Source organism: Azospirillum brasilense, from assembly GCF_005222205.1.
Taxonomy (GTDB): domain Bacteria; phylum Pseudomonadota; class Alphaproteobacteria; order Azospirillales; family Azospirillaceae; genus Azospirillum; species Azospirillum brasilense_G.
Genome location: NZ_CP032347.1, coordinates 341711 through 399381, shown reverse-complemented (window position 1 = coordinate 399381; position 57671 = coordinate 341711). Strand labels below are relative to the sequence as shown.

Here is a 57671-nt window from a genome sequence, read left to right as displayed (position 1 = left end):
GTGTGCACCGGCGCATCGGATGGAACCGTGCCGGCGGCCCCATGTTGTTGCACGGTCAGCAGCAGGAGAGCAACGCGATGAGAAAGCTCCTTTCCGCAACGGCGGTCACCCTTGCCATGGCCGCGGCCGCACCCGCGCTCGCCCAGCAGAGCGCCGCCATCGCCAACCCGGCCAACGCCTACCGGGAGGTCAAGGACGACAACGTCATGGTGCCGTCGCTCAAGCGGACGGTCGGGCAGTTGGACGACATGGATGTGCTCGGGCCGGACGGCACGAAGATCGGCGAGGTCGAGGAGGTGCTGATGGACGCCTCCGGGCAACCGGTCGCCGTGGTGGTGGACGTGGAGCATGGCGTGGGCATCGGCGACAAGGAGGTCATCGTCGGCCTGGACCAGCTTCGCGACGACGGGCGCAGCCTGACGACCGCGTTGACCAACGCGCAGTTCGGTACCCTGCCGATCTGGGACGACTGAGGCGGAGCAGGCCCGAGCGGCCCTCGCCAGTCACCGTCCTCCGCCAGTCACCCTCCTCCGGTTGTCCCCTTCCCCGTTTCGCCGTATCTGCAGACGTGGTGCGGCGAAGGGGTATGGGGGGGATGGGCGTTTCACGGTTCCGGCGTCGGTCCTTCCGGCAAGGCCGCCTGGGTTCGGCCTGTCTGGCGGTCTTGATCGGTATCAGCCTGCTCGTCCCGCCCGTCCGCGCGCAGACGATCACGCCGAAGGACGCCGTTGGACGGCTGTTCACCGGCCCGGCACTCGAATCGGAGTGGTTGGACCGGCTACAAGGGGGCCGGCTGGAAGGGCGGTTCCGAGTTCGGCGTGCTCAACCTGTCAGCCGCCGGCATCACCGCCGATGGCCGGCCTGCACCGTCTTCACCGCCAACGGCGCGCCCGGCCGCAGCCGGAGGACCGCCTTGCCCTGGTCTTCTCCACGCTGTTCCGCAGCGCGGAGAAGAGCCGATAGGCATCGGTTACTGCGGCGCCATGCGGATGGCGCCGTCCAACCGGATCACCTCGCCGTTCAACATCTCATTCTCGAGAATGTGCTGCACGAGGCGGGCGTACTCGGAGGGCTGGCCGAAGCGCTTCGGGAAGGGGACCGTGGCGGCGAGGCTGTCCTGGACCTCCTGCGGCATGTTCAGCAGCATCGGCGTACCGATCAGGCCCGGCGCGATGGTCATCACGCGCACGCCGCTGCGCGCCAGATCGCGGGCGGCGCAGATGGTCAGGGCAACGATGCCGCCCTTCGAGGAGGCGTAGGCGGCCTGCCCGATCTGCCCCTCATAGGCGGCGACGGAGGCGGTGTTGACGATCACCCCCCGCTCCCCCGATTCCAGTGGGTCGAGCTTGCCCATGTCCGCCGCGGCGAGGCGCAGCATGTTGAAGGTGCCGATCAGGTTGACCTCGATCACCTTGCGGAAGTCGTCCAGCGCCATCGGGCCGTCGCGCCCGACGATGCGCTTGGCCGGGGCGACGCCCGCGCAGTTGACCGCGATGCGGGCGGGGCCATGGGCCGCGCGGGCCTCGGCCACGGCCTTCTCCGCCGACTCCGCGCTCGACACGTCGCAGAGCAGGCCCAGGCCGCCGATCTCCTCGGCCACCTGCTTGACCGCCGCCTCGTTCATGTCGAGCACGGTGACCTTGGCGCCCAGCTTCGCCAGATGGCGCGCGGTTTCCGCCCCCATGCCGGAGGCGCCACCGGTGACGATGGCGGCCTGACCGTTGATCTGCATCGCGCTCTCTCCCTGATGTCGTTGTTGAAGTCCCCTCTCCCCTCCGGGGAGAGGGTTAGGGTGAGGGGGGAGCGCTCATGCCGAACGCCTCACGTTGCACATTCCCCTCACCGGCCCCTCCGGGCCACCCTCTCCCCGGAGGGAAGAGGGTTGGATTGTTACATCCCGCCCGGATAGTTCGGGCCTCCGCCGCCCTCCGGGACGACCCAGTTGATGTTCTGGGTGGGGTCCTTGATGTCGCAGGTCTTGCAGTGCACGCAGTTCTGCGCGTTGATCTGCAGCCGCGGGTCGCTGCCGTCCTCCGCCCGCACGATCTCGTACACGCCCGCCGGGCAGTAGCGCGTCTCCGGCGCGTCGTAGAGCGCCAGATTGACCGCGATCGGCACCGACGCGTCCTTCAGCGTCAGGTGCGCCGGCTGGTCCTCCTCGTGGTTGGTGTTCGACAGGTACACCGACGACAGCCGGTCGAACGACACCACCCCGTCCGGCTTGGGATAGGCGATCTTCGGCATCTCCGACGCCTTCTTCAGCGTCTCGTGGTCGCCGTGCCGGTGGTGCAGCGTCCACGGCGACTTGCCCTTGGTCGCCGTCTCGTAGGCCGCGTTGGCCAGACCCGCCCACAGCCCCTTCTGGAAGCCGGGGCGGATGTTGCGCACCGCGTGCAGCTCCGACCACACCCACGACGCCTTCAGCTTCTCCGGATAGGCCGTCGCCTCCCGCGCCGGCGCCTCGGCCGACAGCAGCTCATGCACCGCCTCGGCCGCCAGCATGCCCGACTTCATGGCGGTGTGGTTGCCCTTGATCTTGGGCACGTTGAGGAAGCCCGCGGCGTCGCCGACGATGACGCCGCCAGGGAACGTCAGCTTGGGGATCGACTGGAAGCCGCCTTCGCTGAGCGCCCGCGCGCCGTAGGCGATGCGCCGCCCGCCCTCGAAGGTCGGGCGGATCGCCGGGTGGGTCTTGTAGCGCTGGAACTCCTCGAACGGCGACAGGTGCGGGTTCTGGTAGTCGAGCCCAACCACGAAGCCGACCGACACCAGGTTGCCCTCCATGTGGTAGAGCCAGGAGCCGCCGTAGGTCTTGGGGTCCATCGGCCAGCCGATGGTGTGGACGATCAGGCCGGGCTGGGACTTGGCGGGATCAACCTCCCACAGCTCCTTGATGCCGATACCGTAGGTCTGGGGATCGGCGTCGCGGCGCAGGTCGAAGCGCTCGAACAGCGTCTTGGTCAGCGAGCCGCGGCAGCCCTCGGCGAAGATGGTCTGCTTGGTGTGCAGCTCCATGCCCGGCGTGTAGTTGGCGGTCTTCTCGCCGTCCTTGCCGATGCCCATGTCGCCGGTGGCGACACCCTTGACCGCGCCCGTGTCGTCGTAGAGCACCTCCGCCGCGGCGAAGCCGGGGTAGATCTCCACCCCCAGCTCCTCGGCCTGGGCGGCCATCCAGCGGGCGAGGTTGCCGAGGCTGATGATGTAGTTGCCGTGATTGTGCATCTGCGGCGGGGTGAAGGGCGCCTTGAGGGCCTTGGTCTCGGTGAGGTAGAGGAAGCGGTCCTCACGCGCCGGGGTGGTCAGCGGCGCGCCCTTCTCCTTCCAGTCGGGGATCAGCTCGTCGAGGGCGTGCGGCTCGAACACCGCGCCGGAGAGCAGGTGGGCGCCGACCTCCGAGCCCTTCTCGACGACGCAGACCGACAGTTCCTGTCCCGCCTCGTTGGCGAGCTGTTTCAGGCGGATGGCCGCGCTCAGGCCCGACGGGCCGGCCCCGACGACAAGGACGTCGTACTCCATCACCTCGCGCGGGTCGCGAGCCATCTCGTCAGCCATTTCTTCTTCTTTCCTTGTTTCGTGCGAACAAACTCAGTGCGACAACAGAACGGGAAGCGTCATCTGGCGCAGGATCTGGCGGGTGTTGCTGCCCCGCCCGAACAGCGGGAACAGCGAGCCGCCATAGCCGCCGAACCCGCCCATCACCAGAAGATCGGCGCCATGGTCCGAGGCGCGCGACAGCACGGCGTCCATGGGGGTCATGCTGGCAATGGTCATGCGTTCCTGCGTGGCCTTCACGCCATGGCTCGCCAGATGCTCCAGGATGTCGACCTGCGGGACGTTGCCGCCCCCTTCCGCCCGCGGCTGGGTGTGGAAGGCGAGCAGGAGCACGGAACTCGCCTGCTTCAGCAGCGGCAGCGCGTCGTTGACGGCGCGGGCGGCCTCGCGGCTGCCGTTCCAGGCGATCACCGGACGGTCGGCGAGCTGCGGATAGGTGCCGGCGTGCGGCACGACGAGGATCGGGCGCCCGGCGTTCAGAACCACCTCTTCGAGCAGGTCCGCCGGAACACGGCTGTCCTCCGGGTCGTGCTGGCCGAAGACGGCGAGGTCGACATAGCGCGAGCAGATCACCGTCTCGGCGATGACATGGCCGTACTCGCCGTGGCTCAACTGCCACCAGCGCGTCGTCACGCCGGCCTCGCGGGCTTTCTCCTCGAACATGTCCCGTGCCCGCTGCGCCGCCTGGGTCAGTGCCGGGCCGGCCTTGCGCGTGACGATGCCGGCGCCGGAGCTGTCGCTCTGAGCGAACAGGCCGGTCAGCGCGGCGCCATGCTTCTGCGCCAGGGTCAGGGCGACGGTCAGCCGCTCCCCGCAGCGGTCGCTGTCGTCCACATGCACCAGCAGGTTCGTGAAGCTCATGGCGCCCTTCCCTTCCCTCGTTCCCGTGTTTTACGCACATCCCCGCGCGCGGGCGACCTTCGAGGCGGTCGGACGGCCGATGGCATCGCTGATATAAGCGCCAGCCGCCACCAGCCGGTCGAGATCCACCCCCGTTTCGACGCCCAGCCCGTTCAGCATGTAGAGCACGTCCTCGCTCGCCACGTTGCCCGACGCCCCCTTGGCGTAGGGGCAGCCGCCCAGCCCGGCGACGGAGCTGTCCACCACCGCCACGCCCATCTCCAGCGTCGCCAGGATGTTGGCGAGCGCCTGACCGTAGGTGTCGTGGAAATGCACCGCCAAGCGCTCCATCGGCACGCGCTCCGCCACCGCCGCGATCATCGCCTGGGCCTTGGCCGGCGTGCCGGTCCCGATGGTGTCGCCGAGCGAGACCTCATAGCAGCCCATGTCCAGCAGCCGGCCAGCCACTTCGGCCACCGCCGCCGGGGCGATCTCGCCTTCATAGGGGCAGCCGAGCACGCAGGAGACGTAGCCGCGCACCGGCACGCCCTGGGCCTTCGCCTGCTCCAGCACCGGGACGAAGCGGTCCAGGCTCTCGGCGATGGAGCAGTTGATGTTCTTTTGGCTGAAGCTCTCCGACGCGGCGGCGAAGACCGCCACCTCGTCGGCGCGGGCGGCGAGCGCGCCCTCCAGCCCCTTGGCGTTCGGGGTGAGGGCGACGTAGCGCACCCCCTCCTTGCGCCGGATGCCGGCGAAGACGTCCGGCGTGTCGGCCATCTGCGGGACCCATTTGGGCGACACGAAGCTGCCGGCCTCGATGGCGGTCAGCCCGGCGTCGGTCAGGCGGTCGACCAGACCGATCTTCACCGCCGTCGGAACGATCTGCTTCTCGTTCTGGAGGCCGTCGCGCGGGCCGACCTCCACCATGCGGACGCTTCTGGGCAGACGCATGCTCATCCCTCCGCCACGTCGAGGACCAGCAGGTCCACGCCTTCGGACACCTGATCGCCCGCCGCGAAGTTGACGGCGCTGACCGTGCCGGCGGCGGGAGCCTTGATGGTGTGCTCCATCTTCATCGCTTCCAGCAGCATCAGCGGGGCGCCCGCCTCCACCGTCTGGCCGGGCTCGACCAGCACGCGGACGACGGTGCCCGGCATCGGAGCGGTCAGGCGGCCGGACCCGCCCTCCTGCTCCGCCGCACGGGCGGTCGGGTCGTCCAGATGCAGGCGCCACACCGATCCGTCCGACAGGATGGTCAGGTCCAGCCCCTGGCAGACCACCGTGGCGCGGGTGCGCACCGCGTCGATGGTGGCGGTCAGCGTCTCGCCGTCGAGCGTCACCCGCTCCGCCCGGATGGCCGGGCGGCCTTCCACCTCGATCTCGTAGCCGTCGGGGCGGAAATGCAGGGTCAGGGCGCGCGGCGTGTCGCCGTCGAGCAGGCGCAGGTCGTGATGGTTGTCGTCGTTGAGGCGCCAGCCGCTGGCCGACAGCCAGGGTGACCAGGGGTCCGACGCGGCGCGGCGGGCCTTGCGCGTGTCCGCGTTGCGGCGCAGAAGCACGCTGAGCGCCGCGATGGCCAGCCCGCGATCCGGCACCGGAGCCGGCGGGGGCAGCAGGTCGGCGCGGTGCCGCTCGATGAAGCCGGTGTCGATCTCCACCGCCCGGAAGGCCGGATGCCCGGCGATGGCGCCGAGGAAGGCCACGTTGGTGGTCACCCCGACCACCTCGTAGGCGGCGAGCGCCACCCGCAGGCGGCGCAGCGCGGCGTCGCGGTCCTCGTCCCAGACGATCAGCTTGGCGATCATCGGGTCGTAGAACATGGTGACCTCGTCGCCCTCGCGGACGCCGGTGTCGACGCGGACATGCTCGTTCTCGGCGGGCGGGCGCAGGCGGACCAGCTTGCCGATGGCCGGCAGGAACTCGCGCTGCGGGTCCTCCGCGTAGAGCCGCGCCTCGAAGGCGTGGCCGCGGCGGGTGAGCTGGTCCTGCATCAGCGGCAGCGTCCCACCGGCGGCGACGCGCAACTGCCACTCGACGAGGTCCTGGCCGGTGATCTTCTCGGTCACCGGATGCTCCACCTGAAGGCGGGTGTTCATCTCGATGAAGTAGAAGCCGCCGTCCTCGTAAAGGAACTCCACGGTGCCGGCGCCGACGTAGTTCACCGCCTTGGCGGCGGCTACCGCGGCCTCGCCCATGCGGCGGCGCAGGTCGTCGGGAAGCGCGGGGGCCGGGGCCTCCTCGATCACCTTCTGGTGGCGGCGCTGGATCGAGCAGTCGCGCTCGAACAGATAGACGCCGTTGCCGTGGATGTCGCAGAAGACCTGGATCTCGACATGGCGCGGGCGGCCCAGATACTTCTCCAGAAGCACGCTGTCGTCGCCGAAGGCGGCCTTGGCCTCGCGCTTGGCGCCAGCCACCGCGTCGGCGAACTCGCCGGCGGCGCGGACCACGCGCATGCCCTTGCCGCCGCCGCCCGCCGACGCCTTGACCAGCACCGGATAGCCGATGCGCTCGGCCTCGGCGGCCAGCGTCTCCAGGTCCTGGGCCTCGCCGTGGTAGCCGGGAACCAGCGGCACGTCGGCCTGCGACATCACGCGCTTGGATTCCGCCTTGGAGCCCATGACGCGGATGGCCTCGATCGGTGGGCCGATGAAGACCACGCCGGCCTCGGCGCAGGCCGCCGCGAAGCCGGCGTTCTCCGACAGGAAGCCGTAGCCGGGGTGGATGGCCTGGGCGCCGGTGCGCTTGGCGACCTCGAGGATGACGTCGCCGCGCAGGTAGCTCTCGCCGACCGGCGCCGGACCGATGCAGACGGCCTCGTCGGCCATCTCCACATGCATGGCGCGGGCGTCGGCTTCCGAGTACACGGCGACGGTGCGGATGCCCATGCGGCGGGCGGTGCGGATGACGCGGCAGGCGATCTCGCCACGGTTTGCGATCAGAATCTTGTCGAACATGCCTGTCTCAACCATGGGCCTCAGCTCCGCCACGCGGGTTCGCGTTTCTCAAGGAAGGCGCCGACGCCCTCCCTCCCCTCGTCGCTCGCGCGCTGGCGGGCGATGCGCTCCGCCGTGCCGCGGACCAGCGCGTCGTCCAGCGGGCGGCGCGCCACGGCGCGGATCAGCTCCTTCGCCGCGGTCTGGGAGGCCGGGCCGCATTGCAGCAGGTTGCGGACCATCGCCTCGACCGCGGCGTCCAGCTCCGCCGCCGGAACGGTCTGGTGCAGCAGGCCGAGCCGCAGCGCCTCGGCGGCGGAGAAGCGTTCCGCCGTCAGGAAGTAGCGGCGGCAGGCGCGCTCGTCCATCGCGGCCACCACATAGGGGCTGATGACCGCGGGGATCAGGCCCAGCCGCACCTCGGTCAGGGCGAAGCTGGCGGTCTCGGCGGATATGGCGATGTCGCAGGCGGCGACCAGCCCCACCCCGCCGCCGAAGGCCGGCCCCTGCACCACGGCGATGGTCGGCTTCGGGCATTCATCCAGCGTGCGCAGCATGGTGGCGAGGCCCATGGCGTCCTGGACGTTCTCGTCGTGGCTGTAGCCCGCCATCTTCTTCATCCAGCCGAGGTCGGCCCCGGCGGAGAAGCTCTTGCCCGCGCCGCGCAGCAGGATGGCGCGGACGTCCGGGTTCGACCCCAGGCTGAGGAAGGCGTCGGTCAGATCGGCGATGACCCGCTCGTTGAAGGCGTTGTGCACCTCCGCCCGGTTCATCGTGACGGTCGCCACCCCGTTGGAGGCGATGTCGATCAGAATGTCGCTCATGCTCGTCGTCCCCCCGCTCACATCCGGAACACGCCGAAGGTGGTCTTCTCGACCGGAGCGTTCAGCGACGCCGATAGGCCGAGGCCGAGCACCATACGGGTGTCCGCCGGGTCGATGATGCCGTCGTCCCACAGCCGGGCGGAGGCGTAGTAGGGATGGCCTTGGTCTTCGTACTGCTGGCGGATCGGGGCCTTGAACGCCTCCTCCTCCTCCGGCGCCCAGCTCTTGCCCTGGGATTCCATGGCGTCGCGCCGCACCTGGGCGAGCACACCCGCCGCCTGCTCCCCGCCCATCACCGAGATGCGCGAGTTCGGCCACATCCAGAGGAAGCGCGGGGAATAGGCGCGCCCGCACATGCCGTAGTTGCCGGCACCATAGCTGCCGCCGATGATGACGGTGAATTTCGGCACCTTGGCGCAGGCGACGGCGGTGACCAGCTTCGCGCCGTCCTTGGCGATGCCGCCGGCCTCATACTTCCGCCCGACCATGAAGCCGGTGATGTTCTGCAGGAAGACCAGCGGAATGCCGCGCTGGCAGCACAGCTCGACGAAATGCGCGCCCTTCAGGGCGGATTCGCTGAACAGGATGCCGTTGTTGGCGATGATGCCGACCGGGTAGCCGAAGATGTGGGCGAAGCCGCAGACCAGAGTCGTGCCGTAGAGCGGCTTGAACTCGTCCAGCACGGAGCCGTCGACGACGCGGGCGATGACCTCGCGCACGTCGAAGGGCTTGCGCGGGTCGCTGGGGATCACGCCGTAGAGTTCGCGGGGGTCGTAGGCCGGCTCCTGCGGCTCGCGCAGGTCCATGTCGATGCGCTTGCTGCGGTTCAGGTTCGACACGACCTTGCGCGCCATGGCGAGCGCGTGGGCGTCGTTCATCGCGTAATGGTCGGTCACGCCGGAGGTGCGGGAGTGAACGTCCGCCCCTCCCAAATCCTCCGCCGACACCACCTCGCCGGTCGCCGCCTTCACCAGCGGCGGGCCGCCGAGGAAGATGGTGCCCTGGTTGCGCACGATGATCGCCTCGTCCGACATGGCAGGCACATAGGCGCCGCCCGCCGTGCAGCTTCCCATCACCACGGCGATCTGCGGGATGCCCTGGGCCGACATGTTGGCCTGGTTGAAGAAGATGCGGCCGAAATGGTCGCGGTCGGGGAACACCTCGTCCTGGTTGGGCAGGTTGGCGCCGCCCGAATCGACCAGATAGATGCAGGGCAGGTTGTTCTGCTGCGCGACTTCCTGGGCGCGCAGGTGCTTCTTGACGGTCAGGGGGAAGTAGGTGCCGCCCTTCACCGTGGCGTCGTTGACGACCACCATGCATTCCTGCCCGGCCACGCTGCCGATGCCGGTGATGATGCCGGCCGCCGGGATGTCGTCGTCATAGACCTTGTAGGCGGCCATCTGCGACAGCTCCAGGAAGGGCGATCCCACGTCGAGAAGCTGGCGGATGCGCTCGCGCGGCAGCAGCTTGCCGCGGGACAGGTGCTTGTCGCGAGCCTTCGCACCGCCGCCCTGTTTGATCGCGCCCACCTTCTCGCGCAGGTCGGCGACCAGGGCGGACATGGCGTCGGCGTTCGTCTGGAACTCGGCGGAGCGCGGGTTCAGGGCGCTCTTCAGGACGGTCATGGCCGTCGTCCTCCCGTCTCTTCTTGTTCTACTGCATCAGGGCGCGGCTGATGACCAGCCGCTGGATGTCGCTCGTGCCCTCATAGATCTGGCAGACGCGCACGTCTCTATAAATGCGCTCCACCGGGAAATCGTTCAGGTAGCCGTAGCCGCCATGAATCTGGATGGCGTCGGAGCAGACGCGCTCGGCGATCTCCGAGGCGAACAGCTTCGCCATCGCCGCCTCCTTCAGGCAGGGCTCGCCCGCGTCACGCAGGCTCGCGGCGTGCAGGACGAGCTGGCGCGCGGCCTCCACCTTCGTCGCCATGTCGGCCAGCCGGAAGGCCACCGCCTGATGCTGGATGATCGGCACGCCCATGCTCTGCCGCTCCTGGGCGTAGCGGGTGGCGTGGTCGAGCGCGGAACGGGCCATGCCCACCGACTGCGAGGCGATGCCGATGCGCCCACCCTCCAGGTTGGCGAGCGCCACCCTGTAGCCGCCGCCCTCAGCGCCCAGCATCAGGTCGGCGGGGATGCGGCAGTCCTCCAGCACGATCTGGCAGGTGTCGGAACAGCTCTGGCCGAGCTTCTCCTCGACCCGCTCGACCTGGAAGCCGGGGGTATCGGTCGGGACGATGAAGGCGGTGATGCCCTTCTTGCCGGCCTCGGGGTCGCTGACCGCGAAGACGATGGCGACGTCGGCGTTCTTCCCGGAGGTGATGAACTGCTTGGTGCCGTTGAGGACCCAGTGGTTGCCGTCGCGGCGGGCGCGGGTCTTGATGGCGGCGGCGTCGGACCCCGCTTGCGGCTCCGTCAGACAGAAGCAGCCGAGTTGCTCGCCACGGGCCATCGGCTTCAGGAAGCGCTCCTTCTGCTCGGCGCTGCCGAACTTCAGGATCGGCATGCAGCCGACGGAGTTGTGCACGCTCATGATGGTGGAAATGGCGCCGTCGCCCGCCGCGATCTCCTCAATGGCGAGCGCGTAGGCGATGTGGTCGGTGCCGGCGCCGTCGAACGCCTCCGGCACCAGCATGCCCATCAGGCCGAGCCGGCCCATCTCGGCCAGCTCCTCCTTTGGGAAGGCTCCGGTGCGGTCGCGCTCGGCGGCGGTCGGCGCCAGCCGCTCCGCCGCGAAGTCCCGCGCCATGTCGCGCACCATCCGCTGCTCTTCCGTCAGCCGCATTGCTTTCCCTCCCGCACACTTTCTGCCCCCTCCACGCTTTCTGCCCCCTCCCCGACCCTCCCCCGCTGCGCGGTGGAGGGAGCTTGATTCCCTCTCCCGCGAAGCGGGGGAGGGTTAGGGAGGGGGCCGAGGTTGCTTTACACCAGCTCCACCGCCACCGCCGTGGCCTCGCCGCCGCCGATGCACAGCGAGGCGACGCCGCGCTTCATCCCGTTCTTCTCCAGCGCCGCCAGCAGCGTGACGAGGATGCGCGCCCCCGATGCGCCGATGGGATGGCCGAGCGCGCAGGCACCGCCATGCACGTTGATCTTGTCGTGCGGGATGTCGAGTTCACGCATCGCCGCCATGGCGACCACGGCGAAGGCCTCGTTCAGCTCGTAGAGGTCCACGTCCTTGGCCGACCAGCCGGCGCGCTCCAGCACCTTGTTGATCGCGCCCACGGGTGCGGTGGTGAACCAGGCCGGGGCCTGGGCGTGGTTGGCGTGGGCCTTGATCTCCGCGAGGATCGGCAGGCCCAGCTTCTCCGCGTTGGAGCGGGTGGTCAGCACCAGCGCCGCCGCACCGTCGGAGATGGAGGAGGCGTTGGCCGCCGTCACCGTGCCATCCTTGGCGAAGGCGGGCTTCAGCGTCGGGATCTTGGCCGGGTCGGCCTTCAGCGGCTGCTCGTCCTTCTCGACGACCGTGTCGCCCTTGCGGCCCTTGACGGTGACCGCGGTGATCTCCTTGACGAAGCTGCCGTCCTCGGTGGCGCGGCGGGCGCGGTTCAGGCTCTCGATGGCGTAGTTGTCCTGCGCCTCGCGGGTGAACTGGTAATGGGTGGCGCATTCCTCCGCGAAGGTGCCCATCAGGCGACCGCGGTCGTAGGCGTCCTCCAGCCCGTCGAGGAACATGTGGTCGAGCACGCGGCCATGGCCCATGCGGTAGCCGCCGCGCGCGCGGTCCAGCAGGTAGGGGGCGTTGGACATGCTCTCCATGCCGCCGGCCACCATGATCTCGACCGAGCCGGCCTTGATGAGGTCGGTGGCGAGCATCACCGCCTTCATGCCCGACCCGCAGACCTTGGAAATGGTCGTGCAGCCCGCGGCCTCCGGGATGCCGGCGCCGAGCGACGCCTGACGGGCCGGCGCCTGCCCGAGCCCGGCGGGCAGGACGTTGCCCATGAACACCTCGTCCACGGCGTCCGGCTTCACGCCGGCGCGCTCCAGCGCGGCCTTGATGGCGGCGGAGCCGAGCTGCGGTGCGGTCAGGCCCTGCAAGTCGCCCTGGAAGCCACCCATCGGGGTACGGGCGGCGCCCGCGATGACAACGGTATCGGTCATGCTCTTTCCCTTCCTGTCTCCCTCCCCCGCCCAGCGGGGGAGGGTTGGGGTGGGGGCTCGTTTGCCGAAGCTTCCCATACCCCGTCGCCCCCTCACCCTAACCCTCTCCCCGCTTTCGGCGGACCAAAGGTCCGCCTGTCGCGTCAGCGCAAACTCCGTTTGCGCGTGAGCAGAGGGGAGAGGGGACTGAAGATTAGGCCGTTTCCTTGAACAGCTCGCGCCCGATCAGCATGCGGCGGATCTCGCTGGTGCCGGCGCCGATCTCATAGAGCTTGGCGTCGCGCAGCAGGCGGCCCGTCGGGTATTCGTTGATGTAGCCATTGCCGCCCAGAGTCTGAATGGCCTCCAGCGCCATCCAGGTCGCCTTTTCGGCGGCGTAGAGGATCGCGCCGGCGGCGTCCTTGCGGGCGGTCTCGCCGCGGTCGCAGGCCTTGGCCACGGCGTACACATAGGCCTTGGCGGCGTTCATGATCGTGTACATGTCGGCCAGCTTGCCCTGCATGAGCTGGAATTCGCCGATGGGCTGGCCGAACTGCTTGCGGTCGTGCAGGTAGGGGATCACCACGTCCATGCAGGCCTGCATGATGCCGAGCGGCCCGCCGGCCAGCACCGCGCGCTCGTAGTCGAGGCCGGACATCAGCACGTTCACGCCGCGCCCGACGCCGCCCAGAATGTTCTCCTCCGGCACCTCGCAGTCCTCGAACACCAGCTCGCCGGTGTTGGAGCCGCGCATGCCCAGCTTGTCGAGCTTCTGCGCGACGGAGAAGCCCTTGAAGGATTTCTCGATGAGGAAGGCGGTGATGCCGCGCGGGCCGGCGTTGACGTCGGTTTTGGCGTAGACCACCAGCGTGTCGGCGTCCGGCCCGTTGGTGATCCACATCTTCGTGCCGTTCAGCACGTAGCGGTCGCCCTTCTTCTCGGCGCGCAGCTTCATCGACACCACGTCGGACCCGGCGTTCGGCTCCGACATGGCGAGGGCGCCGATGTGTTCGCCGGAGATCAGCTTCGGGAGGTAGCGGCTCTTCTGCTCCGCCGTGCCGTTCTTGCGGATCTGGTTGACGCAGAGGTTGGAATGCGCGCCGTAGCTGAGACCGACCGAGGCCGAGGCGCGGGAGATCTCCTCCATCGCCACGACATGCTCCAGATAGCCCATGCCGGCGCCGCCGTATTCCTCCTCCGCCGTGATGCCAAGCACCCCGAGGTCGCCGAACTTCCGCCACAGCTCGTTCGGGAACTCGTTGGTCCGATCGATCTCGGCGGCGCGGGGCGCGATCTCGTCGGCGGCGAAGCTGCGCACGGTGTCGCGCAGCATGTCCGCGGATTCGCCGAGGTCGAAGTTCAGGGTCGGATACTGGTTCGACAGCATGGTGTTGGCGCTCCCCCCGGAGGTCTGTTCTTCGTTCCCGCCATACGGCGACGTATGGAGCCGTACGGTAGCGTATGGAAATGGGCGTGGCAAGGCCTCTTGGCCCACCCCCTTCCGGAGGAGGGCCAAGAGGCTCCGATCACTTCATGTTGATGATGATCGTCTTCTTGTGGGTGAAGTGCTCCAGCATCGCTTCCAGCGAGGCTTCCTTGCCGAGGCCGGAGGACTTCACGCCGCCGTAGGACAGGTTCGGCTGCACGACCAGATTCTGGTTCACCTGCACGAATCCGGCCTCCAGCCGGTGCACCGCGTCCATTGCCACCTTCAGGTCGCGGGTCCAGATGGTGGCGGCAAGGCCGTATTCGGTGTCGTTGGCCTGGGCGATGACCTCTTCATAGTCGGTCCAGCGGATGACGCAGCAGACCGGACCGAAAATCTCTTCCTGCGCGATGCGGTCGCTGTTCTTCACGCCGGTGAAGATGTGCGGCTGCACATACAGCCCCTTTGTCAGCTTCGGATCGGACGGCATGGCCGAGCAGACATGCGGCGTCGCCCCGCCCTCCTTGCCAATGGCGATGTAGCTCTGCACCCGGTCGAGCTGCTGCGGCGAGACGATGGTGCCGATGTCGGTCGACTCGTCGAGCGGGTCGCCCATCTTCATGGCGTTCACCTTCTCCTTCAGCTTCTCCACGAAGGCGTCGTGGATGCTGTCATGGACGAAGATGCGCGACGACGCGGTGCAGCTCTGGCCCTGGCGGGTGAAGCGCATGCCGGCGATGGCACCCGCGATGGCCTGATCCAGGTCGGCGTCGCCGCAGACGATCATCGGGCTTTTGCCGCCCAGCTCCAGCGTCACCGGAATCAGCTTCTCGGCGGCGGTCTTGTAGACGATCTTGCCGGTCTCGACCGAGCCGGTGAAGGTCACCTTCTTGACGTCCTTGTGGGCCACCAGCGGGGCGCCGCATTCCGGGCCGTAGCCCGACAGGATGTTCACCACCCCGGCCGGAATCACGGTGTTGATGAGCTGCACGACGCGCAGAACGGCGAGCGGCGCCTCCTCCGCCGACTTCACAACCACGGCGTTGCCCGCCACCATCGCCGGGGCGATCTTCAGCGCCATCAGCAGGAGCGGCACGTTCCACGGGATGATCGCGCCGACCACGCCCACCGGCTCGCGCACCGTCATGGTCAGCATGGACGGGTTGAAGGGCACCGTCTCGCCCTTCAACTCCGGCGCCAAGCCGCCGAAGAAGACGAAGGCGTCGGAGAGGACGCCGGCCTCGACGCGCGATTCGGTGCGCAGGGCCTTGCCGGTCTCCAGCGCGATCAGCTTGGCGATCTCCTCCTTGTGGGCGTCGAGCACGCGCCCGCATTCGGCGACGAGCTTGCCGCGCTCGCGCACCGGGCGCTTGGCCCATTCCTTCTGCGCGGCCACCGCGGCGGCCACCGCGGCGTCGACGTCCGCCGCCTCGCCGAAGGCGGCCTCGGCCACCGTCTCGCCGGTCGCCGGGTTCACGACGGGGAAGCCCTTGCCGGAGGAGGCCGGGCGGAAGTCGCCGCCGAAGAAATGCTTGCCCGACAGCTCCCTGGCGAGCGCGAAGGGGTCGAGCTGGAGGTCGGTGCTGACGCTCATGTCGAAAAGGTCCTCGTGTGTATCGGGTCGGTTATCGTTGTTTTCGGTTGGCAGCGGGTCTCAGGCGCGGGCGTCTTCGATGACCTTGCCGTCGTTGGGCAGGCTGCCGGGGGCCGCGAACTCCACGACACCCTTCAATTTGGTGACGGCGGCCAGAGTTTCACGCACCGACGCCGCCAAGGCCTCGCCGGACTCGGGCGACTCGCAGCGCAGGGTCATGGTGTCGTTGGCGTCCTCCCGCCCGACGACGAGGCGGGCCTTGCCGATCTGCGGGTGGCGGCGCAGCACCTCGGCGATCTGCTGCGGGTGGACGAACATGCCCTTGACCTTGGTGGTCTGGTCGGCGCGGCCCATCCAGCCCTTCAGCCGCATGTTGGTGCGCCCGCAGGGGCTTTCGCCGGACAGCACGGCGGACAGGTCGCCGGTGGCGAAGCGGACCAGGGGATAGGCCTGGTTGAAGGTGGTGACGACGACCTCCCCCACCTCGCCCTCCGGCACGGGGTCGCCGGTGCCGGGGCGGACGATCTCAACGATCACGCCCTCCTCCACCACCAGCCCGGCGCGGGCCGGCGTCTCATAGGCGACGAGGCCAAGGTCGGCGGTGCCGTAGCTCTGGTAGGCGGCGATGCCGCGCCCCTCGTAATAGGCGCGGGCATCCGGCAGGAAGGGGCCGCCGGTCAGATGGCCGATCGCGATGGAGGACAGGTCCAGCCCCAGCTCGTCGCCCTTCTCCAGGATGATCTTCAGGAAATCGGGCGTGCCGATGTAGGCCCGCGGCTTGAGATGGGCGGCCACCTGGGCCTGCATCTCGGTGTTGCCGACGCCGGCGGGGATGACCGCGCAACCCAGCGCGTGCGCGCCCGTCTCGAACATCGAACCGGCGGGGGTCAGGTGGTAGGCGAAGCAGTTCTGCACGAGGTCGCCGCCGCGGATGCCCGAGGCGTAAAGCGCCCGCGCGGTGCGCCAGGGGTCCGTGCCGTGGGCCTCCGGGTCGTGGATCGGGCCGGGCGAGGCGAAGATGCGGGCCAGCCGCCCGATGGCGACCGTGGTCATCCCGCCGAAGGGCGGCGCCTCCTTCTGAAGCGCGATCAGGTCCGACTTGCGGGTGACCGGAAGTGCTGCGAGCGCCGCCCGGTCACCGACGGCGGCGGGGTCCACATCGGCCAGCAGGCGGGTGAAATAGGGCGCGTTCGCCTTGGCGTGGGCGATCTGCGCCGGCAGCGCCGCGAACAGCTCCGCCTCGCGCCGGTCGGGGGAGCGGGTTTCGAGTTGATCGTAAGTGTCGGACACCGATGCCTCCCGGCTGTTTTTCTTCTTCTCCCCTCTCCCGTCCCGGGAGAGGGTGGCCCGAAGGGCCGGGTGAGGGTGCCGCCAACGGTCGGCGCTTTTCTTCCTGCAAGACCCTCACCCTTCCCACTTCGTGGGCCCCTTCCCTCTCCCGGGACGGGAGAGGGTGAAACTCAAATCCAGCGCTTCCGGCGCTTGAAGCTCTTGAGATTCTTGAAGCTCTTGCGCTCTTCGTTGCCGCCGCCGAGGTAGAATTCCTTCACGTCCTCGTTGTTGCGCAGCTCTTCGGCGGTGCCGTCGAGAACGACCTTGCCGTTCTCCATGATGTAGCCGCGCGTCGCAGCCTGGAGCGCCATGCGGGCGTTCTGCTCCACCAGCAGGATGGTGACGCCCAGGTCCTTGTTGATCTGCCGGATGATGCTGAAGACCTCCTTCACCATCAGCGGCGACAGGCCCATGGACGGCTCGTCCATCAGGATCAGCTTCGGCCGGGCCATCATCGCGCGACCGATGGCCAGCATCTGCTGCTCGCCGCCCGACAGGTAGCCGGCGAGGCCGGTGCGCTCCTTCAGGCGGGGGAAATAGTGGTAGACCATCTCGATGTCGTCCTTCACGCCGCCGTCGCGGCGGGTGAAGGCGCCGAGGCGCAGATTCTCCTGGCAGGTCATGTCGCCGATGATGCGGCGGCCCTCCATCACCTGGAAGATGCCGCGCCGGACGATCTGGTCGGGGTCGATGCCGTTGATGCGCTCACCCCCGAAGGAGATGTCGCCACGCGTGACCTCGCCGTCCTCGGTCTTCAGCAGTCCGGAGATGGCCTTGAGCGTCGTCGATTTGCCGGCGCCGTTGGCGCCCAGCAGGGCGACGATCTCCCCTTCCGGCACCTCCAGGCTGAGGCCGCGGAGCACCAGGATGACGTCGTTGTAGACGACCTCGATGTTGTTGACGGACAGCAGCGGCGCCTTGGCCGTGCCGGGAACCGGAGCCGGGGCGACCGCAGTCGCGGTGGCGGCGTTCATCATGCGGCACCTGATGCAGTGTAACGGGACGGAAGCCCCCGCCGCAGCGTCGCGGCGGCGGGGGCGGTCCGGCTTACCAGCCCAGCCACTCCGGCTTGCGCGGGACGTCGACGGTGGCGATCTTCTCCAGCTTGATCGTGCCGGCCTTCACCAGCTCGTCCACCGAGCCGCCGGTGTCGCCGGACACGTTGGCGCGGTACAGGTTCACCTTGTCCATGCCGCGGTGGTCGGTCTCGGTCCAGGTCGACGGCACGCAGACGCCCTCCAGCCCCGCCGGCACCCAATCCTTCTTCTGGTACATGCCCTTGCGGATGTTCGGGCCGGTCACGCCGCCGTTCTGCTTCGCCCAGTCCATCGCTTCCTTCATGTAGAAGGCGGAGCAGATGCCCGACACATAGTGCACCGGACGGTAGGCGGTGCCGGCGGCGTCGGAGACCTTGGAGATCTCCTTGACGATCTTCATGCCCGGCGCGTCGCCGCCCCAGATCGCCGCGGTGCGCACCGGGAAGATCACGCCGTTGGCGGCAGAGCCGGCGGCCTTGGCGGCGTTCTCGTCCATGCCCCAGACGTTGCCCATGAACTGCACCTGGGCGCCGACCGTCTGGCAGGCCTTCAGCACGGAGATGTTGGAGCCCGCCGTGTTGCCGAGATAGGCGTAGTTGGCGCCGGCCTGCTTCAGCGTCAGGCACTGGGCGGTGTAGTCGCCCGGCGTCAGGGCGAACTGCACCGCCGGCAGAACGTCGAAGCCCAGCTCCTTGGCGAGCTGCTCACCCGCTTCCTTCGGGGCGTTCGGGTAGGGGTGGTTGGCGCCCATGTGGACGTACTTCGGCTTGCCCGAGCCGCCCTTCTTCTTCCAGTCCTCGGCCGCCCACATCAGCATGGCGCGCAGGCCGTCGGAGTAGGACGGGCCGTAGAAGAAGTTGTAGGGGGCCGGCTTGGAGCCGTGCGGGCCGTTGCCGGTCGGGTCGGTCAGGTGGCCCGAGTAGGAGCCGGAATAGTAGGGGATCTCGTCCTTGCCGACGAAGCCGGTCAGCGCCTCGGTGTCGGCGGTGCCCCAGCCCTGGATGGCCGCGACCTTGCCGCTGCCCGACGACCACTTCTTGTACTGGCTGATGGCGCGCGGCGCCTGATAGCCGTAGTCCACCGTCTCGACGTCCATCTGCGTGCCGCCGACGCCGCCGTTCTTGTTGATGTAGGCGAGCGCGTCGGCGACGCCCTGGCCGAAGGGCACGCCCACGTCCGACGTGGCGCCGGACTGGTCGGCGAGGTGGCCGACCGGGATCTTCTGGGCGTTGGCGGCCCCGGTGCCGAGCAGGACGACGGCGGCGGACGCCAGCAGGACGGTCTTCATGGTCATGGTGCGTTTTCTCCCAGTCGTTATGTTTTTCAGAAGCCGATGTGCGAGAGGTCAGTGCGAGAAGGGATAGAGCTTCCAGTAGGCCTTGATCTGCTTCCAGCGGTGGGCCAGCCCGTCCGGTTCGAAGACCAGGAACAGGATGATCACGAGGCCGATGGCCATTTCGCGCAGGAAGGCGATCGCGTCCTTCAGGTTCAGCGCGGCGTCGATGGCCGTGCCGGACAGCGCCGTGGTGATGGCCTGCATCACCTCCGGCAGCAGCACCATGAAGGCGGTGCCCATCAGCGACCCCATGATCGAGCCCAGACCCCCGATGATGATCATGCCGAGGAACTGGATCGAGAAGAGGATCGTGAAGCCCTCCACCGACACGAACTGCAGATAGTGGGCGTAGAGCGCGCCGCCGATGCCGGCGTAGAAGGACGAGATGCCGAAGGACATCGTGCGGTACTTGGTCAGGTTGATGCCCATGATCTCGGCGGAGAGATAATGGTCACGCACCGCCACCAGCGCCCGCCCGTCGCGCGACCGCATCAGGTTGGTCGCCAGGATGTACATGACGACCATATAGACCAGCACGACGTAGAAGAAGCTCTCGTCGGTGTCGAAGGCGTAGCCGAACAGGGTGAACGGCTCCGCGATGGTGCCGGCGGTGCCGCCGGTGAACCAGTCGGCGCGCGAGAAGAAGTCCTGGAGGATGTACTGCGCCGCCAGCGTGGCGATGGCGAGGTACAGGCCCTTCAGCCGCGCCGCCGGGATGCCGAACAGCATGCCGACCGCGGTGGTCATCACGCCGGCCAGCGGGATGGCGAGCGCCACCGGGATGCCGAAGCTGTTCGACAGCCACGCCGAGGAGAAGGCGCCGAAGCCGAAGAAGGCGGCGTGCCCGATGGAGATCTGGCCGGTGAAGCCGACCAGGATGTTCAGCCCCAGCGCCGCGATGCCGAGATAGCCGATCTGGATGCACAGGTTCAGCCAGTAGCGGTCCATGAAGGCCGGGCAGAGCAGAAGCAGCGCCACGCCCAGGATCGCGAAGTTGCGGCTGGTCTTGGTCGGGAAGATGGTCGTGTCAGCGGCGTACCGGGTCTTGAAGTCGCCGCAGGGGATGAGACTGATGTTCGCCATGGTTGCGGCCGCTCCTTACACGCGCTCGATGTCCTTGGTGCCGAAGAGGCCGTAGGGCTTGATCATCAGGATGACGATCAGGACGTAGAAGGGGGCGATCTCGTACATGTTGCCCCAGTTCAGCCACTGGCTGTCCAGGTAGTGCGCGAGATTCTCCAGCACGCCGACGATCAGGCCGCCCAGCACCGCCCCGGCCACGCTGTCCAGCCCGCCGAGGATGACCGCCGGGAAGACCTTGATGCCGAAGAAGGAGAGCGCGGAGGACACGCCGTTGACCACGCCGACCGTGACGCCGGCCACCGCCGACACCATGGCGGAGATGGCCCAGCTCATCGCGAACATGTGGCGGACCGAGATGCCCAGCGACTGCGCGACCTGCTGGTCGAAGGCGGTCGCCCGCATCGCCAGACCCATCCGCGAGTATTTGAAGAACCAGCCGAAACCCGCCATGATCAGCAGCGAGATGACCAGGCTCATCACATAGACGGTCTGCACGTCGAGCCCAAGGATGTTCACGGTCGGGCTGGCGAAGATGGTCGGGAACGGCTTGGCGAAGACGCCGAACATCCACTTCATCAGGGCCTGGAAGAAGATCGACAGGCCGATGGTGACCATGATGACGGAGATGATCGGCTCGCCGATCATCGGCCGCAGCACGACGACCTGAAGGACGATGCCGAACACCAGCATGAAGGCCAGTGTGATCGGGAAGCCGATCCAGAAGGGCAACTGCCAGGAGGTCAGCAACCACCAGCAGGTCCAGGCGCCGATCAGCAGGAACTCGCCCTGGGCGAAGTTCACGATGCGGCTGGCCTTGTAGATCAGCACGAAGGACATCGCCACGACGCCGTACAGCGCGCCGACGATCAGTCCGTTGACGAGAAGCTGGAAGAGCAAGGTCATGGGCGGGTCTCCCCGAAACCGCATTTCTTATTCCCTCTCCCCCCCGGGGAGAGGGTTAGGGTGAGGGGGCTCGCGGGGGACCGGGAGGTTCGGCAAACGCCGGCCCCCCTCACCCCGACCCTCTCCCCAGGGGGGAGAGGGAGAAAAGTGGGCTTCTTCATCCTTACCCCCCTCACGCCGCGGCCTGCGCCGGCTTCTTGGCCGGCGTGGGCAGCAGGTCAACCACCTTCAGCACGGTGCGGATGCGCTGCTTGGTGCCGTCCTGGAAGGTGATGGTGGTGTCCACGTCGATGGCCGGCTGGCCCGCGTAGATGGAGTCGATGATCTCGCCGTACTTCTCGGCGATCACGCCGCGCCGCACCTTGCGGGTGCGGGTCAGCTCGCCGTCGTCGGCGTCCAGTTCCTTGTAGAGCAGCAGGAACTTGGTGATGCGCTGAAACTCCGGCAGCGTCGCGTTCACCCGCTCCACCTCCTGGCGCAGCAGCTCGTAGACCTCCGGCTTGGACGCCAGATCGGAGTAGGTGGTGAAGGCGATGCGGTTCTTCTCCGCCCACTTCGACACGATGGGGAAGCGGATGCAGATGATCGCCGACAGGTAGGGCCGCTTGTTGCCCAGGATCACCGCCTCGGCCACGTAGGGGCTGAACTTCAGCTTGTTCTCGATGTATTGCGGGCTGAAGCGGTCGTTGTTGCTGGTGGTGGCGATGTCCTTGATGCGGTCGATGATGACCAGATGGCCCTTCTTGTCGAAGAAGCCGGCGTCGCCCGTGTGCATCCAGCCGTCGCGCAGGTCCGCCGTGGTCGAGGCCTCGTTGCGGTAATAGCCGGCGAACATGTTGGGATGGCTGACGACGATCTCGCCGATGCCGTTCTGGTCGGGCTCGATCACCTTGACCTTCACGCCGTCGTCGAAGGGCACGCCCACCGTGTCGAAATCCACGTCGTTCGAGCGGTGCACCGTGTAGGCGCCCATCGTCTCGGTCTGGCCGTAGATCTGGCGCAGCGGCACGCCCAGCGCCTGGAAGAACTTGAAGGTGTCGGGGCCGAGCGCGGCGCCGCCGGTCGCCGCCGACTTCAGGTTGGTGAAGCCCAGCCGGTCTCGCAGCGCTGCGAAGAGAATGCGGTCGGCGACGGCGGAGCGCGTGCCGTTGGCGAGCGCCTCCAGCCCCAGCTTCATGCCGTAGTCGTACATCTTCTGCTTGAAGGGGGAGGCGTCCATCATGCGGGCGCGCACGTCGGCGGCGATCTGCTCCCACAGGCGGGGGGCGAACAGCACGAAGCTCGGCCCGATCTCGCGGAAGTCGTTCATCATCGTCTCGGCTTCCTCGACGAAGTTCACGCGCATCCGCGACACCATGCCCATGCCGACGGCGTAGATCTGCTCCATGATCCAGGACAGCGGCAGCACCGACACATACTCGTCGGTCGGCCCCTTGGGGTCCACCGACAGGTAGCTGGCGACGTGGCGAATCAGCCGCCCCGCCGGCAGCATCGCCAGCTTCGGGTTCGAGGTGGTGCCGGACGTGGTGCAGAGCACCGCCACGTCGTCGCCGCGCGTCGCGCCGACCAGCTCCTCATAGAGGTTCGGCTTCTCGGCGTGCAGCGCGTTGCCCAGCTTGACCAGCTCCGACGCCTCCATCAGGCGCGGGTCGCTGTATTTGCGCATGCCGCGGGGGTCGGAATAGATGATGTGCTTCAGCGTCGGCAGACGCTCGCCGAGGTTCAGCAGCTTGTCGACCTGCTCCTCGTCCTCCGCGAAGATGACGTGGACGTCGGCATAGGTGATGAGGTAGGCGACCTCCTCGTCCATGGCGTCGCGGTAGATGCCCAGGCTCATGGCGCCCATGGCGTGGGCGGAAATTTCCCCCATCACCCAGTCGGGCCGGTTGTCGCCCAGCAGGGCCACCACATGGCCACGCTCCACGCCGAGCTTGATGAGGCCGAGCGTGAAGGCGCGCACGCGGGCGTGCATGTCCGCCCAGGTGAACTCGCGCCAGATGCCGAAATCCTTCTCGCGCATGGCGACGTCGCCGCCATGCTCGCGGGCGTGCAGGGTCAGCAGCTTCGGCAGCGTGTCGTGGGTCTTGATATCGGGCAACATCAGATCGGGAGCGGACATCACGCGACCTCCTGCTTGGGCGGCGGGGCCACGGCCTCGTCCTCCTCGTCGTCCTCGCCGAGATAGGCGCGCTTGACGCGCGGGTCGTTCAGCACCTCCTCGGGCGTGCCCTCGGCGATCTTCTTGCCGAACTCCAGGACGATCACGCGGTGGGAGATGTCCATCACGACGCCCATGTCGTGCTCGATCATCACCACCGTCATGCCGAACTCCTCGTTCAGGTCGACGATGTAGCGGGCCATGTCCTCCTTCTCCTCCAGGTTCATGCCCGCCATGGGCTCGTCCAGGAGGATCAGGTCGGGTTTCAGCGCGATGGCGCGGGCCAACTCCACCCGCTTGCGCAGGCCGTAGGAGAGCGTGCCGGCGGTGGCCTTGCGGACATGCTGGATTTCCAGGAAGTCGATGATCTCCTCGACCTCGCGGCGGTGGGCCAGCTCCTCCTTGCGGGCGCCGGTCAGCCAGTAGAGCGACCCAGTGAAGAAGTTGTTCTTCAGCAGGTGGTGCCGCCCGACCATGATGTTGTCGAGCACCGTCATGTGGCCGAACAGCGCCAGATTCTGGAAGGTGCGCCCGATGCCGAGCGCGGCGCGGTGGTTGGGCGTCATGCCCGTGATGTCCTGGCCCTTGAAATAGACCTTTCCGTCGGTGGGCCGGTAGCGGCCGGAGATGCAGTTGACCATGGAGGTCTTGCCCGCACCGTTCGGGCCGATGATGGAGAACAGCTCCCCCTTGCGGATGCTGAAACCGACGTCGGTCAGCGCCTGCACGCCGCCAAAGCGCAAGGACACGCCCCGGGCTTCGAAGATGGTGTCCGATGGGGAGGCCGCGCGGGTGGCGTCGGCCGGGTGGGCGTAACCGCGTGGCGATGCGACGGGCGCGCCTGACATTTCCTCCTCCGTTGCTGTGGAACTGCCTTTTTATCGTTCGCTGGATCGTTGGCCTAGCGAACTGGTCCATATTGTGGACCGTCCTTTGTGCAACGTCTGAACTATAGCCTGTGATGCGCACCGTTTTCAACACGGACATTCCGTGTATGCATGTTTTTTGGAGCGACATCCGGCTCGAAGGTCCATAATATGGACCCCACCATGACCCGGCCCGATTCCGACACCGAAACCGCCCCCGCCGGAGCGTCCGGCGGCACGCAAAGCCTGGAGCGCGCGCTGGCCCTGCTGCGCGCCGTCGCCTCCCACGGGGCCGACGGCGCGCGTCTGGCCGACCTGATGAGCGACACCGCCCTGTCCAAGGCGACCGCGCACCGGCTGCTGACCGCGCTGGCGCGGGAGCGCTTCATCGACCAGGACCCGCGCAGCCGCCGCTACCATCTGGGGCCGGAACTGGACTCGCTGGGCCGAATCGCCGCCGCCCGCTACTGCGCCGATGGCAAAAACGACGCCCCGGCGCCCGGCCCGGCCACCGTTCAGCCCACCGCCTTCCTGCGCCCCGACTACCAGGGCGAGGCGATTCCGCTGGCCGACCTGCTGTGCGACCGCCACGCCCGTGCCGACGGCGCCCGCGCCGCCCTGCTGCACGAGAGCGTGGCCGGCCAGACGACGGAATTGAGCTTCGCCCGGCTGGCCCGCGATTCGGCGCGCTTCGCCGCGGTGCTGCGCGGACTCGGCGTCGGGCGCGGCGACCGGGTGGCGGTGCTGCTGCCCAAGGGGGCGGAGTTGTTGATCGCCGCGCTGGCGATCTGGCGGCTCGGCGGGGTCTACATGCCGCTGTTCACCACCTACTCCGCCGCCGCGGTCGCCTACCGGCTGGCCGACAGCGAGGCGCGGGCGATCGTCACCACCGGCTTCCTGCGCCGCAAGATCCCACGCGACAACAGCCGCCCCGTGGTGATGGTGGAGGGGGACGAGGCCTTCGGTCCCGGCGCCGACGCGGTGCCCTTCTGGTCGGCGCTTCACGAATCGGCCCCCTTGTCCGACATCGCCCGCTACGCCGACCGCGACGCCTTCGCGCTGATGTACACCTCCGAAGCGGAGCCGAAGCCGCTTGGCGTCTCGCTCCCCGTCATGGCTCTGGCCGGGATCGAGCAGTACATGCGGATCGGCCTCGACCTGCGTGACGACGACATCTACTGGAACATGGCCGATCCCGGCTGGGCCTACGGCGCCTATTACGGGCTGGTCGGGCCGCTGCTGCTGGGGCGCACCACGATCTTCTGCGACGGCCCCTACGACGTGCGGCAGGGCTACCGCATGCTGACGAAGTTCGGCGTCACCAACCTCACCTGCGCGCCCTCGCAGATCCGCGCCTGGCACAGCGCCGACCCGGAAGGCGGCCCGCACAAGCTGGCGCTGCGCATCCTGTCGGTGGTCGGCGAGCCCCTGCCGCCGGAACTGATCGGCTGGGCCAACCGGGTGGTCAGCGTCCCCCTGCTCGACCAGTATGGGCAGCGCGAGACCGGCATCTTCATGATGAACCGCTACGACCCCGGCCACGCCGACCGCACCGCGGATTCCTCGCTGGGGCGGCCCCTGCCGGGCTTCCGCGTGGTCATCCTCGACCCGCAGGGCCGCGAGGCGCCGGTCGGCGGCGCGGGCGAGATCGCCATCGACGTGGAGTCCTCGCCGCTCTTCTGGTTCGACGCCTATGCCAACGATCCGGGACGCACCGCCGCCCGCTTCCGCCACGGCCGACGCTACTACCTGACCGGCGATTGGGCGTTCCTGGACGGCGACGGCAACATCCACTTCCGCGGCCGGGCGTCCGACGCCATCGTCATGCAGCAGGCGGATTGAGGGGGAGGCGCTTGCCCCCTCCCCGACCCTCCCCCGCTTCGCAGGGGAGGGAGGAAATAGTCCCCCCCTGCGAAGCGGGGGAGGGTCAGGGTGGGGGCCCGTGACCGCCCTTACGGCTTCCCGCGCAGCAGATTGACGATGCCGGAGAAGTCCTTGCCGCCGAAACCCGCGTTGCAGAACAGCGCGTACATCTGCGCGGCCTCGCCGCCCAGCGGCAGCGGGCTGCCGGTGCTCTGGCCGGCCTCGACCGCCAGCTTCAGGTCCTTCAGCATCAGCGCCGCGGCGAAGCCCGGCTGGTAGTCGCGGTTGGCCGGCGAGGTCGGGACCGGACCCGGCACCGGGCAATAGCTGGTCAGCGACCAGCACTGGCCCGACGACTTCGACGCCACGTCGAACAGCTTCTGCGACTCCAGCCCCAGCTTCTCGGCGAGCGCGAAGGCCTCCGACACGCCGAGCATCGAGATGCCGAGGATCATGTTGTTGCAGATCTTCGCGGCCTGGCCGTTGCCCGGCCCGCCGGTGTGCACGATGGCCTTGCCCATCGCCGACAGGATCGGTTCGGCGCGGCGGAAGGCGGTGTCGCTGCCGCCGACCATGAAGGTCAGAGTCGCCGCCTCGGCCCCGCCGACGCCGCCGGACACCGGCGCGTCAACCATGGCGTGGCCCGCCGCTTCCGCCGCCGCGGCGACGGCGCGGGCGCTGTCCACGTCCACGGTGGAGCTGTCGATGAACAGGCTGCCCGGCTTGGCCTTGGCGATGATGCCGTCGGGTGCCGTGTAGACCTCGCGCACATGCTTGCCGGCGGGCAGCATGGTCACGACCACCTCGGCCTCCCCCGCCGCAGCGCCGGGACCGGTGGCGATGGTGGCGCCGGCGTCGCGCGCGGCGGTGCAGGCGGCTTCCGACAGGTCGAAGGCCAGGACGGTGTGGCCGGCCTTCAACAGGTTGCGCATCATCGGCGCACCCATGTTGCCCAGACCGATAAAGGCGATCGTCGCCATAGCGTTTCCCCCTCGCTTTATAATGACGCTATCAACCGCCGGTCAGATGGCGGGCGATGATGACGCGCATGATTTCGTTGGTGCCTTCGAGAATCTGGTGCACCCGCAGGTCGCGGAAAATCCGCTCGATCGGGTACTCCTTGATGTAGCCGTAGCCGCCGTGAAGCTGCAGCGCCTCGTTCACCACCTGGAACCCCGCGTCGGTGGCGAAGCGCTTGGCCATGGCGCAATGGGCGGTCGCCTCCGGCGATCCGGCGTCGAGGCTGGCGGCGGCGCGGTGCAGCATCAGCCGGGCGGCGTCCAGTTCCGTCGCCATGTCGGCCAGCTTGAACTGGAGCGCCTGGAAGGCGTTCAGCGGCTTGCCGAACTGCTTGCGCTCCGTGGTGTAGGCGACGGCCTGCTCCAGGCAGAAGCGCGCCCCACCGACCGAGCAGGCGGCGATGTTCAGGCGCCCCCCGTCCAGCCCCTTCATGGCGATGCGGAAGCCCTCGCCCTCCTCGCCGATGCGGTTGGCGACGGGGACGCGGCAGGCCTCGAAAATGACCGCCGACGTCGGCTGGCTCTTCCAGCCCAGCTTGTGCTCCTGCTTGCCGAAGGACAGGCCGGGCGTGCCCTTCTCCACCACGATGCAGGAGATGCCCTTGGGGCCGGGCTCGCCGGTGCGGACCATGCAGACATAGACGTCCGACGTGCCGCCGCCGGAGATGAAAGCCTTCGACCCATTCAGCACGTAGTTGTCGCCGTCCCTCTCCGCCCGCGTGCGCAGCGAGGCCGCGTCGGACCCCGCCCCCGGCTCGGTCAGGCAATAGCTGGCGAAATGCTCCATGCTCGTCAGCTTGGGCAGGAAGCGCTCACGCTGCTCCGGATTGCCGAAGCGGTCGATCATCCAGGAGGCCATGTTGTGGATGGAGATGTAGGCCGCCGTGGACGGGCAGGCCGCCGACAGCTCCTCGAAGATCAGCGCCGCGTCCAGCCGCCCGAGCCCGGAGCCGCCGAACTCCTCCCCCACATAGATGCCGGCGAAGCCGAGCGCCGCGGCCTGTCGCAGGGTGTCGACGGGAAAGACGCTGTTCTCATCCCAGTGCGCGGCGTTCGGCGCCATTTCCTGCTGCGCGAAGTCGCGCGCCGTGTCGCGGAACGCCTGCTGCTCCTCTGAAAGCGCAAAATCCATGCGCATCCTCCCCAGAACCGCAGTGGCCCGGAGTCCATGGCGGATCTCCGGTTCTCATTGTTGGGTGGAAGGACTATCATGCTGGATACGCGCTGTCCATCTCTTGTATACAGAGATTGGAGCGGCGGAAGGCCGCGGATGAGGAAGAGGACACGCTCGGGATGAGCGACCGGATTGCCGCCGGCAAGATCGCCGATAAGGGTGCCACCCGCGCCGACGAGGTGCGGCTCGCCATCGAGGAGGATATTTTCCTCGGCCGGCTGCGCCCCGGAACGCGGCTGGACGAGGAGAGCCTCGCCCAGCGCTTCAACATCTCCCGCACCCCGATCCGCGAGGCGATCCTCCAGCTCGTCCACGCCGGGCTGGTGGAGAAGCAGCCGCGCCAAGGGGCGGTGGTGGCCCCGCTGAAGCTGCACCGCATGGTGCAGATGTTCGAGGTGATGTCGGAAATCGAGGGGCTGTGCGCCCGCTTCGCCGCCCGCCGCATGTCGGAGGAGGAGAAGCAGGCCTTGAAGCGCCTGCACGACACCTCCAAGGCGCATATGGAGGCACGGGAACTGGACGCTTATTACGCGGTCAACCGCTCCTTCCACGAGGCGGTCCAGGCGGGCAGCCACAACGAGCCGCTGCAGGAGATCGCGCGGGGGCTGTTCGCCCGGCTGGCCCCCTACCGCCGCTACCAGCTCAACCACCCCAACCGCGTCCAGGACAGCTTCACGGAGCATGACGACGTGGTCGAGGCGATCCTGGCCGGCGATCCGGAGGCCGCCTACGCCGCCATGCGGCGGCACGTGACCATCCAGATCGACATCTTCACCGAGTTCGTGTCCATCATGGGCGGGAGCGAAATACAATAGGCCGGCTTACCGTATACAAAAATGTGGTCCACGCCATGCGCCTGTGCTAAACCCTGGACACCGGATCACCGGGTGCATGGAGGGAATCACGATGTCCGAAGTGGGTGGCAATCTGTTCGAGCTGTTCCGTTCCCGCTTTCCGGCGGACCGCAGCCGCCCCTTCGCCGAGACCGAGCCCGGCACGGACAACGCCCGCACCGTCACCTACGGCGATCTCGAAGCGCTGACCGGCCGCTACGCCAACCTGCTTGCCGACCTCGGCCTGAAGAAGGGCGACCGGGTCGCCGTGCAGGTGGAGAAGTCGGTCGAGAACATCATCCTTTACCTCGCCACCGTGCGGGCGGGCGGCGTCTTCCTGCCGCTGAACCCGGCCTACACGAAGGCGGAGGTCGAGTATTTCCTGACCGACGCGGAGCCGCACGTCTTCGTCGCCCGTCCCGAATCCGCCGACGCGCTGCGCGAGGTCGCTGACAAGGCCAAGGTCTCCCATCTGCTGACGCTCGGCACCCATGGCGAGGGCACGCTGCCGGAGCAGGCCGCCGGCAAGGGCACGGACTTCGCGACCGTCCCGGCCGAGGCTGATGATCTTGCCGCGATCCTCTACACCTCCGGCACCACCGGGCGGTCGAAGGGTGCGATGATGAGCCACCGCAACCTCGGCTCCAACGCGCTGACGCTGCACAAATACTGGGGCTTCCAGCCGGACGACGTGCTGCTTCACGCCCTGCCGATCTTCCACACGCACGGCCTGTTCGTGGCGACCAACTGCGTGCTGCTGAACGGCTCCTCCATGCTGTTCCTGCCGAAGTTCGACGCCGAGCAGGTCATGGGGCTGCTGCCGCGCGCCACGGTGATGATGGGCGTGCCGACCTTCTACACCCGCCTGCTCGCCCATCCCGGCCTGACGCGCGAGGCGACGGCGCACATGCGGCTGTTCGTCTCCGGTTCGGCGCCGCTGCTCGCCGACACCCACAAGGAGTTCTCAGCCCGCACCGGCCACGCCATCCTGGAGCGCTACGGCATGACGGAGACCGGCATGCTGACCTCCAACCCGCTGGACGGCGACCGCATCCCCGGCACGGTCGGCTTTCCGCTGCCGGAGGTGTCGGTGCGCGTCGTTGACCCGGAGACCGGTGCCAGCCTCGGCACCGACGCGATCGGCATCATCGAGGTGGCCGGGCCGAACGTCTTCTCCGGCTACTGGCGCATGCCCGAAAAGACGAAGCAGGAGATCAAGCCGGACGGCTTCTTCATCACCGGCGACGTCGGCAAGGTGGATGGGCGCGGCTATGTGCACATCGTCGGGCGGGCCAAGGACCTCATCATCTCCGGCGGCTTCAACGTCTACCCGAAGGAGGTCGAGACGGTCATCGACGGCATCGACGGCGTGGTCGAATCGGCGGTGGTCGGCGTGCCGCACCCCGACTTCGGCGAGGCGGTGACCGCCGTCGTCCTGCGCAAGCCCGGCAGCGCCACCCCGGACGAGGCGGCGGTGATCGCCGTCTGCAAGGAGCAGCTCGCCAACTTCAAGGTGCCCAAGCGCGTCTTCTTCATGGACGAGCTGCCGCGCAACGCCATGGGCAAGGTGCAGAAGAACCTGCTGCGCGACGCCCACAAGGACCTGTTCACCGCGGCAAAGGCGCGCTGAGGCGCGCCGGGCTTTCCTTCTCCGGCCAAATCCGGATAAGGTTCGGCGCTGTTTCCACCCGCCGGATTCTGGACAGGCCAACGGCGAATCGATACGCTGCCGTATGGTCTCCGGAGTGTTGCCGATGGAAGCGAAGACGCTGAACCGCGAATCCTGGCTGTCCGCCGCCTTCTCCGCCCTGGCGGAGGGCGGCGTCGAGCAGGTGCGGGTCGAGCTTCTGGCCAAGCGGCTGAAGGTGACCAAGGGCAGCTTCTACTGGCACTTCCGCGACCGGATGGAGTTGGTGGAGGCGATGCTGGAAGGCTGGAAGACCGGCCGCATCGAGGCGATCAAGGCGCAGACCCGGCTGGACGGCCGCACGCCGGCCGAGGGTCTGCGCTATGTGCTGTCGCTCTACGGCGGCAGCAGCAACCCGCGCGGCATCGCCATCGAACTGGCGATGCGCGACTGGGCGCGCCGCGACCCCCGCGCGTCCGAGATCGTAGCGGAGGTCGACCGCGAACGCCTGCGCTGCGTGTCGGACCTGTTCGTCGGCCTGGGGCTGGACTCCGACGACGCCTTCGCGCGGGCGTATCTGTTCTATTCCTTCATCTTCGGGGAAGGGCTGCTGGCACGCTCCGCCGCGCCGGACCGGTTCGAGAAGGCACGGGACATTTGCGGGAAGGTGCTGGTGCCGGAGGGGGTGTAGGCGCGTTGCCCCCACCCTTCCCACGGCTTCGCCGCGGGCCCCTTCCCTCCCCCGCTTCGCAAGGGAGGGAGTTTTATCCCCTCCCCTGCGACAGCGGGGGAGGGTCAGGGAGGGGGCAAGCGTCGCAACAACCTCACCCTCACGTCCCCGTCCCGCGCACCGGCGCGAAGGGCAGTCCCGCCTGATCCAGCGCGCGGTCGATCACCTCGTCCGACGCGCCGTCGAACAGTTGCAGCAGCAGCTCGTCCACCACCCATTCGTTCGTCGGGGTCAGGGCGGCGAACAGGTCGGCCATGACCTCCGCCTGGAAATCGTCGCGGCGGTTGTCGCTGCCTTCGTAGCCCATGCGCTTGGCGGTGGCGATGGCCACCTGGAAGGGCGGCACCAGGACCGGCGCGACCGACGCCTTCTTCAACACCGCCCGCAGCCCCAGCGCCCCGTCGTCCCAGGCCAGCTTGCGGGCGTTGTCCGCCGGGATGCCGGCCTTCGCCCCCAGCCCCGCCGCGAACAGCGCCACATCGCCCGCGCACAGCACGCGGAAGAGCAGCGCCGCGGTGAAGCGCCCGTTGGCGTGCAGCCAGCGGGCCACCGCCTCCACGTCCTCCGAGCCGCGGAGTGCCGGCCGGAGCAGCCGCAGCGTCGCCGACTCGCGCCCGCGGTTGGCCAGCCGGTCCACCAGATCCTTGGACAGGCCGTGGCTGTGGGCCAGCGTGGCGCGCACCGCGTCCGACACGAAGGCGACCAGCCGCTCCACCACGGCCAGCGGCAGGCCGGGGCGGGTCGCCGCGGCCTCGCTGACCATGCGCACGCGGCCGAAGCGGTCCAAGGCCCGGTGCAGCGCCGGTTCCGCCAGTTCGGCGCCGGGGTTGCGCAGCAGGGCGGTCACCACCGCGACGTTGCCGGTCTCGACGACGGCTCCGGCCACCCGCGCCGACACGGTGTGGCGGTTGGCGACGGCCATGTGCTTGCCGGCGTCGGGGTCGGCCAGCACGTCGAGCAGCAGCTCGTCGCTGAGGCTTCCAGCGTCGCGCAGGATCGGGAAGGCCACGCGGGCCACGTCCTTCACCAGCCGCTCGGCCAATTCCGCGGTCAACATGGCGTTGTTGCGGATCTGCCAGGCCACCGCCTCGCGCACCGCCACCTGGGCGTCGGCCGCGAAGCAGTGCATCACCTCCAGCGCCAGCGACCGCTCGGCGTCGGTCAGCCCGCCTTTCTCCAGATCGCCGGCCAGCTTCTGCATCGTGTCGATGCGGGCCTCCGCCGACGAGGATTCGAGCAGGCGCTCGACGTCACGGATGGACAGGGATGAGTCGGTCATGTGCGGAAGCCTGCGGGTGGGAGATGCATAAGGCGGTTCAGTCGAGTCTCTCAATCGAGGCCTTGGCCGGCGTAGCGAACCATGTCGCCCCAGATGCGGTCGAGCCGGCGCAGCGTGCGGTAGGCGGCCTTCAGGTCGGCCGCCTCCGCCTCGTTGCGCACCAGCGCCGAGGCCTGCACCTGCTCCAGCTTGAACAGCTCGTCGCGCAGCGTCCGCCCCTTGTCGGTCAGGCGCAGGCGGGCCGTGCGGCGGTCGCGCTGGCTGGCGCCGCGGTCGATGTAGCCGGCCTCGACCAGGATCTTCAGGCTGTAGGAGGCGTTGGATCCCAGGTAATAGCCGCGCTCCATCAGGTCGCGGACCGACGGCTCGTCGTCGCCGATCAGCATCACCATCAGCGCCTGGACCGGCCCGATGTCGTCGATCCCCTGCCGCAGCAGGCCGGCCCGCACGACGTCGAGGAACCGGCGGTGCATCCGCTCGATCAACCGGGCGAGCCCGTGATACTCGGCCAGTTCCGCCGCATCGACGGCGTCCGGCTTGTCTAGGGCCGGCTTGGATTCGGCGCCCGCCCGGCGCTGCGTGCTCATCCCTCGTTTCTCCGTCACTCGGCGGCCTGCGCCACGGCCGGGCCGCGGTAGCCGCCCGGATGGCGGCGGCGCCATTCCCACGCGCTGCCGATGATGCTGTCCAGATCGGGGAAGCGCGGCGTCCAGCCCAGTTCGCCCCGGATGCGCTCCGACGAGGCGATCAGCACCGCCGGGTCGCCGGCGCGGCGCGGCCCGACCTTCACCGGAACCGTCAGGCCGGTGACCCGCTCCGTCGCCTCGATCACCTGGCGGACGCTGTAGCCCGTGCCGTTGCCCAGATTGTACCGGACGCTGCGCGTCTCCAGCGACGACAGCACCCGCAGATGCGCGTCGGCGAGGTCGCAGACATGGATGTAGTCGCGCACGCAGGTGCCGTCCGCCGTCGGGTAGTCGTCGCCGAAGATTTCGATGTGGGAGCGTCGGCCGCTGGCCGCGTCGAGCACCAGCGGGATCAGGTGGGTTTCCGGGTCATGATCCTCGCCGATGATCCCGTTCGGGTGCGCGCCGGCGGCGTTGAAGTAGCGCAGGCAGGCGGAGCGCAGACCATGGCAGCGATCCGCCCAATGCAGCGCGCGCTCGATGAAGAACTTGGATTCGCCGTAGGGGCTGCCGGGGTCGATGGTGGTTTCCTCGTCGATCGGCAGGCGCTCCGGCGTGCCGAACAGGTTGGCGGTCGAGGAGAAGACCATCTTGCGCACGCCGGCGGTGGTCGCCGCGCGGATCAGGTTCAGCGAGTTGACCGTGTTGCCGTGCAGATAGAGATGCGGGTCGCGCATCGATTCACCGACCAGCGACAGCGCGGCGAAATGGAGCACCGCGTCGAAGCGCCATTCGGCGAAGACGCGGGTCAGCGCGTCCGTGTCGGCAAGGTCGGCCTCCACGAAGGCGGCGTCGGACGGCACGGCGGCGCGGTGGCCCTGGCGCAGGTTGTCGAGCACGACGACCCGGAAGCCGCGGTCGAGCAGTTCGGCCACGCAGTGACTGCCGACATAGCCGGCACCGCCGGTCACGAGTACGGTCTGGGGCGTGTTCATCGTAAATATTCCTTGGATTTGAGAAATATTCGTCAGTCCAGGCACCCGCCGGCATCAAAGGATCGTACATCCCCCGGTGGCAAGTGCAAGAGTTCCGCGATGCACCATGCCGTCAATTCAGACGGAAGGCCAGTTGACGAAAAAGAGACACGGACGTCGGGAAATGCTCGCGCGCTGATCGGAAAAATGTTGCGGAACAACATTTTACAGCGCTGCAAATACCTCTTTCGATGCGCGCCGGACGGGGTAAGGGCTCAAACTTGTCACACGCCGCAGCGCAGCGCCGGACGTAAGCGGAAATGGCGCGCGGCACGCTCCCCGCGATGGGCGGCCTTTGTCCAGACTTCGTCTCAAAAGGAGTTCACGCGGAACGGCCGCGCCTCAACATTTCGTTAACCATGAAGCCCTTTGCATGACCGGCTTCATGGCCCGCCCCAAAAACTGAGAACGCGGGACTCCGGAACGCGGCCGGAACGCAGGACGCAAGAAAAGGAATCGGCATGAGCGGTATGGATCGGACCCTGCTGACCCAAGCCTACCGGAAGATCGGACGCGGCCTGCTGCTGGCCGGCGCCCTCACCTTCTTCGTCAACATCCTGATGCTGGTGGTGCCGCTCTACACCATGCAGGTCTACGACCGCGTGATGAGCAGCCGCAGCCTGGAAACGTTGACCATGCTCGCGGTGATCTCCGTGGGCGGGCTTGTGCTGTATGGCGTTCTGGACTTCATCCGGGCGCGCGCCTTCCTGGTCTGCGGAGCGGTCATCGCGCACCGCTTCAACGTGCCGGCGCTGCAGGCGGCCATCGTCGACGCGCTGGGCGGCGGGACGCGCAACGCCGGCCAGACGATGCGCGACCTGAACGACCTGCGGAACTTCATGACCAGCAACGCCGTGGTGGTGCCGCTGGACCTGCTGTGGACGCCGATCTTCCTGGTCATCCTGTTCATCCTGCACCCGATCTACGGCTGGATCGCGGTGGGGTCGGCGCTGTTGCTGCTGACCATGAACGCGCTGACCGACGCGCTGACCCGCCGCCCCATCGCCGACGCGAACGAGGCCTCGGCCAAGGTCTTCGCCGACGTCGCCAGCACCGTCCGCCACGCCGAGGCCATCGAGGCCATGGGCATGCTGCCGCCGCTGGCCCGGCGCTGGCAGATGGCGCAGATCGGCTCCGCCTCGCTGATCGACCGGGGCGTCGTGCTGTCGCGCGGCATGGCGTCCGCCTCCCGCTCGCTGCGGCTGATCCTGCAGATCGCCACCATCTCCGCTGGCGCCGCCCTGGTCATCCGGAACGAGGCGTCGCCGGGCAGCATGATCGCCACCGGCATCATCATGGCGCGCCTGCTCCAGCCCTTCGAGCATCTGGTGGAGAACTGGCGGCAGTGGATCGTCGCCCAGACCGCCCACAAGCGCATCCGCGAGCTTCTGAACGGCGAGGGCGCGCGGCGCAGCACCATGCCGCTGCCCCGCCCCGACGGTCGCCTGACCGTCGACCGCGTCAGCCATGTGCCGAAGGGCCTGCAGCGCCCGGTGCTGCGCGGCGTCTCCTTCGCGCTGGAGCCGGGAGAGGTGCTGGGCATCATCGGCCCGTCGGGGGCCGGCAAATCGACGCTCGCCCGCCTGCTCGTCGGCATCTGGGAACCCACCGCCGGCGGCATCTACCTCGACGGCACCAGCACCTTCCTGTGGGAGCGCGAGAGCTTCGGCCAGTATGTCGGCTATGTGCCGCAGTCGGTGGCGCTGCTCGACGGCACCATCGGCGAGAACATCGCCCGCATGGCCCAGGCCGACCCGGCCGAGATCGTGCGCGCCGCCCGGCTCGCCGGCGTCCACGACATGATCGGGCGCCTGCCCTTCGGCTACGACACGCCGGTCGGCGAGAACGCCTTCGCCCTGTCCGGCGGGCAGCGGCAGCGCATCGCGCTGGCCCGCGCCCTGTTCGGCAAGCCCCGCCTGATCGTGCTGGACGAGCCCAACTCCAACCTCGACCATGAGGGCGAGCAGGCGCTGCTGACCGCGATCAACCACGCGCGGCGCGACGGCGCCACCATCGTGATGGTCGCCCACCGCCCCTCCATCGTGTCGGTCGCCGACAAGCTGCTCGTCCTCAAGGACGGCATGGTCGAGCATTTCGGCGAGCGCACCGACGTGCTGAAGATGGTCCAGCCCGGCGGCGCCGTGAAGGTGGCCCGGCTGGTCCGGACGGGAGAATCCGCATGACCGACACGACGCTTTCCCAGCCCGCGAACGCGCCATCCCCCCTCACCGCCGCATGGTCGCCGGTCATCGACGTGACGCCGCAGGAACCGACTCTGCGCGGCACGGCGCTGGCGGGGGCGCTGGCCGTCGCCATCGGCTTCGGCGGCTTCTTCGGCTGGGCCTTCACCGCCAGCCTGGACAGCGCGGCCATCGCGCCCGGCACCATCATGGTGGAAAGCCACCGCAAGACCGTCTCCCACCTGGAGGGCGGCATCCTCAGCGAACTGCTGGTCAAGGACGGCGACATGGTGACGGCCGGGCAGGTCCTGCTGCGGCTCGACACCACGCAGAGCGGCGCGGTGGTCGCCCAGCTTCACGGGCAGTACTGGACCTCGCTGGCCCGGCTGGCCCGGCTGCGCGCCGAGCAGACCGACGCCAAGGCTCCGGTCTACGCCGACGAGCTGGTGGCCGCCGCCAAGACCAGTTCCGTCGCTGCCGAGGCGCTGGCCGCCGAACAGCGCCTGTTCGAATCGCGGCGCGACGCCTATGAGGGGCAGATCTCCATCCAGCGCAAGCGCATCGGCCAGCTCCGCGACGAGCTGGTGGCGCTCGATTCGCAGCGCGTCGCCGCCAACGACCGTCTGCGCTACACCCAGGACGAGCTGCGGATCGTCGAGACGTTGCTCGCCAAGGGTTACGAGCGCAAGCCGCGCATGCTGGAGCTTCAGCGCAACGTCGCCGACACCAAGGGCCGGCTGGGCGAGATCCAGGCCGACAAGTCGAAGGCCGAGCAGGGCATCGCCGCGGCGGAGCTGGAGATCATCAACCTCGGCAACAACCGCCGGTCGGAGGTCGGGAACGAGCTTCAGACCATCCAGGCCACCGTCTCCGACCTGTCGGAGCGGTTGCGCAGCGCCGGCGACGTGCTGAAGCGCCAGGAACTCGTCGCCCCCCAGGCGGGCCGGGTCACCAACCTGCGCTTCTACACGCCGGGCGGCGTCATCCCGGCGGGCCAGGGCATCCTCGACATCGTCCCGCAGGACGACGGGCTGATCGTCGAGGCCCGCGTCGCCCCCGCCGACGTGCAGAACATCGACGTGGGCGGCAGCTCCATGGTGCGGCTGGTCGGCTACCGCCAGCGGCTGGTGCCGCCGGTCCAGGGGAAGGTGCTGACCCTCTCCGCCGACCAGCTCGAGGACGAGCGCACCGGGCAGGCCTATTTCCTCGCCCGGATCAGCCTGGACGCCGCGGCGCTGAAGGCCCTGCCCAACGTGGACCTGCATCCCGGCATGCCGACCGAGGTGATGATCCACGGGCACACCCGCAAGGCCATCGAGTATTTCCTGACGCCGCTGACCGACGGCATGAACCGCGCCTTCCGCGAGAACTGACCGCGGCGCCCCCGCACCGGATCATTTCGCACGCTCCCACGTTGCCCAGCAGGCAAGAAAAGGAGCGTGCGAGCATGACCACACAGTGGGACCGGAACACCCTGAAGCGCGTCGCCGACGCCATCGGCGACGTTCATCTCTACGACAAGCACCACACCGGCGAGTTCATCGCCATGCGTCTGCGCGATTCGCTGGCCGACAGCCCCGGCTATGACCGGGCGGCGGTCGACGAGAAGCTGATGCAGTTGGCGCGGGTCGCCCTGGACACAGCGGAAGCGGGAAAAATCTGACCCGGACCAGACGCCGGACCGAGGCGCAACACAAAAATTTTGCCCCCTCCCAAGGGCATTGGTGACAGCCCTTCGGCGGCCTTCAGCCCGACAGCGGCAGGCCGCCGGAACGGCCTGGGCCGGATGAAAGGCCTCGCCGGGCGGTCCGGAGGCGTGTTTTCCGGACGCCCGTCGCCCCAACCACGCCATACGGTGAAGCCGCCGCTTTCAAATTCCGGCTTTTAAAAGTCCCGGTTCTCTTGCTCGGATTTTTGAAAAAGCGGTGGTTTTGAATGCGCCGCAGCATTGGGCAGCGCCACCAAAGGGCAATGATCAACGGCATAATCCTAAGCCAAACGCATAGGACTTGCGGGTCATTTCCAGGAATTTCGCCGAAATTCGACAAAACCCCTTCCCGGCAACTTTGAAAGTATTATGTGCGAACAATTCAAAATCTTCCATTAACCATGAGTCTTCGCCTTGAATTGAGAGCTTAAAAACCCTCACCAAGCGCAACGTCCAAAATTAGATGTTTAGATTTTCGAAGGGCTTTGAAGCCAAGGTGGCAGGAATGACGTAATGAACGTTGATGATTATTGTGTTTTGACTCTTCGAACTCAAGATTTGCCTGGGTTTGACCTTATGTTTGTCACAGCCATGCCGAACGGTATTTGGGTAAAGGCTAAGAGGTACCTCGCCATTTCGGGGTAGGAAATCCCCCACCCCACCGAATCCCATCGTTAAGGAGTATGATTCATGGCCACCCTTCCTGGCGGCAACTATGACGACATCATCACCGGCACCAACGGCAGCGACTTCATCAACGGCGGCAACGGTGACGACATCCTGATGGGTGGCAACGGCGCCGACACGGTCCTGGGCGGCGACGGGCGCGACGCCCTGTTCGGCGGGAACGGCGACGACCTGCTGAGCGGCGGCAGCGGAGCCGACGTCCTGGACGGCGGCAACGGCAACGACACGCTGGATGGCGGGGACGGCGACGATTACCTGTCCGGCGGCAACGGCGACGACGTGCTGATCGGTGGCCGCGGCAACGACATCCTCGACGGCGGCAACGGCGACGACGTCCTGAACGGCGGCGACGGCGCCGATATTCTGCGCGGCGGCAACGGCGACGACGTCCTGACGGGCGGTGGCCACAACGATTACCTGGACGGCGGTGCGGGCAACGACATCCTGATGGGCGGCACCGGCGACGACATCCTGAAGGGTGGCGAGGGCGACGACTACCTGTCCGGCGGTGACGGCAACGACATCCTGGACGGTGGTGCGGGCAACGACATCCTGGTGGGTGGCGCCGGCAACGACATCTTCGTCTTCTCCGGCGGCGGCGGCCAGGACGTCGTTCTCGACTTCCGCGCCGGCGAAGACGTCCTCCAGATCGAGCGCAACATCAACGGTCTGGAGATCAACGACGCCTCCGATCTGGCGGCCCGCGTCACCGACATGGGTGGCAACGCCGTCATCGATCTCGGCAACGGCGACAGCATCATGCTGAAGGGCGTTTCGGCCGACGAAGTTCACAACAACCCGAACGACTTCTTCGTCATTCACTAAAGACGTAATCCACCCAGGAACCGGACCGGCGGCGTGCTGCATTCACGCCGCCGATGGGTCCGGCTAAGGAACGCATGACCGTGCTCGCCGTCCTGCCGGCCTCCGCCTCCATCGCGTCCGCCCAGCTCCATGCGCTCGGCGACGACTTCGTGCTCGCCTCGTGGGAGAGCGACGGACCGGAGCCCTCCGGCCGGGTCGTTCCCACCCTCGACGGCGAGGAGGTCCGGCCCCCCTACACCACCTTGTCCGTGCGGACGAGCTGGGGTGGGCAGCGGGTGCTGTCGATCCTGCGGGCGCCCCGGACCTCCGGTGCGCCCGTCCGTTTCGTGGCCCAGAGCCGCGTCGTCGCGGAGGTCCTGGCCGAACCGCAGGTTCCCGACCCCGACCCAGCCTTCCTGCTCGGCAGCCTCGACGCGCCCTCCCGGCTGCGCGTGGTCCGCTTCCTCTTCGATTTCGCGCGCTCCACCCCGGCGCTGCGCAGCGACGCCGGCTTCGCCGCGGTGTGCCGCCGCATGGTGCTGGAGCTGTCGCCCACCCCCTCCCCAATCATCGCCCGCGCCCTGGCGACCGACGAGCTTCTGCTCTGTGGCGGGTCGCTGTCGTCGGGTTTCGGCGAGGTGACGGGGGCGGTCATCATCACCATGGGCGCCGTCGGCCCCTCTCCCTTCGACGTCTGCATCGGCTCCGCGCTGGACCGGCGCGGGCGCGCCGCCATGTCGCTGCTGGTCGACAAGGCGCTGTGCGCGCCGGGCAACCTGCTGGTGGTTCTCGGCCGCAACGGGCTGGCCTGCCGCGCCTTCTCGGCCGTGGCGCCCAACCTGCCGAGCCTGACCGAGCGGCTGTCCACGCGACGCGACACGCCGCTGGAGCTGCGCCAGTACATTCTGAACGCGCTCGCCCAGCGCGGACGGTCGGACGCCACGGCCGCAGCGGCAGTGCGCGAGCTTCAGGTGCTCGCCCCGCTGCCCAAGCGGCAGGTCGCCGACGCCAAGCGCTCCATCGGCGCCGCCCTCGACCTTGCCGTTCCGACCGGTGACGGCGGGCTGTTCCTGGCCGGCTGGGTGCACGATCCGCACGGCTTGTCCGGCGGCCTCACCGTGCACACGCCCTTCGGCGGCGAGCGCCGGCTGGAGGTGCTGGAACACCGCTTCCCGCGCGAGGACGTGGCGAAGCTGTTCGGCACCGCCCCGTCCACCGACCGCAGCGGCTTCGTCGCCTACCTGCCCGGCGCGCCCGAGCCTGCCGCGGCGCTTCAGGTCCATGCGGAGCTTCGCCTCGGCTCTGGCGGGTCGATCCGGCTGGTGCCGCCGCTGCGCCCGCTGTCGCCCGCCGACGCCCGCGCCGCGGTGCTCGGCAGCCTGCCGCCGCAGCACGCGACCCCGCTGGTTCTGGAAACCGTGATCGCCCCGGCCGTGGCACCGCTCCACGCCGCCCACATGGCCAGCCGCGGCGAGCCGGAAACCGTCAGCTTCGGGCGCATCCCGGAGACGCCCGCCGTCTCGGTCATCATCCCGCTCTACAAGGCGCTGGAGTTCCTGCGCTTCCAGCTCTCCAGCTTCGCCACCGATCCCGGCATGGCCGGGGCGGAGCTGATCTTCGTGCTCGACAGCCCGGAGCAGCGCGACGAGCTGGTGCACATGCTGCACGGCTTCCACGCGCTTTACGGCCTGCCGATGCGGGTGCTGGTGCAGCCGGCCAACTACGGCTACTCGGCGGCCAACAACACGGGCGTCGCAGCCTCCACCGGACGCACCCTGCTGTTCCTGAATTCCGACGTGATCCCTGACCAGCCCGGCTGGCTGCCCGTCCTGCTCGCCGCGCTGGAGCGCGCGCCGGGGACCGGGGCGGTCGGGCCGAAGCTGCTGTTCGACGACGACAGCCTGCAGCACGCCGGGCTGTACTTCGACCGCGACGTCCGTGGGCGCTGGTACAACCATCACTTCTTCAAGGGCCTGCCGCGCGACTTCCTGCCCGCCCGGCGGGAGCGCAGCGTGCCCGGCGTGACCGGCGCCTGCCTGATGATGACCCGCGAGACCTTCGACGCCGTGGGCGGCTTCTGCGAGGACTACGTCATCGGCGATTACGAGGACTCCGACCTCTGCCTGCGCATCCGCAAGGCCGGGCTGGACATCCGCTACGTCCCCTCGGTCGAGCTGTACCATCTGGAGCGCCGCTCGATCAGCCGGCACCAGGGCTACACCCGCGGCGTCGCCTCCGAATACAACGGCTGGCTCCACGCCCGCCGCTGGGCCGCGATGATGGAGGAGCTGGCCGCCCGCGACTGGAACGCGTCGCCACCGCCGCCCGCGCTGGAGGACAGCCTGATGCGCCCCCTGTCGGCGGGCGTTCCCACGGACACCGCCCTTCCCGTTGCCGTTCCGGGCAAATCCCGCCTGTTCGGGCGCGCGAACCGGAACCGGAGCTGACCTGATGAACGAGATCCTCACCGGGCGCCGCCTCGCCGTCCTGCGCCGCAACACCGACCCGCGGCTGGAATGGCTGTGCGCGCAGATCGCCCGCAACCGCTTCCTGCCCGTGCCGCCGCCGGACCGCGTGTTCATCGGCGACGGCGATTTCCGGGCCATCGGGGCGGAGTTCCTGCGCCACTTCGTCCGCGTCGGCGGGCTGAAGCCGAAGCACCGCGTGCTGGAGATCGGCTGCGGCATCGGGCGCATGGCCGTGCCGCTGACCCAGTATCTCGACTCCAGCTACGACGGCGTGGACATCGTCGAGGACGGCATCCGCTGGTGCGCCGAGACGATCACCCCGGCCTATCCGGAGTTCCGATTCCGGACGCTCGACGTGGCGAACGCGCTCTACAACCCCGGCGGGGCGGAGGACGCGGCGCAGACCCGCCTGCCCTTCCCGGATGGCGGGCACGACTTCGTGATCCTGACCTCGGTCATCACCCATCTGCGGACGGCGGAGACCGTGCGCTACGCGGCGGAGATCGCCCGCGTGCTGAAGCCGGGCGGGCGCTGCTTCCTCAGCCTGTTCCTGGTGGACGCCCGCGCGCGGGACGGCATCGCGAAGAAGACCGCCCGCCCGGCCTTCCTCGAGGCCGCCGGGCCGGAGTTCATCGCCGACGAGGCCAACCCCAACGCCGCCGTCGCCTACAGCGAATCCTTCCTGCTCGGCACCTTCGCGGAACAGGGGCTGCGCCCGGCGCGCCCGGTCCTGCGCGGCCATTGGAGCGGGCAGCGCAACGCCGAGAACTTCCAGGATCTCCTGGTTCTGGAAAAGGAGGGCGCGCGATGAGCCTGCCCCGCGTCCTCGTCGTCGCCCACAACCACCCGAGCCTGCACCCCGGCGGCACGGAGATCTTCGCGCACGAGCTGTTCGGCAGCCTGAAGGCCAAGGGGGCCGAAGCCCTGTTCCTCGCCTGCACCAACGGCGTCCACCGCGACCGCAAGCCCGGCACCAACCTCCAGACGCTCGGCCGCAGCGCCGACGAGGTGGTGCTGTGGGCCGGGCATTTCGATCACTTCTTCCAGAGCCAGATCGACCTGCACGGCATCGTGCCGGACCTGTCGAACCTGCTGCGCGCCTTCCAGCCGGACATCGTGCACATCCACCACACGCTGCTGCTGGGCGTGGAGATGCTGTTCCTGATCCGCCGCGTCTGCCCGCGGGCACGGATCGTCTACACGCTGCACGACTACTACCCGATCTGCGCCAACGACGGGCAGATGGTGACGACCGGAAGTCATGCGCTGTGCCGCATGGCCTCGCCCGACGCCTGCCACCGCTGCTTCCCCGACCGGCCGGCCGACCAGTTCGTGCTGCGCGAGAAGCATATCAAGGCGATGTTCGGGCTGGTCGACCATTTCCTGGCGCCCAGCGCCTTCCTGCGCGACCGCTACATCGCCTGGGGCATCGACCCGGACAGCATCTCCGTCATGGAGAACGGGCGCCCGGCGGTCCGCCCGGCGCCGCACCGGCCGCTGCCCGCGGGCGCGCCGCGCAACGCCTTCGCCTACTTCGGAAACCTGAATCCCTTCAAGGGGATCACCGTCGCGCTGGACGCCGCCGCCCGGCTGGAGAAGCAGGGGCAGGACCTGACGCTGGCCGTCCATGGCGGCGCGCCGTTCCAGACCGACGCCTTCAAGGACAAGGTCGAGCAGGGCTTCAAGAACGCCCGCGGCACCGCCGTCCGCCACGGCCCCTACCGGCGCGAGGAGATGCCCGAGCTGATGGCCGCCGCCGACTGGGTGGTGATGCCGTCAATCTGGTGGGAGAACGCCCCGCTGGTCATCCGCGAAGCCTTCCAGCACCGCCGTCCGGTCATCTGCAGCGGCATCGGCGGCATGGCGGAATCGGTGACCGACGGGGTGGACGGGCTGCATTTCCGGGCGGGGGACGCCGCGGATCTGGCGCGCGTGATGACGCGCGCGATGACCGAGCCGGGCCTGTGGGACCGGCTCGTCTCCAACATGCCGGCGGTCCCGACGACCGAAGAGGCCGCCGAACAACACGTCATTCTCTATGACGACATAATGAACGGTCCGGGGGGATCGCATGGGCAGGGCTCGATCGCGGGGAGCATTGCGGGATGAAGGAACCGATCACCAAGGCCGACATCACGGCGGCCATTCTTCTTGACGACGACACGCTCGTCCTGTTCGGCGCCATTGACCGGGCGCTGCCCGCGCAGGGCGCCGTTCATCTCGACGGGTCGGTGGAGGGCCGCTACGCCGGACGCTCCTGGGCCGACGCCGAGGGCGAGCGCTGGTTCCTTGGCGGCATCCGCGTGCCGGGGCTGGCGCAGATGCGCCCGTCGCGCGTCGAGCTGGCGGACGAGAAGGGGGAACGCCTCGTCCTGCCGCGCCTGTCCAACGTCCGCACCAACCCGTCGCACCTCGTCTCGGCGCTGAAGGGCTTCCAGCCCGGCGCGCTGGCCGTGGCGCTGGATTTCGCGATCCAGCTGGCCGCGTCTTCGGACAGTGACTCCGACCGCATCGGCCGCCTGCTCTCGGGCCTCGCCCAGGAGGTGTCTCAGCCGGACGGCTTCGCCGAGGTGTTCGGACGCTTCCGCGACGGCAGCCTGATGCTCCAGGGCTGGGCGCGCAGCTTCCGCAACGGCGCCCAGAAGATCCTGATCGAGGCGGAGGAGACCGCAGCCTACCGCGCCACCGCCGGGGCCTTCGCCCGTCCCGACCTGCCGCCGGAGGCGTCGGGCGTGATGGCGGTGCTGACCGACCAGACCCCGCTTCCCACCGCCATCCGCCGAATCCACTACCGCGCCGCCGAGGGCTGGCGCCACCTGGAGATCTTCGAGCACCGCACCATCCTGCCCGACGGCGTGGCCTCCGCCCATGTGCGCGACATGCTGGGCAACATCCAGGACGCCGAAACGCGCCAGCGGATGACGCGCATCGCCGCGTCGCGCTACGACGGTGCGGAAACGGTGTCGCGGCTCGACATCCCGGTGCGGACCGGGCTGGACATGGCGTTGCGCGTGCCGGGGGCCGGGCTGTTCGTCGCCGGCTGGCTGCTCGACCCGACGCGGCAGGTCCGCGCCGTCACGCTGAAGGGGCCCGGCGTCGCCGTCCGGCTCGACGAGGGCTGGTCGCGGCTGGCCCGCCGCGACGTGACGGAAGCCTTCCAGCATGACGGTCTGTTCGCCGGGCGCATGATCCCCGGCCAGGACCAGCACGGCTTCACCGCTTTCGCCGCCGAGCCGTCGGGCCTGCCCCCGGGCGCCGAGTTCCATCTGGAACTGGAACTGGCCGACGACCGCTTCGCCTTCCTGCCGCTGAGCTGCCTGCCCCCGGCTCCGGAAGCGCTGCGCCGCATGCTGTCGCTGGTCAATCTCGACAGCCCGTCCATCGACACGCTGATCGCGCGCCATGTCGGCCCGATGCTGCGCACCGCCCGCGCCCGCTCCGGTGCCGCGCCGTCGGCGGGCGTGCACCCGATGGGCCGTCCGGTCAAGGCGCCGCGCGTCTCGGTGATCCTGCCGGTGACCGACGCGCGGGAGGATGTGGACCTCAACATCGCCCGCCTCGCCATCGACCCGGACTTCGCCGAGACCGAACTGCTGGTGGTCGCCGCCGCCGGCACGCATGAGCGGCTGGGCGGTGCGGTCCGTCAGGCCGCCGCCTTCTACCGCATGGCCGTCACCTTCGTCGCCGCTCCCGACGCCACCGACGCGTTCGAGGCGATGGCCGCCGCCCTGCCCCACGCCCGCGGCGAGCGGGTGCTGACGCTCTCCCCCTCCGTCCTGCCGACCGAGAAGGGCTGGCTGTCGGCGCTGGAGCGGGTGTCGCGCAAGTCCGGCGGGCCGGTGATGGTCAGCCCGACGCTGCTCTACGAGGACCATTCGATCCGCTTCGCCGGCATCATGGCGGTGGAGGGTTCGGACGGCGCCAAGACCTTCGAGCGCCGCTTCGCCGGCTACCCGCGCGACTGGCTGAAGGAGCAGGACGCGGCGACGGTGGACGCCGCCGCCCCGGAATGCGCGCTGCTGCCCAAGGACGCGCTGGTCCGCGCGCTGGCGACCATGGGCTCCTACATGGGGGCCGACCACAAGGGGCTGGACCTCTGCCTGCGCCTGCGCGCGCTGGGCGGGGCCTGCGTCTGGCTGCCCCGCGTCACCCTGGTGGCGCTGGACGAGCAGCCGCGCGACGCGCATGCCGACCGCTGGCGCCGCGCCGGCGCCATGGTGGACCGCTGGAGCTTCGAGGACATCTGGTCCGCCCGCGCCGCCGCCTGAGACCGCACGTCCCGCAAGCCCTATTCGAGATCGGCCCGACCATGAGCAACAAGCGCGTCCTGATCATCAGCCACGGCCATCCCGCCTTCTCGCTGGGCGGCGCGGAGGTGGCCTCCTACAACCTGCACCAGGGGCTGCACGACCTGCCGGGCTGGGAGAGCCATTACCTGGCCCGCACCTCCCCGCCGGTCACGCCGCACGGCAGCTCCGCCCTGATGGCGCTGCGCCAGAAGGAGCGGGAGGTCCTCTACTACGCCAACGACTACGACCATTTCCGGCTGTCGAACCGCAACCTGCCGGGGCTGGAGAAGGACTTCGTCCGCTACGTCCGCGACCTCCAGCCGGACGTGGTGAACTTCCACCACTTCCTGGGTCTGGGCATCGAGACGATCCAGGCGATCCGGCAGGCGCTGCCCCGCGTGCCGATCGTGGTGACCTTCCACGAGTATCTGTCCATCTGCCACCACCACGGCCAGATGGTGAAGACCAGCCGCAACACGCTGTGCTACCGCGCCAGCCCGGCCGACTGCGCCGGCTGCTTCCCGCACATCGGCGAGGCGCAGTTCTTCAAGCGCGAGCTGTTCCTGAAGACCTTCCTGGAGCAGGCGGACTTCTACGTCAGCCCGTCGAACTTCCTGATCGACCGCTACGTCGACTGGGGCCTGCCCCGCGAGAAGTTCCGCATGATCGAAAACGGCCTGACCGTCGAGGGCATCGCCCCGCCCCGGCCGCTGGCCCGCGGCGGCAAGCGCAACCGCTTCGCCTTCTTCGGCCAGCTCACCGAGTTCAAGGGCGCCCATGTGCTGGTCGAGGCGATCGGCCGCGTCTCCGAGAAGGCGTGGGGCGAGGACGGCGCGCTGATGATCTTCGGCGGCAACCTGGAGCGCCAGCCCGAGGCCTACCAGAAGAAATTCAACGAGGCGGTGGAGCGCGCCGGCGACCGCGTGCGCTTCTACGGCAGCTACCGCTCCGCCGAACTGCCCGGCCTGATGAAGGACGTGGATTGGGTGGTGATGCCCTCCATCTGGTGGGAAAACTCGCCGGTGGTGATCCAGGAAGCCTTCCTGCACGGCCGTCCAATCATCTCCAGCAACATCGGCGGCATGGGCGAGAAGGTCACCCACGGCGTGGACGGCCTGCATTTCCGCAACGCCAGCGTCGAGGATCTGGTGGACCGCCTGACCGAGGCGCTGACCACGCCGGACCTGTGGGACCGCCTGCGCATGCGCATCCGCCGCCCCATCGACCGCGCGGAGTGCGCCCGCCGCCACGCCGACGTGTTCGACGCGCTGATCGCGAACGCGGGCGGTGGTGCCGTGTCAATGCCCGAGCGGGCGGTGGCGCAGAAGCCGTGATGGGGATGTTCGGCAGACGGGCCCCCACCCTAACCCTCCCCCGCTCCGCAGGGGAGGGAACTCCGCCGCGCGTGCCTCGAAGCCCTCCCCTGCGCAGCGGGGGAGGGAGGGGACCCACGAAGTGGGGAGGGTGGGGGCAATACGCCCTCATGGCCTGTACGCTCCTCGCCACCCCGGCCCACGCCGCCGACCTCCGCGTCAGCGTCCCGGCTGGCGCGGCGCTGGAGACCGTTTACGACCACCGCACCCAGGCCTGCGAGGATTGGGACGTGCCGGATGCTCCGGCGCGCGCCTGGAATGCGGCGGACGGCAGCGTCCGGCTGCTCGCCGCGCACACCCGCGCCCGCATCCTCAGCGGCCCGTCGCTGAACGACCTGCGCCACGCCTGCCGCATCGTCTTCCAGTCGGCCAAGCGCGACGATCCGGCGCGGTTCGACGACATGGGCTGGCTGACCTCGCCCTACACGCTGGACGGCACGACCGTCTACGGGCTGGTCCACAACGAGTATCACGGCCACAAGCGCCGCGACCTCTGCCCCACCGGCGACTACATGGCCTGCTGGTGGAACGCGCTGACCCTCACCGTCTCGCACGACGGCGGGCAGAGCTTCGGGCCGGCGCGCTACGTCGCCGGGGTGCCCTACCGCTTCCGCGGCGATCTCGGGAAGCGGGCCGGGCTGTTCGCGCCGAGCAACATCGTCGAGCGCGACGGCTGGTACTACGCCATGGCCTTCGCCGAGGGCATCGGTGCGCAGAAGCGTGGCGTCTGCCTGATGCGCACCCGCGACCTCGCCGATCCGGCCTCCTGGCGGGCGTGGGACGGGCGGGACTTCACCGTCCGCTTCCGCGATCCCTACACCCAGGGCGAGGCCGATCCCGAGGCGTCGGTCTGCGCGCCGCTGCCGCCCGACCGCCTGCCCTTCACCGTCACCAGCCTTGTCCGCCACACGCCGAGCGGCCTCTACGTCGCGGTGATGGCCGGGCGGCGGGCGGAACGCAAAGGCGCGGAGCCGGTGTCCGGCGTGTGGGTGTCGACCTCCGCCGACCTGATCGGCTGGTCCGCCCCCCGCCTCGCCTGGGCGGCGCCGCTGCTCACCGACAAGACATGCGCCGTGGACGAGACCTTCTACTACCCGGCCATTCTCGATCCGGACGCCAGAAGCCGGAATTTCGAGGACACGGATGGAAACGCCTGGCTCTACCTGACCCGGCTTGCCCAGAAGAACTGCAAGCCGACCAGGGATCGTGATCTGGTCCGAATAATGATCCGGGTTGAGCCGTCCCAAAGCGGCTAAAATTCATCAAGACAAAACCCGAACCCCGCAACCTTCCACCACCCCGACCCCAGGAGAATTAAATTGGCTAACATCCTAGTCATGATTCCCTCCGGCGAAGTCTATGACCATGACTGCGTGCGGTGGTACAGCTACCAGAACATTCAGCGTAGCATCAATCATTACCACAACATCGGCGACGCCTTCGTCTACGATTCCTCGCTGAAGCTGCTGACCTTCGACCGTCTCGACGTCGTCGAGATCCGCGAGTTCAAGCAGGAGGTGGTGGATCGGGCCAACGCCGAATACGATTACGTGTTCCTGCGCGGGTCGAACTACATCCACGACCACATGACCTGGCCGGAGGGCACCGAGCAGGTGCTGTCCAAGCTGCGCATCCCGGTCATCGCCTTCGGCGTCGGCGCCCAGGCCCCGGCCACCGGCAAGCTGACGCTGTCGGATGAGAGCAAGCGCATCTGGCAGATGTTCGCCGACAAGTCCACGACGCTGGGCGTGCGCGGCACCTACACCGCCGAAGTGCTGTGGGACCTCGGCATCAAGAACGTGCGCATCGTCGGCTGCCCGACCGCCTTCCGCAACCGCGATCCGGAGCTGCGCATCGACCTGCCGTCGCTGGACAGCGTGCGCAACGTCGGCATCACCATGCGCCGCGAGGTGTCCAGCCACTATTCGCCGGACGTGAAGACCTACCTCACCCGCCACCGCGACTTCGTCAAGGACATGAGCCGCCGCTTCGACACCGTCCTGATGATGCAGGGCGAGGTCGAGGAGAAGAAGCTGCTCTGGGGCACCGACGAGCAGAAGGCCGAGGCCTGGGACGAGCTGCACAACAACAACTGGCTGAAGAGCTGGTACTTCGACGAGGAGCTGGACGAGCTGTACCGCTCGCGCCTGTGGTACTCGGACGTCGTCGCCGACTATGAGAGCATCGTGCGCTCGAAGGACCTCGTGCTGGGCTACCGCCTGCACGGCAACCTGATGGCGCTGTCGAACGGCACGCCGTCGGTCTATTTCAGCTACGACAGCCGCACGGCGGAGTTCGCGGAGACCTTCGCGATCCCCTGCTACGACGTCTATTCGGACAAGCCCTTCGTCCTGGAGGAATACTGGGACCAGAGCCTGTTCGAGAAGTTCAACCGCACCTTCTACCAGCGCTACCGCGACATGCGGGAGTTCCTGGACGAGAACTACATCCCGCACCGGATGCCCAGCCCGACCGCGCGCAAGACCCCGCAGCGCAAGGCGGCCTGACGGCGGCTGCCGCAAAGAGGGGCGCCGGTTCCGGAGAGTGTTTTCTCCGGGGCCGGCGCCCCGTTCCCGTTCCCTCTCCCGCTTACTCGCGAGTGCCCGCCATGCCCGACGTCGCCACGCCCGACACCCTGTCCTCCACCCCCGTCGCGGCGGAGCCTGCGGCGTCCGTCATCGAAGGCCGGGTGGACGCCGTCCAGGCCGGACGGATCTACGGCTGGGCCTGGGACCGCTCCTACCCCACCGACCGCCTGACGGTGGAATTCCGCGCCGAGATGCCGGACGGTCGCAGCGTGGTTCTGGGGCGTGCACTGGCCGATCGCCCGCGCGAGGATCTGGTGGGCGGCAACTTCGGCGACGGGCACCACGCCTTCGAGGCCGATCTTGAGATCCCGGCCGGGCTCGACCCCACGCGCGTGGTCGCCGTGGTCGCCGCGCCCAGCACCGGCACCATCGCCACCTTCGCCCAGCCGAGCGCCGAGGAAAAGCTGCTGGAGCGCACGCTCGCCCCGCATCTGGTGCGCATCGCCGCCGGGCTGGACGCCGCCCGCCGCGACCACCAGCAGATCGCCGCCGGCCAGCAGGGCATCGCCCGCCTCCTGCGCGAGACGCAGGACCGCATCGCCGCCGGCCAGGCCGGAACCGGTGCCGCCGCCGCCCAGCAGGCCGCCCTGTCGGACGCGCTCCACGGCCTTCAGGAGCGGGTGGCCGGGCTGGAGGTCTTCCTCGTCCGCATGGACACGACGCTGCGCGGATTCGACGACGCGCTGAAGGTGAAGTCGGCCAAGTCGCACGCCCCCACCATCATCGCGGCCCTGGCCTCGGCCGTGGGCGCCTTCGCCGCGACGGTGATCGGGCTGGCGATCTTCGGATAACGGCCGCCCTCCCGGCTCCGGCTTCAAGACTCCGTTTCATCGTTCCCAGGCGCGTCAGCCGCCGCCGACCCCGGCGGCGGCTTTGCCGTGCGCCTGTGGTGGACGCGCCGTCGCTCCGCGTGCCACCCTGCGTGACGCGCGTCCCGCCGGGAACTTGCGGGCCGCGATGCGGCGTTCTGGGCATCCCTGAAACGAACCGCATTCCGAACCGACAAGGCCGATGGCCTTAACCGGGAGACATGCGACATGCCCGCAGACGGTCCGTCCACCCCTCCGAATCCCCCGCTCGGCGGCCTCATCACGCCCAAGGATCTCCACGCGATCACCGAGGCGCAGGAGAAGGCGCGCCTGAAGGAGGCGCAGGAGCTTGAGAAGAAAAGACAGGAGGAGCAGAACGCGATCCACGACGCCTTCATGCACCAGCACATCCGCCCCGACGCCAAGGAGCGCTTCACCCGCGCCGTGCGCGCGGCGGCGGAACGCGGGGAAACCGAAATCGAGATCGTGCGCTTTCCCAGCAGCTACTGCAGCGACGGCGGCCGGGCGATCAACAATTTCGAGCCAGACTGGCCGGACAGCCTCACCGGCTTCGCCCGGGAGGTCTACGACAACTACGACGCCTATCTGCGCCCAGCCGGCTACAAGCTGCGCGCCCAGATTCTGAGCTATCCCGGCGGCATGCCGGGCGATGTCGGCGTCTTCCTGCACTGGTGAGACCGGTGGTGTCCGGACGCACCGACGCCCGGCCAGAAGCTGGCCGGGCGCGGTCGTCGCCGAAACGATGGAGAGAGAACCCGTCCTTACGCGGTCGGGCTGGCCTTGTTGGCCGAGGAGATGGTGTTGTTGACGACGTTCTGGCTGATGCTGTCGGCAATCGACACCGCGGAGCGGCCGTTGTTGTTGTTGAAGATGTTGTCGTGCACGTCGAGCGTGATCGACCCGGCGCCCTTCAGGTGCTCCATGATGCCGCCGTTGTTGTTGAAGATCTCGTTGCCGTAGATCTTGTAGGTGACGCTGGTGCCCTGGTTCTGGCCGACCGAGATGCCGACGTTGGCGTTGCCGTAGATGGTGTTGTCGTAGATCTCGGTGCTCGACTTGGCGAGGATGCCGGCGCCGCGCGGGTTGTCGTAGATCGTGTTGTCGTGGATCTTCAGCGTGCTGTTGGCTTGGCTGTGGTCGTGGTACAGCCCGTGCGACCGGCCGTCGCCGCCGCCGGCGCCGTTGTTGAAGATCGTGTTGCCGGCGATCTCGCCGCTCAGGATGCGGCCGTTCCAACCCGAATACACACCGTCGGTCCGCCAGCCGTTGTCGCTGATGGTGTTGTTGGTGAAGTACTGGTCTGCGTTGTCGGCGGAGTAATGGACGATGCCGTAAGCGCCGTTGCCGTCGATCGTGGAATGATCGATGCGCAGCCCGTGGGAGGTGCCGCTGATCACGACGCCTGAGCCGTGGTTGTCGACGATCTGCGAGTTGGTGACCTTCACGTTGTCGGCGCCGCCGTTGAGCAGCAGACCGGCGTCGCCCGAGCCCTTCATGGTCAGGCTGTCGAAGGTGATGTTGTCCTTGTTGTTCAGGCTGACCGCGTAGCTGGAGCCGCTGGCCGCCTCGATCACCGGGTTGGCGCCGGTGCCGTAGGCACCGTAGATGATCGGCTTGTCGGAGGTGCCGGAGGTGGAGGCCAGCAGGCTGTCGTGCCAGGTCTCGCCACGCTCGAACAGGACCAGCGAGCCGGGGGCGAAGTTGGTCGAGTTCACCTTGTCCAGCGACTTCCAGGCCTGGTTCGCGTCATGGCCGGAGTTGCTGTCGCTGCCGTTGGTCGCGTCGACGTAGTAGATCTGCGAGGCCGGGGTGGACGGATAATCCGACGTGCCGGAGGTCGGCGCCGTGGGGGCGGCCGGGGCCGCGGCGGCGGTCGTCGCGAAGAACTCCTTGGGAGCGGCGACGGCCAGGGTGCCGTTCCACCACATGTTGGCCTGACCCGGAACGACGTCCTTGCCGTCGAGCGCGCCCTTGTCATAGGTGACGGACGGATCGGTCGGGGCGACCTTGTGGCCGTTGATGGAGATGGCGTTGACCGTCAGGTTGCGGTCCTGCCCATCGACGGCGCCGTCGTTGTCGTACTGGATCTGGATCTTGTGCGCCTGATCGGCGGTCACGTTGGCGTCGAAGGAAAAGTCCTTGGCGTCGCCGCCCGCGGTGCCTTCGCCGACGACGGCGCCGTCCACCAGCAGCTTGAAATGGGGCGAGACCCCGCCCGCGGCGGTGCCGGAGGCGTTCACGACGATCTTGGCGGTGGAGGCGGCAGCGGCCGTTGCATCGGCCAGCGCCAGAGGCTGCGCGGTGGTCTGGAGTGCCTGGAGATGGAGAATTGAGTCCGGCGTCGCGGCGTTGTCGGCAGTCACCGGGGTGACGCTGTCGACAACAGCCTGGAACGGATCGGCAGCAGAATCACCGACAAAACCGGTCGTGTCGGCGTGGTTCTGATGATCAAGCTCAATGGCCATATGTTCCATGGTCTTTCACTCTTTCCTTTTTTACAGCGCCACGTATGTGGCGGTGGGCGGGAATGTGCGCGGATCGCGCCGTCCCGCTTGCTGTGCGCTCAATCGTTTTCGACAGGACCGGAGCCTAGCCAGCACCGTGTGGCCTTAAATGGTTCGATTTTAGGATAATTAGTTTTTGAAGTGCGCCAAATCCGTCACAGGAATTCCCCCAACGAAAGGGGTAGTTCCCCGAATTTAAGCGCTAGAACGAATGAGCTAACACTTTCGGCAAATTCTTGAAATTGTTCCGAACTACAAGAATTTAGCCGCCATATTTCGATGGATTTCTGCGCCGCACCCAATGAATGGGCCCGGTCATCTTGTGACATTCCTGTTGAAGAAAGCTGGGATGCCACATACCATACGCCACACGGACAGTTTGCTGAACAAACAATCCGTCTCGCCAGACAATCCAAAAATGATGAGCCGTGCCGACGGAAGCCCGGCCACCCAAAAGGGAAGGAATGAGGCATGAAGGACGTACAGCGCCCGCGCTGCGCGCGGAAGACCCCTTTTGACTCCTTCGCTTTTAAAAACACGCCAAGAAGAACGCTCGCCGGCGGAACGGCCCTGGCCGGCGCGCTCGGCCTTCTGCTGATCCCCAACGCGGCCCAGGCCGCCTGGGAGCCGACCAAGTCGGTCGAATTCGTCGTCCCGGCGGGAACCGGCGGCGGCGCCGACCAGATGGCGCGGATGATCCAGGGCATCATTCAGAAGAACAACCTGATGGGCCAGCCCATCGTCGTCATCAACAAGTCGGGCGGCGCCGGTGCGGAAGGCTTCCTCGACGTCAAATCGTCGAACCGCAACCCGCACAAGATCATCATCACCCTGTCCAACCTGTTCACCACGCCCCTGGCGACCGGCGTTCCCTTCTCCTGGAAGGACATGACCCCGGTGGCGATGCTGGCCCTGGACAACTTCGTCCTGTGGGTGAACAGCGAGGCCCCGCAGAAATCGCCCAAGGAGTTCGTCGAGGCCGCCAAGGAGGGCGGCGCCAACCGCTTCAAGATGGGCGGCACCGGGTCCAAGCAGGAGGACCAGATCATCACCGCCGCCATCGAGCAGTCGGCGGGCGTCACCTTCACCTACGTCCCCTACAAGGGCGGCGGCGATGTCGCGGCTCAGCTCGTCGGCAACCACATCAACGCCAGCGTCAACAACCCGATCGAGGCGGTGTCGCAATGGCGGGCCGGCGCGTTGCGGCCTCTCTGCGTCTTCGACAAGGAGCGCATCCCGCTGAAGGAGCCGGTGGCCGACGGCAAGTCGTGGAACAGCATCCCGACCTGCAAGGAATCCGGGCTGGACGTGGAATACACCATGCTGCGCGGCATCTTCATGGGGCCGGGCGTCACGCCGGACCAGATCGCCTATTACGTGGACCTCTTCAAGAAGGTCCGCGAGACGGAGGAATGGAAGGACTTCATGGCGAAGGGGGCCTTCAACGTCAGCTTCAAGACCGGCGACGACTTCAAGACCTGGCTGACCGCGGCGGAAACCCAGCACAAAACCCTGATGGACAAGGCGGGCTTCACCAAGCAATAGCCCCTTTCGTCCCAAGCGCGGCCCCCGGGGCATCGCGCCCCGGGCGCCCTCCCCCACCCTTCGGGTTTCTCGTGGGAGTGAGCCATGGAGCATGGAACGCAGAACAGTGATCCGGTCGTCTCGAACCGGACCATGGAGATCGTCGTCGCCGGGCTGTTCGCCCTGGTCGCCATCGTGGTGATGGCCGACAGCGTCCGCGTCGGCAACGGCTGGGGGTCCGACGGGCCGAAGGCCGGCTACTTCCCCTTCTATGTCGGCCTGATCATGCTGGTCAGCAGTCTGGCCACGCTGGCCGTCAACCTCTGGCGCCACAGCGGCGAACGCACCGCCTTCGTCGAGAAGCACCAACTCGCCCTGGTTCTCCAGGTGCTGGTCCCCAGCGCCGTCTTCGTGATCCTGACCGCCTTCCTGGGCATCTATCTGTCGGCGGTGCTGTTCATCGCCTTCTTCATGCACTGGGTGGGCAAGTATCCGCTCAAGACAATCCTGCCCGTCTCCATCCTCGTGCCCGCGGGCCTCTTCGTGATGTTCGAGATCTGGTTCCTGGTTCCGCTTCCCAAGGGGCCGGTGGAGACGATGTTCGGGTTCTGACGACGCCAGTTTTTACCAGTCCAGTTTTTTAAAAGCCGGGGCGGCCGCGGGAACGGCCGCGCACACCGAAGCAGCGGCAGGCATCCGCGACGAACCAGCCCATGCGGCGGGGACGAACCCCGCCCTGCGCGCTCAAGACGCGACGCTTCCAGACGGAACGGGCGCGGACGCCGGAAAGGGAGGGAAACTTGGAAGCGCTCGGGTCACTCATACACGGGTTCGGCGTGCTCGCCGACCCCATGAACATCGCCTACATGTTCATCGGCATCACGCTGGGCGTCCTGATCGGCGTGCTGCCGGGGCTGGGCGGGGCGAACGGGGTGGCGATCCTGCTGCCCCTGACCTTCAGCATGTCGCCGACCTCCGCCATCATCATGCTCTCCTGCATCTATTGGGGGGCGCTGTTCGGCGGGGCCATCACCTCGGTCCTGTTCAACATACCGGGCGAGCCATGGTCGGTGGCGACCACCTTCGACGGCCACCCCATGGCCCAGAAGGGCCACGCGGGCGAGGCCCTGACGGCGGCCTTCACCTCGTCCTTCTTCGGGGCCTTCGTGGCGGTCCTGCTCATCACCTTCCTGGCCCCGGTGATCGCCGGCTTCGCCCTGCGCTTCGGCCCGGCGGAGTTCTTCGCGGTCCAGCTATTGACCTTCTGCAGTTTCGTCGGCATGGGCAGCGAATCCCCCTTCAAGGTGCTGTGCGCCATGATGCTGGGCTTCGCGCTGGCCGCGGTCGGGCTCGACAGCGTGACCGGCGAGCTGCGCATGACCTTCGGCTCGGTGGAACTGCTGCGCGGCTTCGACTTCCTGATCGCGGTCATCGGCCTGTTCGGCATCGGCGAAATCCTCCTGACCATGGAGGAGGGGCTGGCCTTCAAGGGCAAGAGCGCGAAGATCAACGCCAAGGTCGTGTGGGAGACCTGGAAGAGCCTGCCCCGCTACTGGGTGACCGCCATCCGCGGCTCCATCGTCGGCTGCTGGATGGGCATCACGCCCGGCGGCGCCACCCCCGCCTCCTTCATGAGCTACGGCCTCGCCAAGCGCTTCTCCAAGAACCGCCAGAATTTCGGCAACGGCGAGGTGGAGGGCGTGGTCGCTCCGGAAACCGCGGCCCACGCCGCCGGCACCAGCGCGCTGCTGCCCATGCTGACTCTGGGCATCCCCGGCTCGCCCACCGCGGCGGTGCTGCTGGGCGGCCTGCTGATCTGGGGGCTCCAGCCCGGCCCGCTGCTGTTCGTCGAGCAGAAGGAGTTCGTCTGGGGCCTGATCGCCAGCATGTATCTGGGCAACATCGCCGGGCTGATCGTGGTGCTGACCACGGTGCCGGTCTTCGCCTCGATCCTGCGCATCCCCTTCAGCATCATCGCGCCGGTCATCGTGGTGATCTGCGCGGTCGGCGCCTACACCGTGCACAACGCCTTCCTCGACATCGTCATGATGCTGGTGTTCGGCGTCGTCGGCTACGTGTTCAAGAAGCTGTCCTACCCGCTGGCCCCGCTGGTTCTGGCGCTGGTGCTGGGCGACATGGCGGAGAGCTCCTTCCGGCAGGCCATGCTGGTGTCGCAGGGCGATCTGGCGATCTTCTGGTCCAACCCGCTGGTCGGCAGCATCGTCACCCTGGCGCTGGTCATGCTGTTCTGGCCGCTGATCTCCGCCCTGCTGCGCAAGCGCCAGTCCCGGCAGGACGGCGGGACCCAGGTCATCCCCGTGAAATAGGGCATCCCCGCAAACCAGCTCCACCCACTCCCCCGCCGGCCTCCGGGACGGGACGACCGGCGGGGGGATTTCTTCTCACATCGGGGGGTTCGGGACGATGGACACGTCCGATTTCATGATCGCTCTGCTCCAGATCATCTGGATCGACATCCTGCTGAGCGGCGACAACGCGCTCGTCATCGCGCTGGCCTGCCGCTCGCTGCCGCCGAAACAACAGAAGATCGGCGTCTTC

General features: G+C 68.2%; 46 protein-coding genes (1 of these 46 cut by a window edge). 22 read left to right on the top strand and 24 right to left on the bottom strand.

The annotated features are described in order from the left end of the window. The first annotated feature begins 77 nt into the window (after positions 1–77). The gene (locus tag D3869_RS24005) at positions 78–473 is read left to right on the top strand and encodes a PRC-barrel domain-containing protein (protein WP_137142309.1); all 396 of its coding nucleotides are present in this window, start codon (positions 78–80) and stop codon (positions 471–473) included. A 497-nt stretch (positions 474–970) separates the two neighbouring features. On the opposite strand, the gene D3869_RS24000 is transcribed toward D3869_RS24005, so the two are convergent. From D3869_RS24000 to D3869_RS23910, 18 genes are all read right to left on the bottom strand, one after another. Continuing rightward, the gene (locus D3869_RS24000; RefSeq protein ID WP_109072748.1) at positions 971–1732 is read right to left on the bottom strand and encodes an SDR family NAD(P)-dependent oxidoreductase; all 762 of its coding nucleotides are present in this window, start codon (positions 1730–1732) and stop codon (positions 971–973) included. Positions 1733–1890: 158 nt separating this feature from the next. Then, on the bottom strand, positions 1891–3540 hold the full coding sequence (locus D3869_RS23995) for an electron transfer flavoprotein-ubiquinone oxidoreductase (protein ID WP_137142621.1): 1650 nt from the start codon (positions 3538–3540) through the stop codon (positions 1891–1893). A 45-nt stretch (positions 3541–3585) separates the two neighbouring features. After that, on the bottom strand, positions 3586–4413 hold the full coding sequence (locus tag D3869_RS23990; protein ID WP_137142308.1) for a universal stress protein: 828 nt from the start codon (positions 4411–4413) through the stop codon (positions 3586–3588). A gap of 30 nt (positions 4414–4443) precedes the next feature. After that, the gene (locus D3869_RS23985; protein WP_137142307.1) at positions 4444–5343 is read right to left on the bottom strand and encodes a hydroxymethylglutaryl-CoA lyase; all 900 of its coding nucleotides are present in this window, start codon (positions 5341–5343) and stop codon (positions 4444–4446) included. Between the two features lie 2 nt (positions 5344–5345). Further along, a complete protein-coding gene (locus D3869_RS23980) occupies positions 5346–7349 on the bottom strand; it encodes an acetyl-CoA carboxylase biotin carboxylase subunit (RefSeq protein ID WP_137142306.1) in 2004 nt (667 codons plus the stop codon). 20 nt (positions 7350–7369) lie between these two features. Then, a complete protein-coding gene (locus tag D3869_RS23975; protein WP_137142305.1) occupies positions 7370–8152 on the bottom strand; it encodes an enoyl-CoA hydratase/isomerase family protein in 783 nt (260 codons plus the stop codon). A 17-nt stretch (positions 8153–8169) separates the two neighbouring features. Continuing rightward, positions 8170–9777 carry a carboxyl transferase domain-containing protein gene (locus D3869_RS23970; protein WP_040136416.1) on the bottom strand — a complete coding sequence of 536 codons (1608 nt, stop codon included), beginning with the start codon at positions 9775–9777 and terminating at the stop codon, positions 8170–8172. 28 nt (positions 9778–9805) lie between these two features. Then, on the bottom strand, positions 9806–10939 hold the full coding sequence (locus D3869_RS23965) for an acyl-CoA dehydrogenase family protein (RefSeq protein WP_137142304.1): 1134 nt from the start codon (positions 10937–10939) through the stop codon (positions 9806–9808). Between the two features lie 137 nt (positions 10940–11076). After that, a complete protein-coding gene (locus tag D3869_RS23960) occupies positions 11077–12258 on the bottom strand; it encodes an acetyl-CoA C-acyltransferase (protein ID WP_137142303.1) in 1182 nt (393 codons plus the stop codon). A 193-nt stretch (positions 12259–12451) separates the two neighbouring features. Then, positions 12452–13624: an isovaleryl-CoA dehydrogenase gene (locus D3869_RS23950; protein WP_137142302.1), complete on the bottom strand. Its 1173-nt coding sequence runs from the start codon at positions 13622–13624 to the stop codon at positions 12452–12454. A gap of 139 nt (positions 13625–13763) precedes the next feature. Next, entirely contained in the window at positions 13764–15257 is a 1494-nt protein-coding gene (locus D3869_RS23945; protein WP_137142301.1) for an aldehyde dehydrogenase family protein, read from the bottom strand. Between the two features lie 60 nt (positions 15258–15317). Continuing rightward, positions 15318–16547, bottom strand: a complete 1230-nt coding sequence (locus D3869_RS23940; RefSeq protein ID WP_137142300.1) for a phenylacetate--CoA ligase family protein — start codon at positions 16545–16547, stop codon at positions 15318–15320. Positions 16548–16717: 170 nt separating this feature from the next. Beyond that, positions 16718–17563, bottom strand: coding sequence for an ABC transporter ATP-binding protein (locus D3869_RS23935; RefSeq protein WP_137106529.1), 846 nt, complete (start codon positions 17561–17563; stop codon positions 16718–16720). A gap of 73 nt (positions 17564–17636) precedes the next feature. Further along, positions 17637–18920 carry an ABC transporter substrate-binding protein gene (locus D3869_RS23930; RefSeq protein ID WP_137142299.1) on the bottom strand — a complete coding sequence of 428 codons (1284 nt, stop codon included), beginning with the start codon at positions 18918–18920 and terminating at the stop codon, positions 17637–17639. 51 nt (positions 18921–18971) lie between these two features. Beyond that, complete coding sequence (locus D3869_RS23925; RefSeq protein ID WP_137142298.1) at positions 18972–20045, bottom strand: branched-chain amino acid ABC transporter permease; 1074 nt, start codon at positions 20043–20045, stop codon at positions 18972–18974. Between the two features lie 15 nt (positions 20046–20060). Further along, positions 20061–20948, bottom strand: a complete 888-nt coding sequence (locus tag D3869_RS23920) for a branched-chain amino acid ABC transporter permease (protein WP_040136435.1) — start codon at positions 20946–20948, stop codon at positions 20061–20063. 172 nt (positions 20949–21120) lie between these two features. After that, a complete protein-coding gene (locus D3869_RS23915; RefSeq protein WP_247896004.1) occupies positions 21121–23067 on the bottom strand; it encodes a long-chain fatty acid--CoA ligase in 1947 nt (648 codons plus the stop codon). Continuing rightward, complete coding sequence (locus tag D3869_RS23910; RefSeq protein WP_247896003.1) at positions 23067–23954, bottom strand: ABC transporter ATP-binding protein; 888 nt, start codon at positions 23952–23954, stop codon at positions 23067–23069. The genes D3869_RS23915 and D3869_RS23910 overlap by 1 nt, the downstream gene beginning before the upstream one ends. Positions 23955–24155: 201 nt before the next feature. On the opposite strand from D3869_RS23910, the gene D3869_RS23905 reads away from it, so the two are divergent. After that, positions 24156–25814: an AMP-binding protein gene (locus D3869_RS23905; protein WP_137142297.1), complete on the top strand. Its 1659-nt coding sequence runs from the start codon at positions 24156–24158 to the stop codon at positions 25812–25814. A 110-nt stretch (positions 25815–25924) separates the two neighbouring features. Here D3869_RS23905 and mmsB read toward each other — a convergent pair whose 3' ends face one another. Together mmsB and D3869_RS23895 are read right to left on the bottom strand one after the other, a co-directional pair. Beyond that, entirely contained in the window at positions 25925–26815 is an 891-nt protein-coding gene (gene mmsB, locus D3869_RS23900) for a 3-hydroxyisobutyrate dehydrogenase (protein WP_094304576.1), read from the bottom strand. 31 nt (positions 26816–26846) lie between these two features. Further along, complete coding sequence (locus D3869_RS23895) at positions 26847–27986, bottom strand: isobutyryl-CoA dehydrogenase (protein WP_137142296.1); 1140 nt, start codon at positions 27984–27986, stop codon at positions 26847–26849. A 161-nt stretch (positions 27987–28147) separates the two neighbouring features. Between D3869_RS23895 and D3869_RS23890 the strand changes: the two genes are divergently transcribed. The 3 genes from D3869_RS23890 to D3869_RS23880 all read left to right on the top strand — a co-directional run bounded on the left by D3869_RS23890 (position 28148) and on the right by D3869_RS23880 (position 31179). Further along, entirely contained in the window at positions 28148–28843 is a 696-nt protein-coding gene (locus tag D3869_RS23890; RefSeq protein ID WP_137142295.1) for a GntR family transcriptional regulator, read from the top strand. A 91-nt stretch (positions 28844–28934) separates the two neighbouring features. After that, entirely contained in the window at positions 28935–30491 is a 1557-nt protein-coding gene (locus D3869_RS23885) for a malonate--CoA ligase (protein WP_137142294.1), read from the top strand. A gap of 124 nt (positions 30492–30615) precedes the next feature. After that, positions 30616–31179, top strand: coding sequence for a TetR/AcrR family transcriptional regulator (locus D3869_RS23880; protein ID WP_137142293.1), 564 nt, complete (start codon positions 30616–30618; stop codon positions 31177–31179). Between the two features lie 139 nt (positions 31180–31318). On the opposite strand, the gene D3869_RS23875 is transcribed toward D3869_RS23880, so the two are convergent. The 3 genes from D3869_RS23875 to galE are packed head-to-tail and all read right to left on the bottom strand — an operon-like array spanning position 31319 to position 34118. After that, positions 31319–32497, bottom strand: coding sequence for a DUF2336 domain-containing protein (locus D3869_RS23875; protein WP_137142292.1), 1179 nt, complete (start codon positions 32495–32497; stop codon positions 31319–31321). Positions 32498–32547: 50 nt separating this feature from the next. Further along, a complete protein-coding gene (locus tag D3869_RS23870) occupies positions 32548–33084 on the bottom strand; it encodes a MarR family winged helix-turn-helix transcriptional regulator (RefSeq protein WP_137142291.1) in 537 nt (178 codons plus the stop codon). A 14-nt stretch (positions 33085–33098) separates the two neighbouring features. Beyond that, positions 33099–34118, bottom strand: coding sequence for a UDP-glucose 4-epimerase GalE (gene galE, locus D3869_RS23865; protein ID WP_137142290.1), 1020 nt, complete (start codon positions 34116–34118; stop codon positions 33099–33101). A 500-nt stretch (positions 34119–34618) separates the two neighbouring features. Here galE and D3869_RS23855 point away from each other — a divergent pair, with 500 nt between their 5' ends. From D3869_RS23855 to D3869_RS23795, 13 genes are all read left to right on the top strand, one after another. Continuing rightward, positions 34619–36340 carry a type I secretion system permease/ATPase gene (locus D3869_RS23855; RefSeq protein WP_137142288.1) on the top strand — a complete coding sequence of 574 codons (1722 nt, stop codon included), beginning with the start codon at positions 34619–34621 and terminating at the stop codon, positions 36338–36340. Then, positions 36337–37710, top strand: a complete 1374-nt coding sequence (locus D3869_RS23850) for an HlyD family type I secretion periplasmic adaptor subunit (RefSeq protein WP_137142287.1) — start codon at positions 36337–36339, stop codon at positions 37708–37710. The genes D3869_RS23855 and D3869_RS23850 overlap by 4 nt, the downstream gene beginning before the upstream one ends. A gap of 74 nt (positions 37711–37784) precedes the next feature. After that, entirely contained in the window at positions 37785–38000 is a 216-nt protein-coding gene (locus tag D3869_RS23845) for a hypothetical protein (RefSeq protein ID WP_137142286.1), read from the top strand. Positions 38001–38735: 735 nt separating this feature from the next. Further along, positions 38736–39557 carry a calcium-binding protein gene (locus D3869_RS23840; protein WP_137142285.1) on the top strand — a complete coding sequence of 274 codons (822 nt, stop codon included), beginning with the start codon at positions 38736–38738 and terminating at the stop codon, positions 39555–39557. A gap of 74 nt (positions 39558–39631) precedes the next feature. Beyond that, positions 39632–41983 (top strand): glycosyltransferase family 2 protein, encoded by a 2352-nt coding sequence (locus D3869_RS23835; protein WP_137142284.1) that lies wholly within the window; start codon positions 39632–39634, stop codon positions 41981–41983. Positions 41984–41987: 4 nt separating this feature from the next. Continuing rightward, positions 41988–42815, top strand: coding sequence for a class I SAM-dependent methyltransferase (locus D3869_RS23830; protein WP_094304555.1), 828 nt, complete (start codon positions 41988–41990; stop codon positions 42813–42815). Further along, entirely contained in the window at positions 42812–44113 is a 1302-nt protein-coding gene (locus D3869_RS23825) for a glycosyltransferase family 4 protein (protein ID WP_137142283.1), read from the top strand. The genes D3869_RS23830 and D3869_RS23825 overlap by 4 nt, the downstream gene beginning before the upstream one ends. Further along, positions 44110–46272: a hypothetical protein gene (locus tag D3869_RS23820; protein WP_137142282.1), complete on the top strand. Its 2163-nt coding sequence runs from the start codon at positions 44110–44112 to the stop codon at positions 46270–46272. Before D3869_RS23825 ends, D3869_RS23820 begins: the two co-directional genes overlap by 4 nt. A gap of 41 nt (positions 46273–46313) precedes the next feature. Next, positions 46314–47627: a glycosyltransferase family 4 protein gene (locus D3869_RS23815; protein WP_014241733.1), complete on the top strand. Its 1314-nt coding sequence runs from the start codon at positions 46314–46316 to the stop codon at positions 47625–47627. 149 nt (positions 47628–47776) lie between these two features. After that, positions 47777–48922, top strand: coding sequence for a hypothetical protein (locus tag D3869_RS23810; RefSeq protein WP_137142281.1), 1146 nt, complete (start codon positions 47777–47779; stop codon positions 48920–48922). Between the two features lie 63 nt (positions 48923–48985). Then, positions 48986–50173 carry a polysaccharide pyruvyl transferase family protein gene (locus D3869_RS23805; protein WP_137142280.1) on the top strand — a complete coding sequence of 396 codons (1188 nt, stop codon included), beginning with the start codon at positions 48986–48988 and terminating at the stop codon, positions 50171–50173. A gap of 101 nt (positions 50174–50274) precedes the next feature. Further along, positions 50275–51045 (top strand): hypothetical protein, encoded by a 771-nt coding sequence (locus D3869_RS23800; RefSeq protein WP_137142279.1) that lies wholly within the window; start codon positions 50275–50277, stop codon positions 51043–51045. A 246-nt stretch (positions 51046–51291) separates the two neighbouring features. Next, entirely contained in the window at positions 51292–51759 is a 468-nt protein-coding gene (locus D3869_RS23795) for a hypothetical protein (RefSeq protein ID WP_137142278.1), read from the top strand. Between the two features lie 86 nt (positions 51760–51845). Here the strand turns inward: D3869_RS23795 and D3869_RS23790 are convergent, their stop codons facing one another. After that, complete coding sequence (locus D3869_RS23790; RefSeq protein ID WP_432613433.1) at positions 51846–53549, bottom strand: right-handed parallel beta-helix repeat-containing protein; 1704 nt, start codon at positions 53547–53549, stop codon at positions 51846–51848. Positions 53550–54059: 510 nt separating this feature from the next. Between D3869_RS23790 and D3869_RS23780 the strand changes: the two genes are divergently transcribed. The 4 genes from D3869_RS23780 to D3869_RS23760 form a co-directional block, all read left to right on the top strand. Continuing rightward, positions 54060–55133 carry a Bug family tripartite tricarboxylate transporter substrate binding protein gene (locus D3869_RS23780; RefSeq protein WP_137142275.1) on the top strand — a complete coding sequence of 358 codons (1074 nt, stop codon included), beginning with the start codon at positions 54060–54062 and terminating at the stop codon, positions 55131–55133. Between the two features lie 84 nt (positions 55134–55217). Continuing rightward, on the top strand, positions 55218–55724 hold the full coding sequence (locus tag D3869_RS23775) for a tripartite tricarboxylate transporter TctB family protein (protein ID WP_137142274.1): 507 nt from the start codon (positions 55218–55220) through the stop codon (positions 55722–55724). Positions 55725–55912: 188 nt separating this feature from the next. Continuing rightward, positions 55913–57439: a tripartite tricarboxylate transporter permease gene (locus D3869_RS23765; protein WP_137106124.1), complete on the top strand. Its 1527-nt coding sequence runs from the start codon at positions 55913–55915 to the stop codon at positions 57437–57439. 97 nt (positions 57440–57536) lie between these two features. After that, positions 57537–57671 carry the start of a TerC family protein gene (locus D3869_RS23760; protein WP_137117631.1) on the top strand. 570 nt of this gene lie beyond the right edge of the window, so the window shows 135 of its 705 coding nt (coding positions 1–135); the start codon lies at positions 57537–57539; its stop codon lies beyond the right edge, outside the window.

Bases quoted from the DNA above. Each gene is read 5' to 3' on its own strand.
- D3869_RS24005 (WP_137142309.1), top strand. From the start codon at position 78: ATGAGAAAGCTCCTTTCCGCAACGGCGGTCACCCTTGCCATGGCCGCG.
- D3869_RS24000 (WP_109072748.1), bottom strand. From the start codon at position 1,732: ATGCAGATCAACGGTCAGGCCGCCATCGTCACCGGTGGCGCCTCCGGC.
- D3869_RS23995 (WP_137142621.1), bottom strand. From the start codon at position 3,540: ATGGCTCGCGACCCGCGCGAGGTGATGGAGTACGACGTCCTTGTCGTC.
- D3869_RS23990 (WP_137142308.1), bottom strand. From the start codon at position 4,413: ATGAGCTTCACGAACCTGCTGGTGCATGTGGACGACAGCGACCGCTGC.
- D3869_RS23985 (WP_137142307.1), bottom strand. From the start codon at position 5,343: ATGCGTCTGCCCAGAAGCGTCCGCATGGTGGAGGTCGGCCCGCGCGAC.
- D3869_RS23980 (WP_137142306.1), bottom strand. From the start codon at position 7,349: ATGTTCGACAAGATTCTGATCGCAAACCGTGGCGAGATCGCCTGCCGC.
- D3869_RS23975 (WP_137142305.1), bottom strand. From the start codon at position 8,152: ATGAGCGACATTCTGATCGACATCGCCTCCAACGGGGTGGCGACCGTC.
- D3869_RS23970 (WP_040136416.1), bottom strand. From the start codon at position 9,777: ATGACCGTCCTGAAGAGCGCCCTGAACCCGCGCTCCGCCGAGTTCCAG.
- D3869_RS23965 (WP_137142304.1), bottom strand. From the start codon at position 10,939: ATGCGGCTGACGGAAGAGCAGCGGATGGTGCGCGACATGGCGCGGGAC.
- D3869_RS23960 (WP_137142303.1), bottom strand. From the start codon at position 12,258: ATGACCGATACCGTTGTCATCGCGGGCGCCGCCCGTACCCCGATGGGT.
- D3869_RS23950 (WP_137142302.1), bottom strand. From the start codon at position 13,624: ATGCTGTCGAACCAGTATCCGACCCTGAACTTCGACCTCGGCGAATCC.
- D3869_RS23945 (WP_137142301.1), bottom strand. From the start codon at position 15,257: ATGAGCGTCAGCACCGACCTCCAGCTCGACCCCTTCGCGCTCGCCAGG.
- D3869_RS23935 (WP_137106529.1), bottom strand. From the start codon at position 17,563: ATGAACGCCGCCACCGCGACTGCGGTCGCCCCGGCTCCGGTTCCCGGC.
- D3869_RS23930 (WP_137142299.1), bottom strand. From the start codon at position 18,920: ATGACCATGAAGACCGTCCTGCTGGCGTCCGCCGCCGTCGTCCTGCTC.
- D3869_RS23925 (WP_137142298.1), bottom strand. From the start codon at position 20,045: ATGGCGAACATCAGTCTCATCCCCTGCGGCGACTTCAAGACCCGGTAC.
- D3869_RS23920 (WP_040136435.1), bottom strand. From the start codon at position 20,948: ATGACCTTGCTCTTCCAGCTTCTCGTCAACGGACTGATCGTCGGCGCG.
- D3869_RS23915 (WP_247896004.1), bottom strand. From the start codon at position 23,067: ATGTCCGCTCCCGATCTGATGTTGCCCGATATCAAGACCCACGACACG.
- D3869_RS23910 (WP_247896003.1), bottom strand. From the start codon at position 23,954: ATGTCAGGCGCGCCCGTCGCATCGCCACGCGGTTACGCCCACCCGGCC.
- D3869_RS23905 (WP_137142297.1), top strand. From the start codon at position 24,156: ATGACCCGGCCCGATTCCGACACCGAAACCGCCCCCGCCGGAGCGTCC.
- mmsB (WP_094304576.1), bottom strand. From the start codon at position 26,815: ATGGCGACGATCGCCTTTATCGGTCTGGGCAACATGGGTGCGCCGATG.
- D3869_RS23895 (WP_137142296.1), bottom strand. From the start codon at position 27,986: ATGGATTTTGCGCTTTCAGAGGAGCAGCAGGCGTTCCGCGACACGGCG.
- D3869_RS23890 (WP_137142295.1), top strand. From the start codon at position 28,148: ATGAGCGACCGGATTGCCGCCGGCAAGATCGCCGATAAGGGTGCCACC.
- D3869_RS23885 (WP_137142294.1), top strand. From the start codon at position 28,935: ATGTCCGAAGTGGGTGGCAATCTGTTCGAGCTGTTCCGTTCCCGCTTT.
- D3869_RS23880 (WP_137142293.1), top strand. From the start codon at position 30,616: ATGGAAGCGAAGACGCTGAACCGCGAATCCTGGCTGTCCGCCGCCTTC.
- D3869_RS23875 (WP_137142292.1), bottom strand. From the start codon at position 32,497: ATGACCGACTCATCCCTGTCCATCCGTGACGTCGAGCGCCTGCTCGAA.
- D3869_RS23870 (WP_137142291.1), bottom strand. From the start codon at position 33,084: ATGAGCACGCAGCGCCGGGCGGGCGCCGAATCCAAGCCGGCCCTAGAC.
- galE (WP_137142290.1), bottom strand. From the start codon at position 34,118: ATGAACACGCCCCAGACCGTACTCGTGACCGGCGGTGCCGGCTATGTC.
- D3869_RS23855 (WP_137142288.1), top strand. From the start codon at position 34,619: ATGAGCGGTATGGATCGGACCCTGCTGACCCAAGCCTACCGGAAGATC.
- D3869_RS23850 (WP_137142287.1), top strand. From the start codon at position 36,337: ATGACCGACACGACGCTTTCCCAGCCCGCGAACGCGCCATCCCCCCTC.
- D3869_RS23845 (WP_137142286.1), top strand. From the start codon at position 37,785: ATGACCACACAGTGGGACCGGAACACCCTGAAGCGCGTCGCCGACGCC.
- D3869_RS23840 (WP_137142285.1), top strand. From the start codon at position 38,736: ATGGCCACCCTTCCTGGCGGCAACTATGACGACATCATCACCGGCACC.
- D3869_RS23835 (WP_137142284.1), top strand. From the start codon at position 39,632: ATGACCGTGCTCGCCGTCCTGCCGGCCTCCGCCTCCATCGCGTCCGCC.
- D3869_RS23830 (WP_094304555.1), top strand. From the start codon at position 41,988: ATGAACGAGATCCTCACCGGGCGCCGCCTCGCCGTCCTGCGCCGCAAC.
- D3869_RS23825 (WP_137142283.1), top strand. From the start codon at position 42,812: ATGAGCCTGCCCCGCGTCCTCGTCGTCGCCCACAACCACCCGAGCCTG.
- D3869_RS23820 (WP_137142282.1), top strand. From the start codon at position 44,110: ATGAAGGAACCGATCACCAAGGCCGACATCACGGCGGCCATTCTTCTT.
- D3869_RS23815 (WP_014241733.1), top strand. From the start codon at position 46,314: ATGAGCAACAAGCGCGTCCTGATCATCAGCCACGGCCATCCCGCCTTC.
- D3869_RS23810 (WP_137142281.1), top strand. From the start codon at position 47,777: ATGGCCTGTACGCTCCTCGCCACCCCGGCCCACGCCGCCGACCTCCGC.
- D3869_RS23800 (WP_137142279.1), top strand. From the start codon at position 50,275: ATGCCCGACGTCGCCACGCCCGACACCCTGTCCTCCACCCCCGTCGCG.
- D3869_RS23795 (WP_137142278.1), top strand. From the start codon at position 51,292: ATGCCCGCAGACGGTCCGTCCACCCCTCCGAATCCCCCGCTCGGCGGC.
- D3869_RS23790 (WP_432613433.1), bottom strand. From the start codon at position 53,549: ATGGCCATTGAGCTTGATCATCAGAACCACGCCGACACGACCGGTTTT.
- D3869_RS23780 (WP_137142275.1), top strand. From the start codon at position 54,060: ATGAAGGACGTACAGCGCCCGCGCTGCGCGCGGAAGACCCCTTTTGAC.
- D3869_RS23775 (WP_137142274.1), top strand. From the start codon at position 55,218: ATGGAGCATGGAACGCAGAACAGTGATCCGGTCGTCTCGAACCGGACC.